At 41.7% G+C, this 41514-nt stretch carries 37 protein-coding genes; 17 read left to right on the forward strand and 20 right to left on the reverse strand.

Annotation, left to right across the window (positions count from 1 at the left end; translation table 11 throughout):
- Positions 1-103: 103 nt before the first annotated feature.
- On the reverse strand, positions 104-2461 hold the full coding sequence (locus tag ACM0OX_RS23520; protein WP_414517399.1) for an AAA family ATPase: 2358 nt from the start codon (positions 2459-2461) through the stop codon (positions 104-106).
- A gap of 369 nt (positions 2462-2830) precedes the next feature.
- Here ACM0OX_RS23520 and ACM0OX_RS23525 point away from each other — a divergent pair, with 369 nt between their 5' ends.
- Positions 2831-3103: a hypothetical protein gene (locus tag ACM0OX_RS23525; protein ID WP_414517400.1), complete on the forward strand. Its 273-nt coding sequence runs from the start codon at positions 2831-2833 to the stop codon at positions 3101-3103.
- Between the two features lie 103 nt (positions 3104-3206).
- Positions 3207-3434, forward strand: coding sequence for a hypothetical protein (locus ACM0OX_RS23530; protein ID WP_322696896.1), 228 nt, complete (start codon positions 3207-3209; stop codon positions 3432-3434).
- 74 nt (positions 3435-3508) lie between these two features.
- On the opposite strand, the gene ACM0OX_RS23535 is transcribed toward ACM0OX_RS23530, so the two are convergent.
- Entirely contained in the window at positions 3509-4444 is a 936-nt protein-coding gene (locus ACM0OX_RS23535; RefSeq protein ID WP_414517427.1) for a putative 2-dehydropantoate 2-reductase, read from the reverse strand.
- Positions 4445-4613: 169 nt separating this feature from the next.
- On the opposite strand from ACM0OX_RS23535, the gene ACM0OX_RS23540 reads away from it, so the two are divergent.
- Complete coding sequence (locus tag ACM0OX_RS23540; protein ID WP_099102772.1) at positions 4614-5015, forward strand: fasciclin domain-containing protein; 402 nt, start codon at positions 4614-4616, stop codon at positions 5013-5015.
- A 205-nt stretch (positions 5016-5220) separates the two neighbouring features.
- Positions 5221-5550 (forward strand): hypothetical protein, encoded by a 330-nt coding sequence (locus ACM0OX_RS23545; protein ID WP_414517401.1) that lies wholly within the window; start codon positions 5221-5223, stop codon positions 5548-5550.
- A 39-nt stretch (positions 5551-5589) separates the two neighbouring features.
- Here the strand turns inward: ACM0OX_RS23545 and ACM0OX_RS23550 are convergent, their stop codons facing one another.
- From ACM0OX_RS23550 to ACM0OX_RS23565, 4 genes are all read right to left on the reverse strand, one after another.
- Positions 5590-6138 (reverse strand): GNAT family N-acetyltransferase, encoded by a 549-nt coding sequence (locus ACM0OX_RS23550; protein ID WP_414517402.1) that lies wholly within the window; start codon positions 6136-6138, stop codon positions 5590-5592.
- Positions 6135-7490, reverse strand: a complete 1356-nt coding sequence (locus ACM0OX_RS23555) for a UDP-N-acetylmuramoyl-tripeptide--D-alanyl-D-alanine ligase (protein WP_414517403.1) — start codon at positions 7488-7490, stop codon at positions 6135-6137. The genes ACM0OX_RS23550 and ACM0OX_RS23555 overlap by 4 nt, the downstream gene beginning before the upstream one ends.
- A gap of 144 nt (positions 7491-7634) precedes the next feature.
- The gene (locus ACM0OX_RS23560) at positions 7635-8081 is read right to left on the reverse strand and encodes a tellurite resistance TerB family protein (RefSeq protein WP_414517404.1); all 447 of its coding nucleotides are present in this window, start codon (positions 8079-8081) and stop codon (positions 7635-7637) included.
- Positions 8082-8258: 177 nt separating this feature from the next.
- A complete protein-coding gene (locus ACM0OX_RS23565) occupies positions 8259-8396 on the reverse strand; it encodes a hypothetical protein (protein WP_180277588.1) in 138 nt (45 codons plus the stop codon).
- A gap of 179 nt (positions 8397-8575) precedes the next feature.
- On the opposite strand from ACM0OX_RS23565, the gene ACM0OX_RS23570 reads away from it, so the two are divergent.
- On the forward strand, positions 8576-8743 hold the full coding sequence (locus ACM0OX_RS23570) for a hypothetical protein (protein ID WP_414517405.1): 168 nt from the start codon (positions 8576-8578) through the stop codon (positions 8741-8743).
- Positions 8744-8865: 122 nt separating this feature from the next.
- Here ACM0OX_RS23570 and ACM0OX_RS23575 read toward each other — a convergent pair whose 3' ends face one another.
- Together ACM0OX_RS23575 and ACM0OX_RS23580 are read right to left on the reverse strand one after the other, a co-directional pair.
- The gene (locus ACM0OX_RS23575) at positions 8866-9786 is read right to left on the reverse strand and encodes a histone deacetylase family protein (RefSeq protein WP_414517406.1); all 921 of its coding nucleotides are present in this window, start codon (positions 9784-9786) and stop codon (positions 8866-8868) included.
- Between the two features lie 73 nt (positions 9787-9859).
- Complete coding sequence (locus ACM0OX_RS23580) at positions 9860-12496, reverse strand: EAL domain-containing protein (protein ID WP_414517407.1); 2637 nt, start codon at positions 12494-12496, stop codon at positions 9860-9862.
- 810 nt (positions 12497-13306) lie between these two features.
- Between ACM0OX_RS23580 and ACM0OX_RS23585 the strand changes: the two genes are divergently transcribed.
- Together ACM0OX_RS23585 and ACM0OX_RS23590 are read left to right on the forward strand one after the other, a co-directional pair.
- The gene (locus ACM0OX_RS23585) at positions 13307-14704 is read left to right on the forward strand and encodes a DUF697 domain-containing protein (RefSeq protein ID WP_414517408.1); all 1398 of its coding nucleotides are present in this window, start codon (positions 13307-13309) and stop codon (positions 14702-14704) included.
- A gap of 199 nt (positions 14705-14903) precedes the next feature.
- The gene (locus tag ACM0OX_RS23590; protein ID WP_414517409.1) at positions 14904-15161 is read left to right on the forward strand and encodes a Calvin cycle protein CP12; all 258 of its coding nucleotides are present in this window, start codon (positions 14904-14906) and stop codon (positions 15159-15161) included.
- Positions 15162-15377: 216 nt separating this feature from the next.
- On the opposite strand, the gene ACM0OX_RS23595 is transcribed toward ACM0OX_RS23590, so the two are convergent.
- The 4 genes from ACM0OX_RS23595 to apcB all read right to left on the reverse strand — a co-directional run bounded on the left by ACM0OX_RS23595 (position 15378) and on the right by apcB (position 17281).
- Complete coding sequence (locus tag ACM0OX_RS23595) at positions 15378-16196, reverse strand: TlyA family RNA methyltransferase (protein WP_414517410.1); 819 nt, start codon at positions 16194-16196, stop codon at positions 15378-15380.
- Positions 16197-16337 carry a hypothetical protein gene (locus tag ACM0OX_RS23600; protein ID WP_414517411.1) on the reverse strand — a complete coding sequence of 47 codons (141 nt, stop codon included), beginning with the start codon at positions 16335-16337 and terminating at the stop codon, positions 16197-16199.
- A 151-nt stretch (positions 16338-16488) separates the two neighbouring features.
- Complete coding sequence (locus ACM0OX_RS23605) at positions 16489-16560, reverse strand: element excision factor XisH family protein (protein ID WP_414517428.1); 72 nt, start codon at positions 16558-16560, stop codon at positions 16489-16491.
- A gap of 211 nt (positions 16561-16771) precedes the next feature.
- Positions 16772-17281 (reverse strand): allophycocyanin subunit beta, encoded by a 510-nt coding sequence (apcB, locus tag ACM0OX_RS23610; RefSeq protein WP_179065502.1) that lies wholly within the window; start codon positions 17279-17281, stop codon positions 16772-16774.
- Positions 17282-17638: 357 nt separating this feature from the next.
- Between apcB and glnA the strand changes: the two genes are divergently transcribed.
- Positions 17639-19060: a type I glutamate--ammonia ligase gene (gene glnA, locus ACM0OX_RS23615; RefSeq protein ID WP_414517412.1), complete on the forward strand. Its 1422-nt coding sequence runs from the start codon at positions 17639-17641 to the stop codon at positions 19058-19060.
- Positions 19061-19183: 123 nt separating this feature from the next.
- On the opposite strand, the gene ACM0OX_RS23620 is transcribed toward glnA, so the two are convergent.
- Positions 19184-19384 (reverse strand): hypothetical protein, encoded by a 201-nt coding sequence (locus tag ACM0OX_RS23620; protein ID WP_012411649.1) that lies wholly within the window; start codon positions 19382-19384, stop codon positions 19184-19186.
- 375 nt (positions 19385-19759) lie between these two features.
- Here ACM0OX_RS23620 and ACM0OX_RS23625 point away from each other — a divergent pair, with 375 nt between their 5' ends.
- Positions 19760-20659, forward strand: a complete 900-nt coding sequence (locus ACM0OX_RS23625) for a ferritin-like domain-containing protein (RefSeq protein ID WP_414517413.1) — start codon at positions 19760-19762, stop codon at positions 20657-20659.
- Positions 20660-21511: 852 nt separating this feature from the next.
- On the opposite strand, the gene patX is transcribed toward ACM0OX_RS23625, so the two are convergent.
- Positions 21512-21739, reverse strand: coding sequence for a heterocyst-inhibiting protein PatX (gene patX / locus ACM0OX_RS23630; protein WP_334817792.1), 228 nt, complete (start codon positions 21737-21739; stop codon positions 21512-21514).
- A 107-nt stretch (positions 21740-21846) separates the two neighbouring features.
- The gene (locus tag ACM0OX_RS23635) at positions 21847-23613 is read right to left on the reverse strand and encodes an FAD-dependent oxidoreductase (protein ID WP_414517414.1); all 1767 of its coding nucleotides are present in this window, start codon (positions 23611-23613) and stop codon (positions 21847-21849) included.
- 425 nt (positions 23614-24038) lie between these two features.
- Between ACM0OX_RS23635 and ACM0OX_RS23640 the strand changes: the two genes are divergently transcribed.
- Positions 24039-25097 carry a zinc-dependent dehydrogenase gene (locus ACM0OX_RS23640; RefSeq protein ID WP_414517415.1) on the forward strand — a complete coding sequence of 353 codons (1059 nt, stop codon included), beginning with the start codon at positions 24039-24041 and terminating at the stop codon, positions 25095-25097.
- 29 nt (positions 25098-25126) lie between these two features.
- Here the strand turns inward: ACM0OX_RS23640 and ACM0OX_RS23645 are convergent, their stop codons facing one another.
- The gene (locus ACM0OX_RS23645) at positions 25127-25471 is read right to left on the reverse strand and encodes a hypothetical protein (RefSeq protein ID WP_414517416.1); all 345 of its coding nucleotides are present in this window, start codon (positions 25469-25471) and stop codon (positions 25127-25129) included.
- Between the two features lie 36 nt (positions 25472-25507).
- Between ACM0OX_RS23645 and ACM0OX_RS23650 the strand changes: the two genes are divergently transcribed.
- From ACM0OX_RS23650 to hetR, 5 genes are all read left to right on the forward strand, one after another.
- Entirely contained in the window at positions 25508-26773 is a 1266-nt protein-coding gene (locus ACM0OX_RS23650; protein WP_414517417.1) for an inorganic phosphate transporter, read from the forward strand.
- A 438-nt stretch (positions 26774-27211) separates the two neighbouring features.
- Positions 27212-27382: a hypothetical protein gene (locus ACM0OX_RS23655; protein ID WP_414517418.1), complete on the forward strand. Its 171-nt coding sequence runs from the start codon at positions 27212-27214 to the stop codon at positions 27380-27382.
- A gap of 229 nt (positions 27383-27611) precedes the next feature.
- Positions 27612-30026 carry an EamA family transporter gene (locus ACM0OX_RS23660; protein ID WP_414517419.1) on the forward strand — a complete coding sequence of 805 codons (2415 nt, stop codon included), beginning with the start codon at positions 27612-27614 and terminating at the stop codon, positions 30024-30026.
- Complete coding sequence (locus tag ACM0OX_RS23665; RefSeq protein WP_414517420.1) at positions 30027-30149, forward strand: hypothetical protein; 123 nt, start codon at positions 30027-30029, stop codon at positions 30147-30149.
- Positions 30150-31933: 1784 nt separating this feature from the next.
- Complete coding sequence (gene hetR / locus ACM0OX_RS23670; protein WP_414517421.1) at positions 31934-32833, forward strand: heterocyst differentiation master regulator HetR; 900 nt, start codon at positions 31934-31936, stop codon at positions 32831-32833.
- A 1076-nt stretch (positions 32834-33909) separates the two neighbouring features.
- Here the strand turns inward: hetR and ACM0OX_RS23675 are convergent.
- The gene (locus ACM0OX_RS23675) at positions 33910-34581 is read right to left on the reverse strand and encodes a hypothetical protein (protein WP_414517422.1); all 672 of its coding nucleotides are present in this window, start codon (positions 34579-34581) and stop codon (positions 33910-33912) included.
- A gap of 462 nt (positions 34582-35043) precedes the next feature.
- Here ACM0OX_RS23675 and rpsD point away from each other — a divergent pair, with 462 nt between their 5' ends.
- Positions 35044-35652 carry a 30S ribosomal protein S4 gene (gene rpsD, locus ACM0OX_RS23680; RefSeq protein ID WP_012408407.1) on the forward strand — a complete coding sequence of 203 codons (609 nt, stop codon included), beginning with the start codon at positions 35044-35046 and terminating at the stop codon, positions 35650-35652.
- 80 nt (positions 35653-35732) lie between these two features.
- On the opposite strand, the gene moaA is transcribed toward rpsD, so the two are convergent.
- Positions 35733-36719, reverse strand: a complete 987-nt coding sequence (gene moaA, locus ACM0OX_RS23685; protein ID WP_414517423.1) for a GTP 3',8-cyclase MoaA — start codon at positions 36717-36719, stop codon at positions 35733-35735.
- Between the two features lie 162 nt (positions 36720-36881).
- Between moaA and ACM0OX_RS23690 the strand changes: the two genes are divergently transcribed.
- Complete coding sequence (locus tag ACM0OX_RS23690) at positions 36882-37913, forward strand: hypothetical protein (RefSeq protein ID WP_414517424.1); 1032 nt, start codon at positions 36882-36884, stop codon at positions 37911-37913.
- 55 nt (positions 37914-37968) lie between these two features.
- Here the strand turns inward: ACM0OX_RS23690 and ACM0OX_RS23695 are convergent, their stop codons facing one another.
- Both ACM0OX_RS23695 and ACM0OX_RS23700 read right to left on the reverse strand, forming a co-directional pair.
- A complete protein-coding gene (locus ACM0OX_RS23695; RefSeq protein ID WP_414517425.1) occupies positions 37969-40404 on the reverse strand; it encodes a filamentous hemagglutinin N-terminal domain-containing protein in 2436 nt (811 codons plus the stop codon).
- Between the two features lie 142 nt (positions 40405-40546).
- The gene (locus ACM0OX_RS23700; protein WP_414517426.1) at positions 40547-40870 is read right to left on the reverse strand and encodes a hypothetical protein; all 324 of its coding nucleotides are present in this window, start codon (positions 40868-40870) and stop codon (positions 40547-40549) included.
- Between the last annotated feature and the right edge of the window lie 644 nt (positions 40871-41514).

A 41514-nucleotide genomic window follows, 5' to 3' on the forward strand; every position in this document is an offset into this window, starting at 1 on the left:
CTAATTCCTTTTGATTTGCGTTCTCTCATATCGCTTTTAGTCTAAACTCCAGTTGGAGAGGCTATTAGCCGGAAAATCGCCAGTTAAAAGCAAATAGTATTGCCTATTGCTCAACATACTTCATTGCTGCTTGTACTTTCTCAACTTGCCGGGGTGCTTGCATTTCGTTAAAGAGGGCGATCGCTTGTACAAAACTTTCCCGACTGTGGTCAATTTCACCCATTTTTTTATGAGTCAATGCCAATTGATAATAAGCTTCAGCTAAGTCTGATTTAGCACCGATTTTATCAAGAATTTCTATTGCTTTTGAATGATGAAAAATTGCTATAGTAAATTCCCTTTGTTCTCGAAAAATTTCCGCCAGACAACTTATAGCTTTAGCTTTAATCTGAGTAAAATTGTTTTCTTCAGCATGAAATATAGCTTGTTGACAGAACTTAAAGGCTTTTTTAAGATTACCTAAATTTTTATAAGTTAAGCAGAGAGTTACTAAACTATGCCCCATTCCCCATAAAGTCACTCTACTTGACAATGACATAGTATAAAAGGCATCTTCAGCAAGGTAAAAGGCATCTTTTCTGCTACCAAAACGTGATTTTATCAAAGCTAAACAACATTGAGCATAAGCCATGTAATCATCAAGATTGCTATTTGCTTCAGCAAGGCTACAAACAGAATTAAAACAATCTTCGGCTGCTTTTATGTCCCATAATTCTAGTTTGCAAAGCCCTGTATTGAACAAAATAGAGATTTTCGTTAGCTTTTCATCTAACTCTTCTAATATTTCTCCTGATTTCTCATAGCATTCTATAGCTTCTCTAACGCAACCGATAATTCGATATGTATACCCAAGGATAATATAAAGTTTAATCAGTCTTTTTTTAGATTTTACATTATCTATTATCCGCTTAATTACAGAGAAATTTTTCTGGAGCAACCCCAACTGGTAAAAGCAAGAACCCAAAGGCAATCCTGTACCCCACTTGTTACCTCGCCCTTGTAAAATTACATCGCTAGCTTGCTCAAAATAATTAATTTCTACATAGTGATAATAAGCTTCTAAAGCTGTTAAAGCATCTGTGATATTTTTGATAGCTGCAACTTGTCGCGTCCAAAATTCCGCCGCTTTTCGGTTTACTAATTCCCATTCTTCACTGACTAATCTTAACCTACTTATTGCTTCATCGCGAATTACCGGATGCAGCCAATATTGTCCTTTTTTCGCTTCTATTAAGGATAAGTCTTGCAGAGCTTTAATTACACCTCTACGTTGTTGTTCTGGTACATCCCAAAGCAAACATAAAACTCCCTCAATAGGTAATGAAGTAATATCTTGATAACGATAGCATCCTAAACGACATAGAAGGTGATAAGCTTTTAAGTCATTTTCTTGAAGACGGGTAAATTGACTGGCGACTAAATCTTTTAACTCTCTTTCTATTAATAAATCTGTACAGTTTTCTTGCCAATAGGCGTGTATGTCACCATAAAAATCTGTCAATATTGCTCCTCGGAGAATTTGCATTGCTTTGGCATTACCTCCGTAAGCTGTACATATTTCATTGAGAATAGTACAATCACAATTGATATGGCAATTGCTGAAAAACTGTCGCCACGCTTCATCATCTAAACCTTCGAGTGGATAGAGATGAACCTCTACACTAGACTCCCGTAAACGCTCACGACTTGTTACTAAAGTAATTGAATGTACATCGGTATCTGCTAATACTCTCAATAGCTCAACATAAGGACGACGATATTCTAGGAACTTGCCATTTTTATCAAGAGCAGTTTCTAAGTTATCAATAAATACCCCAATTTTAAAAGTTTGCTCTCGGAGTTTGCGGCGTAATCGTTCTAAGCTGATACCAAAGTCACATCCTGGTTCTTCGTTAAAGTATCGCCGCAGCCATTCCTCAACTACACTCTCCACTGGAGTCAGGTTTTGGATTTCTGTGGCCATCCACAGTTCGAGTACAAAATTAAACTTTTGAGTTTTAAAATACTTGCGTGCTAAGGTTGTTTTACCAACACCGCCTTCACCCTGGATGAGGATAACTTTTGCTCCCTGACTAACGAGGGTGTGAAGTTCGGCTATTTGGCGATCGCGCCCTACAAAGTTAGAATCTAAATCTTGGGGTCTAGTGCCATTAGTCGCTAAATTGGGAATATGGAGGATTTTTTGCGACTGTTGGCTTGTTCTAAATCCCTGAACTATCCCTTGGAAGGTTGATTTAGACACTTTCACTCCTAGCACTTTTGACAGTAAATGCCAAAGTTCCGCGCCAACTGATTTTAAATGCGCTTCTGTATAACCACGCCTGTTGGCAATATCCTGGTAAGTCCGCTTTTCATCCTCCCACAAATGACGCAAGATAATCCTTTGAGCTTTATCTAAGTGTTCTCCCGTCTTGAGAAAAACCAAGTTATCTACAAACTCTAAGGCTTCTTCTACACCCATTTGCGAACTTGATGTATCATTTGTAATTTATTATAACTATATTTTTACTACTTATTCCTACCTTCCATAGTACAAAATACTTTTTCCTACTCGGTAGGAAACTTACTTTATCCTACTGCAAAGCATTTTCGGTTGTATTACTCTTGTAATTAATACAGGCGAAGTTAAGTTAAGCGCCAAGAAAAGGTGGTTGAGGAGAGATTTAGAGAGCGCTACTACTGCAAGCTTAGTAAATCACAAATGTTATTGTCCCATATTAATTACTCATGAAAGTGGTGTCTACTAAACAGGCGGTGGGTATTAACTAACTAGATTCTGTAGAGCGTATTTACAACTAAGTATGTAAGTCTTTACCCTACAGGAGGTTCAATGATTTTAGATAAAGATTGTCATCATGATTGCAATCAGAATCAGTGCCCTTTTGCCCAAGATACGCATAATCCCAATAGATATGTCTGCCTCAAATGTGGTGTTGAGCGAGAAATAAATCAGTATTCTTCTGGTTTTGGCTCGTTCTTGCTGTTGTTATTGAGCTTGTTTATCGCATTTCAACTGCTAGTTAATTATGAAAAGCAAAACAATGTACAAAGACAACAACAGTCTTTGAATAATTCACTTAACAACGCAATTACCCACTTGTAAAACTAATACTGTTGATTCCCCATAGCCTCATTTTTTAAAAGGTGTGGGGGAATCACAAAGAATATTCACTGCCAAAAATTTAGTTACTTTCGTGAGTAAAATTATGGACACAAATCAGGATACACTTTTATTTCGTTTTGCCTCTAAATCTTTGAAATATTTTCTGCTGGTGCTATTCGGCATTGCGATCGCTTACGTTTTATCAAGTGGTTTGGGTATCTTACAAATCATACCCATACTGCTGTACCTTTTACAACAGTTTTTGCTTCCGCTAGGAATTATCCTGTTGTGTTTAATGACAATAGCAGTCATTTTTGAATCCCTGCGTTAAAAATTGGGGGAGTGGTAAGTTAGGAGTTAAGAATAGAATTGCTTCTCTTGTCTCCTCCATCTCCCTAATCTCTATCACTTTTCCCTGGCATCTAAAAACTTCAACTGGTGGTATAAACAGCTAATCTGCACTAAATCCACACCTACTGATTGGGCTTTCCGTAATGGGTTGCCGAAAATTGCTTCTATCTCCAAGGGACGATGTTCGTCGTAGTCAATTTTCATGCTAGGGCGGTAAGGCGTCATTTTGACAGTATAATCGAGCATTGTTTGAATGAAGCGATCGCTAATAATCCGCCCATAGCTTTTTGCCCCCGCCGCTACTTCATACATCAACTGTTCGACTAACTTGCGGGTGTACTCATAGGCCATTAATTCATCAGTTCTAGCGTTGAGAATCACAGAAAGCCCATTGTATGGGATATTCCACACCAACTTTTTCCAACGTGCTAGTAGTAAATCTTCAGCTAATTCAATTGAGATACTAGCGCTTTCAAAGTCATCAGCAATTTGCTGCATCCTCTCAGTTATCCCACTAGGCTGATAGTTAGGGGTATATTCACTGAAGTTAATTTGCCCATAGTCTAGATGGTGTATATGCCCTGGCCCCACTTTGTTAGAACACAAAAAGCACAATCCACCGATAACAGTTACATTACCAACAATTTCAGCAACTTCCTCTTCTACACCAAGTCCATTCTGTAATACCAACACCACCCCATTATCTTTAACTACTGGTGGCAACATCTTTGGTAGTAAATGGTTTTGCGTCGTCTTCAGTGCCACCACCACAACATCGCATTGTGGCATCTTTTCTACGTCGTTGTAGGCGTGGACTTCAGGAAGGGTAAAGTCACCATCTTTGGACTCTACCACTAAACCATATTTCTTTACCTGTTCGTAATCACTCTTGAGCAAAAAGTGGACATCCAACCCAGCTTTTTGTAATCTTGCACCATAGAATCCACCTAATGCTCCAGTTCCCAGAATGGCATACGTGCGATCGGACATTTCTTTATATAACGGGATTTTCCTAGAAACATCATAAAGCGATGTCTGACGGGAGTAAGCATCTAGGTGTAGTTTATTCAACGCCTGATTTTAAATTTATTTTGTTTAATAAAACTTAAAAGAGGTTTATTATCCTTTAAAATCTTTTGCAGAGATTTAGGTAAGATATATGGCTGATATTGTTGATATTGCAGTTACGTCTGAGTCGTTTAAAACACTGGTGGCGGCTGTACAAGCTGCTGGTTTAGTAGAAACATTAAAAAGTCCTGGCCCTTTCACTGTCTTTGCACCAAATGACGATGCTTTTGCCAAGTTACCAGCGGGAACTATCCAAACTCTGTTACAAAACATTCCCCAGTTGACACGGATTCTAAAGTATCATGTCGTTCCAGGAAAGCTGCTACAGGCTGATTTGGCACAACTCGGTACGGTTAATTCTGTGGAAGGTTCACCCATTAAAATTCATTCTTCTGATGGTTTTGAAGTTAAAAATGCCACAGTCTTAGCAGCAGATATTGAAGCTGATAATGGTGTGGTACACGTTATCGATACGGTAATTTTACCAGGTTAATTCAGCTAGGGTGGGTGCTTTCCACCCTACTTATCCAAAATCTTTAGAATTAACTAACTATTGGTAGTATCAAAAGGCAACTCAATAGTTTAAATTATGTTATATTTGCAATGTGATTACTCACTCATGCCTTAATATATATTTCGTTATTTTAAATACAATAAACTAAATTATTAAAAAGTTAACATCTATCCCAACAAAATTAATGCTCGATTTTAACACCCTAGCTGAGTTCTCTCGTGGCAACTGCATAAGTATTTGTGCATTTCTCGTACCAGCGAACTTACTTGTCACAATTTCAACAATGATTCTAGTAGCGTTGCGTCGCCCATCATATCAAGTGTGGCAATCTGCTGGAATTGCTAGCTTTTTCGCTTCTGTAATGATATTGCACGTATATACTTGGTTCATGATTGGCGTGGTTATGGCTCCTACTTATATCTTGCTGTGCCTAGCAATCACCTGTTTAGTGACTAATTTGGCAGCAATTCTTTTTCAAAGACGCTACAGTAGCAGCCCTAGTCTTTCCAACTGAAATCTATCGGGCATCTACTAGGTGATATTTTCAGAATAATCATCCATAGACGCTTCTCCATTCATGCTCAAGAATGGCATATAACCAAGAGTCTCGCCATTCTCCCTTAATCCAATGGTGTTGTCGCAAATATCCTTCTTGTTGCATTCCAATTTTTTGCATAACTCTTGCTGAGGCAATGTTTTCTGGATGACAAGTTGCAAAGATGCGGTGTAAGTTTAACTCCTGAAAACCAAATGATACAATTGCTTTTACAGCTTCAGTCGCGTATCCTTGACCCCAAAATTGCTTAGTGAAACAGTATCCAATAGAGCCTGTTTTGTTGTCAATATCTTTAACGGATATACGACAGATACCAATTAAGTGCTTTTGGGCTTTCAAAGTCACCGCTAAGGCAAAATGCTGACGGGGTTCTTTACTTTGCAATGAAATCTCTCTTTGCAAAAAGTTTTTGGTATCTTCTTCGGTATTAGGGCCAAAAGTCAAGTAACGCACAACTTCAGCATCAGAAGCGTATTTATGAACCTCTGACCAATCCGATTCTACAAAATCTCGCAGGATGAGACGTTGGGTTTCTAGTGGTATCATTTAGGAAATTCTGCACGTAACTGACTGACTACCCGATCTAGTCCCACAGAATGGGCGGCTTTAAACAATAAACGATCGCCTGTTTGCACAAATGTCTTCAACCTAGCCACTAACTCAGCATGAGTTGCAAAACACTCCGATGGCACACCCTCGGCACTAAGAGCGATCGCTTCGGCATCTTCTCCATCTACCAAAACTAACAAGCCGTCTAAATTCAATTTTCGTACTGTTTCTCCCACTCGCTGGTGCAACTGCTGCGATCGCTCTCCCAATTCTTTCATTGCACCCAATACGGCAATCTTCCGCTTTCCGGGTGTATCTGCCAATAATTGCAATGCTGCAATCATAGCTTCTGGTGCAGCATTATAAGTTTCATCTAAGATTACCACATCGTTGGGTAAGGTAAATCGCTGCGATCGCCCTGTAGGCATATCCACATTCACACCTGATTTGAGGGTTGCCCAATCGATCCCTAAAACCTTTGCCACCGCTAAAGCTGCCAAGAAATTAGTCGCATTATGACGACCAGGTAAAGGTAGAGGTAATTGGATTCCTGCGACTTCCACAGTCTCGTTATCAATTAACTGACCTTGAATATCCCCACCAGAAAAGCCGTAAGTTACAACTTCTCCCTGCCAAAATTTCGCCGCCGTGGCCATTAATAAAGGATTGTCGTGGTTGAGAATTGCCACACTATCAGCAGACATTTCGGCTAACAACTCACATTTTGCCTCAGCGATCGCTTCTTCGGAACCCAGTAACTCAATATGCGCCGTCCCCACATTGGTAATCACTCCAATTGTTGGCCGCGCTATTTGCGTCAGTTCGGCAATTTGTCCTCTACCCCGCATCGCCATTTCAATTACAGCATAGTCATTTTCAGCGCCAAGTTCTAGCAGAGTTTTCGGGACACCGATTTCGTTGTTGTAATTTCCATAAGTTTTGTGAACTCGTCCGTTTGTTCCTAAAACTGCGGCGATCAATTCTTTGGTTGTAGTTTTACCCACCGAACCAGTCACACCAATTACAGGAATATTAAAGCGATCGCGCCACCATCGGCCAATTTGTTGATATGCCTTGAGAGTGTCTTTTACTTGTAGTACAGGGAATCCCGGATTTTCGTATTCAAAATCTACGATTGCAGCTATTGCCCCCTTTGCGATCGCAGTTGGTACAAATTCATGTCCATCAAACTTATCGCCTCGAAAAGCGACAAATACTTCACCTGGTTTCAAGGTACGGCTATCTGTTTGGATTCCGCTAGTGACTTGTGTTAAAGCAGTTTCAGATAAGTTTACAGAATGGGCCAAAATAACTTCAGCCAGTTGGTTTAGGGTGGCAGAACAACGCATAAGCAATTGATTTAAAGTTCAAAATCATAAAAGCAAAAAATAGTGGCAAAGAAGCTTAACTTCCGTGCCACGCTTTATTTATAAGCTACTTATACAGTTTAATCAAGTAAGGACAATGGGCATAACAAGTTATGTTCGATTGCCCTATGCACGATTTTTAATCAAGATTACTTCCACAATTTGTATTGCTATCTCGCTCGAAACCCCTAAAGCTTGATATAAATCATTTAAGAAGTTTTTTTCTTCTTCAGGTATAATACCTTCAGCTAGGACTAAATCGGTGGCTACTGCAAAGGCTGCTTCCCGCAACTCTTGAGATAGAGAATCTTTGGCTGCATTGAACAAAGCATTAAAGTCATCGCCTTGGAGAATGCCCAAAATTTTGTCAAACAGCCTGTTCATCATTTCATTGGGATAACTTTTAAAAAGTTTCATCCGAGACAGCACAGAAATGGTAGAATTTGCTTGCTCAACTGAAAGATAACCGTCTGAAGCAGTCGCCGTCAATATAATGACAGCAAAAGCTTCCGCTGGATTGAGTGCTGCTTGGGTTTGGCTATCTGTACCCAACACAGCGTCGAATAGACCCATTGTAGTAGCTCCTTGGTTAGAGTCCCAATAGCGTTACTTTTACCTGTATGTTTGGTAGATTTACAGGTAAGACTATAACGCTATAAGACTTTCATCTTTTAGTGTTCCCAGGATTTATTCACAGCGAACACTTGTACCCAAAGGTTTTTGGCAGGAACTACATTGCCATCCGTAAACTTAGCGTTCTCCTGTCTTTTCTATTGTCTCAATCACCGCCAAACCTATACCAGAAGCTGCCATTAACAGTACTACTGATATCAAATAGGCGTTGGTCAGCATTTGTAGGGCTTCATCGAAAAAAATATAGGTGGTCATTGCTTCACCTTTTGGAATTTGTGCTGCTTGTGCTTTTTATTTCTCCACACCCCGATAGGTGAATTTCGCTGAGAAACTGCTAGCAATTGCATCTTAACAAAACTTTAGCTCTTTCAGAACCCCGCTGAAAATTTTTCTTTCTGAAGATTCTATGAAGTTGATAAAAAAGGGAATGGAGAATGGGGCCCATACCAGTATCTTTGCCGATGGATTTCGTGGTAAAAAAAGGATTAAAAATGCGCGATCGCACTGTTTCAGGTATCGCACAACGATTGTCGGCGATCGCAACCGCACCAACTACAATCTTTAATAAGGAAACACCAACAAAGCTTGCAACCAGTTTGTGAGAAATTTTCATAACTGTATGTCAGCTATAACCGCGTCAGTATTCAGTGTTCCCAAATCTTTCCAGAGAATTTAGGCTATTTCCTTGGTAATTGCGATCGTCGGTAGATATATTAGGTATTTTTTAAAGTAAACAGCGTTCAATCGTCGCTACAACTGATTGAGAAAGAGTATCAAAGTCGTAACCACCTTCTAAGCCAAACAGAATTTTACGAGTTAGCCCCAAACAATAATCAGTAAATAAAGCGTAGTCTTCTGGTTGCAAATTGATACTTGCCAAAGGATCTTCCGCATTGGCATCGTAACCAGCACTCACAATTAGTAAATCTGGCTGGAAGTTGGCTAAAAACGGTACTACCTGTTTTTCAAATAGTGGCTGATATATTGCAATATCACTACCAGGGGGTACTGGTAAATTTAATACGTTATTGTGAAAACCCCGTTCTGTCGATCTTCCCGTACCGGGATAGCATGGGTACTGATGTAGAGAACAATAGGCAATGCGTGCTTCCGTTTCCACGATCGCCTGAGTACCATTACCATGATGTACATCCCAATCAAGGATGGCGACGCGGTTAATTCCAGGTTGTTCTAAAGCAAATAAAGCAGCGATCGCGGCATTAGAAAATAGGCAAAAGCCCATCCCTGCATCGCTTTCAGCATGATGTCCTGGGGGACGCGCTAGTACAAAAGCAGGATTAGCCGACTCTAAGACAACCTCAACTCCATCCAACCATGCACTGACTGCCAACAATGCCACATCATAACTGCGTGGGGAAACTGGCGTATCTCCATCCAAAGGGCCGCCGCCACTAGAAGCGATTTGCCACAGTTTTTTGATGTAGGCTGGGCTATGTGCTCTAACCAACGAAGACATCAGCGATGGCTGTTCTGATGCTGGTGTAGGCAAGTGCCAGGTGATTTTATCAGCAAATGTAGCTGCTTTTAGGGCATTGGCGATCGCACTTAAACGTTCTGGTTTTTCGGGATGATATTTTCCAGTCTTGTGATCTAAAAATTCGTCGGAATAAATGACTGGTAGCATAGGACGAAAAAGGTCGGCAACAAGACAATGAATTTTATTGTATCCTCACTGGTACAAAGAGTTTTCCCTTGTACTAAATCTTTGGTCGTTTACTTTCAAGGACTTCTGTTGCTTTCTGTTCAGGAAGTGGGCGGTAGAATAAAAAGCCCTGTACCTCCTCGCAGTTGATCGATTTCAAGAATTCCAATTCCTCTTCTTTCTCTACCCCTTCGGCTGTTAACTTTAATCCCAAGCTGTGTCCCAAGGTAACTATGGCCTGGATAATATGAGCTACTTTGGCATCCTGCGTCAAATATTGAATAAAAGATTTATCTATTTTCAGATTGTGGAGTGGCAAAAGCTGTAGGCGCGAGAGCGAGGAATGACCTGTACCAAAGTCATCGATGGAGATGTAAATACCCATCTGCTGTAGCTCCTCTAAGACCTTTCTGGTAAAACCCAAGTCCTCAATCGCTGTGGTTTCCATAATTTCTAATTCTAAAAAGCGTGGCTCCAGGCCCGTTTGTTCTAAAATCTTAGCTATAGTTTCTACCAATTTGGGTTGGCGGAACTGCTTCAGAGAAAGATTAACAGCGATCTTAATCGGTGGCAATCCAGAATCTTGCCATGCTTTATTTTGGCTACAGGCCGTCTGTAGAGTCCATTCGCCGATGGGGACAATTAATCCACTTTCTTCGACCAAGGGAATGAATACACTGGGGGCGACCAATCCCATCTCTGGGTGCTGCCAACGCAACAGAGCCTCCATACTAGTAATTTCTCCTGTGGCAATGTTCACACGAGGCTGATAGTAAAGCTTAAATTCATTGCGCTCTAGGGCATAGCGCAAGCTCTTTTCTAAAGTCAGGAGTTCAGGATTTTTAGCACTCAGAGAAACACTGTAAAATTGGTAGTTATTCCGCCCTTTGTCTTTGGCGTAGTACAAAGCGGCATCTGCGTGCTGGATTAGTGTTTCGGTGTCAGGGCTGTTGCTATCAAGTAAGGCAATACCGAGGCTAGCAGTTACATAAAGTTCATGCTCTTGGAGATGAAAAGCATCCTCTAAGGCTTGTAAAATTCTCTGCGCTACCAAAGTTACCTCTTCAATATCATTGACTCGTGGGAGTAAAATAGTAAATTCATCGCCTCCCCAACGGGCTACAGTGTCTCCACCTCTGAGTGAGTCTTTTAATCTTTGAGAGACGCTTTGTAACAATTGGTCTCCCAGAGTATGCCCCAGAGTATCATTAATGACCTTGAAGCGATCCAAATCGAGGAAGATCACAGCTAAACTTTCGCCATTGCGAGTGGCGTTGGGCAGAGTTTTACTGAGCAGCTCGTTAAATAGTAGACGATTGGGCAACCCTGTCAGCAAGTCATGGAGGGCTTGATAGCGAATCTTTTCTTCTACTTGCTGACGCTGCCGCGCACCAATAATACTGGCGGCCATGGTCAAAAGAGTAGATTCTTCATGCTTTGACCAATGACGCTCAAAGGTGCAGTCTGCCAAGCCAAGATACCCCCAGAAATCATTATCCAAGCGAAGAGGTACCAAGAGAAGGGATTTAATGCCATCTCGAATCAGAAATTCTTGTTCGGCGACAGGAAATTTTTGAGTGATGCCGCTAATTGACTGGCCGCTAGAGAGAACTGTGTACCAACGAGCTAATTCAGGCGCTTGATAAAGCTGATTCTGCCAATGGTGGTGGGTAGATTCAATACAAGATTGTGTCCATTCAAACTTTAGGCTGACTGCCATTTCCTCTGTAACAGGATGGAGATGGTTCTGAAAGAGATAGGCACGATCTGCCTTGGCAGCTTCACCCAGTACAGCTAGAGCTAGATCGATACCAGTTTCGTAATTCATTTCTCCTAGCAAATAATTGGCAGCTTCTGCAACTGCTTGTAGCAAGCGATCGCGCTGGCGCAATTCAGCTGTAGCTTGCTTTTGCTCTGTAATATCTCTAATAATAAAAGTTCTAATTAAATCACTTTCAGGAAGATAGAGTACGGATTGTTCAAAAACTTCTGTGCCTACTTCCACCTCGCGCACAAAAGAATTGTTTTCTAGATTGTTAACTCCAATCAAGAGTCCCGTTAAAATTGGGTGTTCTGTCCCAACTTCCCTAAGATTAGGAAACTTGATAGCTGCGGCTGGATTGAGATAGGTAATTCTTCCCTCGAAATCCATTTCAATAATTGGATTGGGGATGAGTTCAGGAAAGGATGCTAGGCGAGCTAGAGCAGACTCACTAGCTGCTTCAAAACTGGGATCGATGGCTAAGGTTTGAAAAGGATTGGCAGGACTGGCTTGCTCTGATAAAAAACCAGATAAGTCTTCAACATTAAAAGATGCAGAAAATGCTTGTTCGGAAATGTTGGAAATGGCATAATATTTAGCCTGAGCCTTATTACTGCCAAAAGCTATGATATCTCCATGCCTAAGATTATGAGAAAAGCATTTAGTGCCATTCACAAATAAGCCATTAGTACTTCCTTTCCCCTTATAGTTACCATCAATAATTTGGAAGCCGTATTGGTCAGTTTCTGGAACAGTAACTCGCAATAAAATTGCATGTTGCATTGATACTGACCGGGAAGCCAAGACAATAGTGTTTGCAGGATGCCGCCCCAGAGAATAAGTAGTTTCTCGCAGGGGGACAGTTCGCCGCCCTTCTAGGTCTTGGATGACCAACAGATGGCGTATTTTTTCCCGCTCATTTCCTTGCATGGCTGTTCCTCAAATTTCTCATATAATTAATATTTATGTCTTAGTCTGAAAAAGACTGCTCCTATAAATCCAGAATTTCAAGCTGCACTTATGGGAAAACTTGCTCAATCAAAGTTCTCACCATCTGCGTAGGCGAGCATTTACCGCAGGCATAGCAAAATTGGTATGAGGGTGTAGACGAGCCTTTACCTTCATGATTGAACGCACTCAGCACTCTTCTTTTTATAGAATGAGTTGGCTAATTGTTCAATCAGTTTTTGTAGTAGAAATTATAGTTGTTTTCTCTACTCATACATAAGTTATAAACTTTGTTCCTTCGTCTATATCATCTAACCTTGTCTTTCTTAGGATACCCAGATTAACAATTCAAAATTAAAATTTCAAAATTGTACCCTTACAGGGAAGCAAGCTAGGCGTAACGCCATGTTGGGGCAGCCTCTTGTAGAGAAGAGAGTTACATAAGAGGATTTCAAACCAGACTAAAACTGAACAAAGCCGGAGCCAATCCGCCTCCAATCTAAGTGTAGATTTTGGCGTTAGTCTCTCTTTGGAGCTATCCATTAGTTACATCTTTCTTAAGATTTATAAAACACCTAATCTCTGACCTCATAAAGTTAGAGACTTTTTATGTCCTATATCTAGATTATTAGTCCAACAACTTAGGGATATAAGATAGAGAGGTATGTTTAACTTTTCCTTCCCCTGATAATGGGGTTGAAAAAGTAAGCATTAATTAAGCATGGTTAATGAGTACGAATTCATACCTATTATTCACAATCGAATGCTGAAAGTAAGTGTTTTGAGCATTGGATGAGCATTTTAGAGAGAGTGAAGGCTAAAAGTGTTGATATTATGTCGGTTTATCGTAATGTGCAAGAAACTCACTTAAATCGTGCCCGCGCCAGTCTCAGACAAGCGCTTTCTTGGTATGGATATCTTCGCAAGTCAGGACAGCTTTCATCTAACCCAGAATTAGTAGGTTTGATGAAACCAGAATTGGAAGCTTTGAATGCCACACTCAACAAGCTGGATTCAAACGTCATTAGAATTGCCGTCTTTGGTTTGGTGAGTCGGGGAAAGTCAGCAGTTTTAAATGCCTTGTTGGGAGACAAGATTTTGCAAACTGGGCCCCTGAATGGTGTCACCCAATGGCCCCGTTCTGTGCGGTGGCAGCCCAGTGATAAGGTACTAGTAGAGTTAATTGATACCCCTGGATTAGATGAAATTGAGGGTGAGTCACGGGCGGATATGGCACGAGAAGTAGTACATCAGGCGGATTTGATTTTGTTTGTCGTGTCTGGTGATATCACGCGCACTGAATATCAAGCGCTGCTGCAATTAAGGCGATCGCAAAAACCCCTGATTTTAGTGTTTAACAAAATAGACCTTTACCCAGATACAGATCAAGGAGCAATTTACCAAAATTTACAACAACTGGGTGCAGGGCATCCAGAAGCAAAGCCTCTACTACCTGATGAAATTGTCATGGTGGCAGCGGAACCAGCAGCAATGGAAGTGCGGGTTGAATGGCCTGATGGGCGTGTCACTTATGAATGGGAAACACCACCACCGCAAGTAGACGAACTCAAAGAGATAATTCTGAATATTCTGAATCGGGAAGGGCGATCGCTTCTGGCTTTAAATGCACTCATCCAAGCACGGGATGCAGAAGCCGCGATCGCTCAAAAAACTATCGATTTACGCGAAAAGGAAGCCGAAGAAATTATTTGGCAATTTACCAAATACAAAGCCTTAGCAGTCATGCTCAATCCCATCGCCTTTTTAGATATCCTTGGCGGAACTGTTGCTGATTTAGCTTTAATTCGCGCTCTCGCTAGATTGTATGGTTTGCCGATGACTAGCTATGAAGCCGGGAAAATTTTAAAAACGATTTTATTTAGTTCTGGCGGCTTGCTACTTGGAGAATTAGGTAGTAGTTTTCTTTTGGGTTTAAGTAAAAGTACGGCTGCAATAACCAGTGCTGATAATCCCAGTAATATTACTGCTTTTGCTGGCAGTGCGATCGCTCAAGCTGGTATCGCCGGCTATGGTGCGTACTCTGTTGGCAAAGCTGCCCAAGTCTATCTCGAAAAAGGCTGCACTTGGGGACAGTTGGGCGCTAGCAGCGTCATTCAAGAAATTCTCTCTCAAGTTGACCAAAATACAATTCTGTATCGTTTGCGACAAGAGTTAAACATAAAGTATTGAGAATAATTAAAAACAGTTATCTTTTTATTACCGTTTATAAGTGTTTATCAACTTCTATCAAACTCTTCTGACAATTAACTGACATTCTCAATTTGGGATGCAAGATTGAGGGTACAGGTTACAGGGTAAAGGTTGTGAGAAATAAAACTATGCCCTATCCCCTGATATCTATTTGTGTAAATTAAAAGGTGAAAGTATCATGACAACTACCCTAAAATTTGAAACTGCTGGGGCGGCTACTCTAGAAGAAGCCATTACTAATGCAATTACTGAAGCTCGGACAACTTGCGATTTAGATGGCAGTAATTCTGCTGGTTGTGCCGTAGCCTGGGACATTGTAGAAGAATTGCAAGCCGAAAAATCTCACCAACACCAAGCAAAATCCAAGAAAACCTCTTTGGAAAATTACTGCGATCGCCATCCACATTCCGTAGAATGTCTAATTTACGACGTTTAACAACAAAGAATTCAGGAGTCAGGAGTCATACCATTTTGGATTTTAGATTTTAGATTTTGGATTGTGAAACATTCATTGGATAAGTGTTTCAGTTTTCCATCTGTCGCAATCATTTTTCAAATTGGTATCAGAATTCAGTATGAATTGGAGTCCGAGTGCAAATGAATATGTGGGTTTAAGTGCCCCACTAATTGATTCTGAATTCTGCATTCTTCTTTAACTCTTCCGTAAATCAGTTGTTGCTGATTGCGTTATTTGCTTAATTGCCTCTAAATCAAGTGGCGGTGTTTCACTTTCCATTGCCAACCACAACAGATATTCGATATTCCCAGCCGGGCCAACGATCGGCGACCAAGTTAAGCCTTTGTATTTCCATCCTAATTCGTGAGCAGCTTGCAAAACTTGGAAAATGGCATCAGCTTGGTCGTTTGGATCGCGCACAACACCTTTTTTACCTACACGGGATCTGCCGACTTCAAACTGTGGTTTGACTAACAAGACAGCTTCACGATTAGCTTGAGTTAGTTGCCACAAAGCAGGCAGAATCTTAGTTAAAGAAATAAATGATACATCAACCACCGCTAAATCAGGAATCGGGTCATTTTCACCATATAACTCATCCGGTCGTAATTGGCGTAAATTGGTGCGTTCCCGCAAAATTACCCGCGGATCGTTTCGCAACCGCCAGTCAACTTGTCCGTAACCGACATCAATACCGTAAACTTGTTTTGCTCCAGCTTGCAAGAGACAATCAGTAAAACCACCAGTAGAAATCCCACCATCTAAACAAATGCGCTCTGCTACGGGAATGGCAAATACTGACAAAGCTTTGGAGAGTTTTTCACCGCCTCTAGAAACAAAAGGCGATCGCTCTTTAATATTTATTTTCGCTGCAATATCAACTTCAGTACCAGGTTTATCAACTAATTGCTGATTAACAGTAACTTCCCCCGCCTGAATTAGCCGTTGTGCTAAGGCGCGAGAAGAACATAAATTTAATTCTACTAATAGTGTGTCGAGTCGCTGTTTAGCCAATTAACTAGATTCTCCTGGTAAGATTAAAGCCAAAGCACGATTAATATTTCGGCTCATTTCTGTTAATTCTTCAACTATAATCAATGCCCTTTGGACATCGCCCTTAACAAGCAAGTCTTTCAGAGTTAATAATTCTTTCATAATCAGCGCCTCAAACATCGGCAACTTTTATTGTGGCTGATGGCGGTTCTAATTCACAGAAATCTAGCGATCGCTACTTAGTATATTATTCTTTACAAATATACAATATTCAGATAATTAAGATACAGCAAAATCCGTGTATTGCCGTAGTTCAGATTATTGTCCAACCATCTGCAATAAGTGCTTTAATAACTGCGGTATGGTAAATGTCTCTGGCTGGCATTAGTCGAAAGATAGTTCCAAAAACACAGCTTTAATTTAGCAAAGTTATTTGACAGAGGCGCGATGTTACCATCTGGCGGCGAAAACTTAAATAAAGCCCTTTTCAAAGCCTGGTAGGGTTCATAAAAAAGCGATCGCTCTTTTCCCAACAGAGACAAAGTGCGATCGCTATTTAAGTTTATGTCGGGGCAGACACCTTGCCCGCTTAAAATCTAAATATCTATCTCGCTCAACTCGCGTGTGATGTGATCGAATGGTTCATCCACAAAAGCAGTATTAAGCACACCTGCTGCTGCTACTTGTTCCTTAATCAGATCCTTGAGAATTTGGATACCGCGAACTGTAGGGCCAATAGGCACTCCTAGAGAATTGTAAGTTTCCCGCAGCCCTTGCAGCACTCGTTCATCCAATACATTCGTGTTCCCAGCAACCAACGCATAGGTAGCGTAGCGCAAGTAGTAGTCTAAATCCCGCAGACAAGCCGCATAACGACGAGTCGTATAAGAATTTCCACCAGGACGAATCAATTCTGGCAGTTCTTCATATAACTTTAAACCAGCTTGCTTGACAAGTGCAGCCGCATTAGAATTGATTGCCGCCGCTGCTTGTACTCTTGCTGTACCACTATCAAAGTAAGACTTTAGGCTATCGATCGCATTCCGGTCAAAATACCGACCAGCTAAGTCATAATTCTTAATTAAACTTGTTACCGCATCGCGCATTCCTTCTTCTCCCAATCATTGCTATTTATGGTTTGATATTTATTTGGCTGCACTTATGCACCAGTAAATTTTTGTGCTATTAAAAATAGATTCGGCACAAAAACAATCTATCCACTACATAAGGATTTTATGTCAAAGTTGACCCCTATATGATGAACTTTCCAGTTTTGTGCAGATGAACGCTGAAAGGTTAATATAACCTGATAATCCAGATATCTGTAGTACAAGCTACAAAATCCGCTAATGTCTAGTATTTAAGATATTTCTGGTGTGTCACGGCCTGATTGAGATCAGCAGGGTTAGGATGCAATGTAAGATTCTGGTTTACTTTAGGAAATTGGTAGAGAAGGAGTAACAATGACAACACCACAAGAACTCTTGAAGAAAATTCAAGATGAAAAAATTCAGCTCATTGATCTCAAATTCATCGATACAGTAGGGACTTGGCAGCACCTCACACTGTACCAGAACCAAATCGATGAGACTGCATTCACTGATGGCGTGCCTTTTGATGGTTCCAGCATCCGGGGTTGGAAAGCGATCAATGAATCGGACATGACGATGGTACTCGACCCCAACACTGCTTGGATCGACCCATTCATGGAAGTGCCAACACTAAGTATAATTTGTAGTATCAAAGAACCGCGCACGGGCGAATGGTACAATCGTTGCCCACGCGTTATTGCCCAAAAAGCAATAGATTATCTGGTTTCCACTGGTCTTGGTGACACAGCTTTCTTTGGCCCTGAAGCTGAGTTCTTTATCTTTGATAGTGCTAGGTTTGCCCAAACTGCTAACGAAGGTTACTACTTCTTAGACTCCGAAGAAGGTGCTTGGAATTCCGGTAAATTTGAAAAAGGAAAACCCAACTTAGCTTACAAACCACGCTTCAAAGAAGGTTACTTCCCAGTTGCACCGACGGATTCTTTCCAAGATATCCGTACAGAGATGCTATTGACAATGGCAGAATTAGGTGTACCCATTGAAAAGCATCACCACGAAGTTGCTACTGGTGGTCAGTGCGAATTGGGTTTCCGTTTTGGGAAGTTGATCGAAGCGGCTGACTGGTTGATGATTTACAAATATGTCATCAAGAACGTTGCCAAGAAATACGGCAAAACCGTCACCTTCATGCCAAAACCAATTTTTGGCGATAACGGTTCGGGAATGCACTGTCACCAGTCGATTTGGAAAGACGGCCAACCTCTATTTGCAGGTGATAAGTATGCTGGTTTGAGCGATATGGGCTTGTACTACATTGGTGGTCTTCTCAAACACGCACCAGCGCTGTTGGCAATCACCAACCCTAGCACCAACTCATACAAGCGCCTAGTACCTGGTTATGAAGCACCTGTTAACTTGGCTTACTCCCAAGGAAACCGTTCTGCTTCTATCCGTATTCCTCTTTCTGGTACTAACCCCAAAGCTAAACGTTTGGAATTCCGTTGTCCAGATGCTACATCTAATCCCTACTTGGCATTTGCTGCAATGCTCTGTGCTGGTATCGATGGCATCAAGAACAAAATCCATCCTGGTGAACCCTTAGATAAGAATATCTATGAACTCTCTCCAGAGGAGCTTGCAAAGGTTCCTTCAACTCCAGGTTCTTTAGAACTGGCGTTGCAAGCACTGGAAAAAGATCACGCCTTTTTGACAGAATCAGGCGTATTCACGGAAGACTTTATCGAAAATTGGATTGACTACAAGTTAGGTAACGAAGTCAAACAGTTGCAGCTGCGTCCTCATCCCTACGAGTTTTACCTCTACTACGATGCTTAATTAAGAGTCGTATCTAACTAAAAAGTAATAAGTTTTGCCACCCTAAAGTAGAGGGTGGCTTTTTTTTCCAGACTTGTCAGTTGAGACATTCAATCAAAAAATCCAACTTATGACTCCTGAAACTTAGCTCATAGAAGCATGGCTGGGGCCATAAATCATCCGACTGCTAGCATCTACCTTCCCTTGAATTGGGTTCCAGTAGTGAGACACTTCTTCAGGAAGACCAAGTTCTTGTGCCGCACGCATCAGCATTGATTGTTGGCGATTCTTGACTTGTTGATGTTCGCGTACCATTAGTGCACGAGATTTATCTGCGATAGACATAACCATAGTCCTCTCTATTTCGTGAATATATAATTTTCCTTTCCTTACAAGACTAATATAACAAAAATTCTGTAACATAAGCTACTTTTTACAAAAATTTATATTTTCTTTGCCTACAATTTTCCGGCTTTGGGGGAAAATCTCTCCAATCCACTTTTGATAACTAAAATCATCTAGCTTCAGATTGGTCTGACCTTAAAAACACACTTTACCCAAGACAAAACATTTATTCGTTACTTTTATTTACACTTAAGTTCATATCAAGTGATTAATTTTTGTCACTTTTACTCTTTTTTTCGCTAGAGCGGCACAAATACAGCACTCGCAAAAATTAAGTTACTATCAAATAAAGATTTACAAAAATTTACATAACTTATGACAGTTACCTACCCGCGTAAATTTCAGAATGTTTTGAGTGCGAGAGATATATTAAAACGGGTAGTATGCGATCGCGAAATCCATCTGATTACCCTCAACCGCTACCGTTACAGCGAACAACGTAGTTGCAAAGACCTAACTGAGGTAATTGAACAATTGAATGGACAGCCACGGGAACTGGTGCGGGATTTATCTCATCACATCTCAGATGAAGCTCGTCATGCTATGTGGCTAACTGACTTGTTGATTGATTTGGGAAGCTATATAGGAACTCCCCCTGGAACTTCCTATATCGATGAATTTGAACGCCTGCTTGACCATGAACAACAAGATCCAGTCGAAAGCCTTGAAGATTTTGTGATTTCTACCCTTGCCGCAATTAATGCCACAGAAAAGCGGGGTTGTGAGTATTTTTCTGCCCACATTCACGCGCTTAAACAAGCACCTCAGACAGAAGAAAACATCAAGATTCGGGAAACGATTGAAAAAATTCTCCCAGAGGAAGCAGGACACGTCCGGTGGGGTAATCGTTGGCTAGGAGAATTTGCGCGTAAGAGTCCACAACATCAGCAAAAGGTAGAGCAAGCCAAGCGAAAATATACCGCAATTGAACAAGCCGCGTTTGAATCAGGAATGGATATCACCTTGGGGGCAGAACTACGGCGAGTTGCCAACCTGGTGGAAGTAGCAAATACCATGCCCCTTTGGCAACGTCCCCAATACCTGATGGAACGCTTACCCCAGACTTTGCTAGCGCCGGAGTTGCAATTTACTAGGATTCAAGCTGCACAAAAGGCTTGGCAGCGAGATCCACAGACGTTTATCGAGAAGTTTGTGCCAATGTTCCTCAACGGCATCCAGGGAAGAGAAAGTAGCCGCAAGAAAACAACGGTGTAAAAGGGCATTGGGTACAAGAGGCAGAGGTGCGGAGGGACAGAGGAGAAAAACTTACTGAACTTCTCCTCTGCTCCCCACTCTCCACTCCCTTTTCTTTAAGGAAAATTCATCTAAAAAGACCAAATGCAAAACTTTGCATCTGGCCTTGGGTGTAAAATAGTTAAAAAGACTAAGATGATCTGGCAGATCCTTCTTAACACTTATTTTGTTGGGAGCCATCTACGAGGAGAACGAACCAAGGGGCAAAAGTAGGTAAAGAATAGTAGATTTGTTAGCAAGTGTAATAAACCTATACTACTTATGTGAATCCATACGCTAGATAAGCAAGAAATGAAACGAAAGGGATTTTATGCTTTGGCAAAGGACGCTAAACAGATGTCAGAGCGAAGATCGGTTACTTGCTTATATAGATAATCAGCTAGTGAATGTATGAGAAGAAAATCTATTGGGGAATAAAGTGAAGTTGCCTTAAGACTATTTCCTCAACAAGCAAAATGTCTGAATTAGATGTGCTTCAGATTAACTGATAGTCTAAGTAACATCTATTTCTAGAGCCGTTGAGGATTGAGATGCAAAGCTTTCTAGCGAATATGAGCAACAGTTGTAGAGCTTTTGAGGAGTTGGTAATGCTATCGATCAAAGCACTTAATTTGATTGCTTTTTGATCGGCAGGATTGAAACCAACTATTATATATACAAAGTTTTCAGTTGAAATACTAAGCGATCGCTGAAGACTTTCGTGTGTCAACTGTATATATCTCTGCCAGAAAAGCTGTGTAAAAGACGTTAGCACAACATCCTGTTTTCTGGTAATTCTGTTCCTTTGAGGAAAGAGGCATTACACTACAGTAGTTAAACCACAGCATAGATATTTCGGACTTTTTGTGTTACTTCTCTGCGCCCACTACCGCGATGACGTGGCGCATCATCTGAAGCTTGTTCAGATGCCGCCGAGAGCCGCTGTTCCGAAGTAGGCGTGGAAGGCAGCCCTGTTGATAAGTGATTGACCATTGCTTGGCAGTTAAAAGCTAAGGGGCCGAACACCAGACTCGAGACTAAAAGTGAAATGGCAGCACGCATAGCAGATGTCTATTTGGGAACTCTCCACTTCACTGATACTTAGCTTTTTGATTAATATCCGGACAATTCATCAAAAAGTATTCTGTTTTACTGAAAATAAACTCTTCTTATCCTCCGTTTAAATGTTCGACTAATAACCAATTACCAGAGTGATTGTAACGACCCCACAATGTAACTAATTGTTCGTGGGGATAAGCGCGTAATTGCTCGTCAATATGCGATCGCAAAGTCACAAGCTGCCAACTTTGCCCTTGATATGCGGCTGGGGCTGTGACAGTAAATTTATATTCCTGCTGTTCCAAGCGGTAAAAAATCCCTTTGAAACAGTTAGTTTCCTGAATTAACGCTTTGTCAAAAGCAGAGTCAGGGCAATCGCCACTAACTGGATAGGCTTGTGGGTTATCTAAGTAATACAGTTGCCAGTGCCGCCAATCCGAATGATTGGGGGGAAGATTAAAAAAAGGAATAATTAGCGCTTTTGAGCGATTATCTTCTAATAAGGCAGTTTGCAGCGTTCCAATAGGTAAATCCCTCGGTTGGCAGTTTAATTCAACACATATTGCCGCCGCCATCCCTGCTGCTTGACCAATTCCCATAACCACAGGTTGTAATCTGGTAGCGCCATTGGCAATATGGGAGACAGAAATATTCTTTTCACAGACTAAGAAACCATCTATTGTGGCTGGAATTAGACAACTGTAGGGAATTGTAAAGGCAGTCCCCGTCCAACGTCCTCCCCAGCGGATGGATTTAGGTTGCAGTGGGAATTGAACGCCAGGATAATGATGGTCATTGGCGTAGTTACCAACTGCGATTGCATCATTAAATATAGATGCAACTCTACCTTTTGCGATCGGCAAAATATCCTGTTCTCGGACAGTAGTTAGCCCCACCAAGCGGCGGCTTTCCCGGTAATAGGGATGCAGTGCAAAAGCTGTAGAGGTGTGAGGAAATACTTTTTCTGCTAAACCATAGCGACGACCAAGCTGTTTTTGGATGAAATGAGCAAAATTTTGGCTGTGCCAGCGAGATTCTTGGATGAATTCATCTCTGGTTACATCTGACTCTATCAACCGCCCTACCCCTTCGCCGTAGTCATTGCCACAGATTGGCCAATTCATCATAAACAGGCCACCAGGCAAACGTCCATAATTTAAAAATGTCTCTGTTCCATAGCCATCCCAAGCACCTGTAAACTGGGATGGATTATAGTTAGGCGCAGATGAAATCTCTGGTGCGTAGGCGTAGCCCGTCGTAGACATCGCTTCACCAAAGTCCTGCATAATCACTACATAAGTAGGCGCTTGCACAGGATATTTCTGGGTTAAATAGTTAAAAGTCACTGGGGCGCTGGGTTCTCCCCACTCCGATTGCAATTCCCAGCCCCAACGGTAAGGTATGTCAGCTAAAGCTAATAAGTCTCCTAATTCTGTGCCATCGAGAATAATCTTGGCCGTGACAGTAAAATCAGCAAAGCGGACACCAGTAATCAAATCACCTTGTCGAAATACCTCTAAAGGTACTTGTCCATAAATCCAGTGCAAATTGGGCAATTCCTGCACCCAATCTGCAAAAATCTCTGCTCCAATTCGGGGATCGTAACTAAAAAAGCTTACCCAGCTATTATCTAATCCTCCCGGCTGTCGTTGTCGCAATTCCTGCAAAAACGCACCCCATAACCCTGTTTGAAAGGCTTCTAATTCGTTGCCATCGGGTACAGACACTCCAGCCGAAGTTAGCATCCCCCCTAACCAAGGAAATTCACTCACCAAAATCGTTTTGGCTCCCCGTCGCGCCGCTTGGATAGCAGCCGCAGTTCCTCCGCTTCCTCCACCGACAACTAAGACATCAGCTATATATGTTTGATGAACCATAAATAATAATTTACGTATTTTTGGCGAGAATACATAAGAATTTATCCTGTTTTATAAGCATTTTCTTATTGCCTAATATTTGCATTAGCTAATAATTTAAAAATCCTTTTATTCAAAAACAGTTAGTTTTGGCTAGATACACAATTAATAAACCTACTATTACAGATGCCAAGTGTTAAGCCTTTTTACCACTCTCCCATAATTTTTTGTTTGTCAAGGGTCAGTAGTCCATAGTCCACGCCAGTTTGCTCAAGTCGGAAAAACCGCCCACCCAACTGACTCAAAAAACTATAATTTTGACTATTGACGAACTTCAAGCATTTGAATAAAGCTTAAAACAAGCTAAAACACATAAATCTCAAACCTGATAGCATAACGTTGACTGCTAATGTTACATCTAGTATCGTTGAGCGGGAAAAACCAACGTGAAAGCACAGGTATTTAGAGGCGTTAATCAACTTTCTTACGAAGATATCCCAGTTCCAACCGTGGAACCAGATGAAGTGCTGGTACAGGTGCGGGTTGTGGGGTTGTGTCAGTCAGATATAAAAAAAATTCGTTATCCGCTATATGAACCGCCGCGCATTTTTGGACATGAAACTGCCGGCACGATCGCAGCAATAGGCAATGATGTTAAAGGTTGGCAAGTTGGACAACGGGTAGCAGTGATGCACCACATCCCTTGTATGCGTTGCGCCTACTGCCTAAATGATAATTTCTCAATGTGCGATGTTTACAAGAACATCTCCACTACCGCAGGCTTTAACGCCAGTGGTGGCGGTTTTGCCGATTATGTCAAGGTTCCTGGACATATTGTGGAAAATGGCGGGTTGATTCCCATCCCGGATAACATCAGTTTTGAAGAAGCCAGTTTTGTAGAACCAACTAACTGCTGTTTGAAGGCGGTGAGAAAAGCTCAAATTGCTCCAGGACAAACTGTATTAGTTACTGGTGCTGGGCCGATTGGGTTAATGTTTATCATGTTGGTGAAGTATTTCGGAGCAAAAGCGATCGCTACTGATTTACTACCCTCTAGAATTGATAAAGCCTTGAGTGTCGGTGCAGAAGCGGCTTTTGATGCTCGCGATCCTGATTTAGTCGCCAAAATCTCTGCCCTAACTGGTGGACTAGGTGTTGATGTTACTTTGCTGGCTGTACCCAGTGATAAAGCCTTTTTTCAAGCACTTGATAGTACCCGCAAGGGCGGTAAAATTTTATTTTTCGCCGAATTTCCTGATGAGTTGGAAATTCCCATTAACCCGAATATCCTCTACCGTCGAGAAATTGACTTGATAGGCAGTTATAGCTCATCTTATCGGCTTCAGAGTTTATCAGCCGATATTGTGTTTAATCAGCGAATTGATGTAAAAGCGTTGATTAGCGATCGCTATCCATTAAAAGATTTATCAGCAGCTGTGGAGCAAGCGATCGCACCCACACCGGATACTTATAAAATCTTAATTTATCCGCAAAAGGAAGATTAGGGAGATAGGAGAGTGTTAAAACTAGAAGTTTAAAGTTCTGTCTGAGATTCAGCTACGAAGTTAAAAGCTTCAACGACGAAGCTCAAAGGTTCAACGATGGAGCTAAAAGGTTCAACGGTGAAGCTCAGAGGTTCAACGACGAAGCTCAAAGGTTCAACGATGAAGCTCAAAGGTTCAATGATGGAGCTAAAAGGTTCAACGGTGAAGCTCAAAGGTTCAACGACGAAGCTCAAAGGTTCAACGATGAAGCTCAAAGGTTCAACGATGAAGCTAAAAGGTTCGACGATGAAGCTCAAAGGTTCAACGATGAAGCTAAAAGGTTTGACGATGAAGCTAAAAGGTTCAAAGTTAAACCTTAAAAACTCAAGTTTCATCCTCATCTCTCTCACTTTCCCTTTGTCCGCAACAAAATGCTTATTACCCTACTTTTCGTCGCTCTACTAGCTTTCTACGTCGCCTGGAATCTCGGAGCAAACGATGTCGCTAACGCGATGGGAACCTCCGTAGGTTCCAAAGCTGTCACCCTCAAACAAGCACTAATCATTGCTGGGGTATTAGAGTTTACGGGTGCTGTGTTGTTTGGACATGAGGTAACGGAAACTCTTGCAACGAAAATTGCTAATCCCGCCTTATTCGCAGCTACACCCCAAATATTAGTTACTGGGATGGTAACGGTACTAATATCGTGTGGTGTGTGGTTGCAAATTGCCACATCACGCGGTTTACCAGTCTCATCTTCTCATGCGGTTGTTGGTGCGATCGCTGGATTTAGTTGGGTAGCTTTAGGAGTAGGTGCAATTGATTGGGCATCAATTGGCTTAATTAGCATTGGCTGGGTTTTGACGCCATTAATTAGTGGTGCGATCGCTGCTTTATTTTATAGTCAAATCAAGCACTGGATTTTGGATCAACCCAATCAAGTAGTCCAGTTACAAGAGTGGATTCCCTGGTTGAGTACTGCGCTGCTAGGTGTATTCGGCGTGATTGTCTTACCATCGCTCACAGAACCGCTAACCAATTTTGTAATTGAGCAAGTTGGTTTTACAATCCCTTCTCATGACATCCCCCTATTAACAGGTGCAATCGCAGCCGTTGGACTCACAATCATGAGTTGGCGACAATTGGGAGATAAGGGAGACAAGGGAGACAAGGGAGAAATATTCCCCAATGCCGTGGAAAGATTATTCGCCCGATTTCAACTACTAAGTGCTTGCTTTGTCGCCTTTGCTCACGGTTCCAATGATGTGGGAAATGCGATCGCTCCTTTAGCTGCGATCGTTTACATCAATCGCACAGGTAGCGTACCTACTGATGGTATAACCCCGCTTTGGATTTTAATTCTTGGTGGTGCTGGTATTGTTGGTGGTTTAGCTGTCTGGGGAAAAAAAGTCATTGCTACCATTGGCGAAAACATCATTGCCTTGCAACCCAGTAGTGGATTTTGTGCCGAACTGGCAACTGCTACCACCATCCTCATCGCTTCCCGGCTAGGTTTACCAGTCTCTACCTCCCACGCTCTCGTCGGCGGTGTAGTTGGTATTGGACTAGTGCAAAATCTTAAGTCGATTAAGTTTCAAACACTAAAAGGTATTGCTGCTGCATGGCTAATTACAATCCCTGTGAGTGCTGCCCTTAGCGCTGCCATTTTCAGCATCGCCCAGATTTTATTCTTCTAAGAATTATTAATATTTTCCAAACTTTTCCTCTATTGGAATTTACTCAAAGCAAAACCCAGACTGCAACAACGCCAAAAAAAGCGTGCTTTTGCAGAATTGCTGCTCATTCATTAGAATGTTGTGCAGGGGATAGCGTAACTTAGAATTTCCATAGAAGGATACTTTAATCTCCATTTAGAGATATAAACTGTCACACCAGTTACATTCCACACAAATTTACAGCTAGTTTCGCAAGTCAGACAATTTGGTGGGGATATCTAGCGACGAGTCGCCTACGCACACACATCTGTGAATCTTTGACAATTATTATTGGCAGCAAAACAATAAATATTTATTTGGAGTGAAATTTCTTTAAAAGTAAAAATTTCATTGACAAATAATTTATGAAAATTAAACTGACCAAAAATAAAAAAGTCTCTATTTAAGGGACTTTCAGGCGTGGCGATAAATCTAAAATCCCTTCGGTTGGGCAATCCCTCAGACGCTCTGGCGTCGCTAACTATGGGAACCGCCCTTCGGGTTCGCCACTTTGCCGTCTTGGCGCTTTGCGTCAAGACGGCAAGTGGACTCACCAAGATGGGTGCTACCTCACCAAAATTCCAAATCTAATGGTTAAATACTTATCAATGCTGAAGAGAACACGGTGTAGTAAGCTGTGTGGCAAACTTAGATGCTTTGCTAACTTGTGTCTAGTATGACAGAATTACGTTGAAATGCGGAAGTGCTGTTAAAATTTTTAATTTATCTGATATCTGACAAAATACAGGAAATTAGGATGACCGCCAATCAAGTGTACGGGAAGCAGCTTTATCGTCAAAGTGTTAGAGGTTAGAAGCTAATGGGGCGATTCGAGAAGCAACCAGAAAACCCAAGAGTCAGAGGGGAGCTATCTAGAGCAGCAGAAAATGCTCTTTGGGCTGTAGTTGAAGACTTAGAAAATCTTCAGCAGAATGTCCTCAGAGCCTTGCAAGAAGACGTAAAGCGGCTTCAGTCAGAAAAAAATCGGTTATCTGATGAGATTCAAAGCTTGGTAGAGGAAAAAGAGCATTTACAACAAGTGCGCCAAATCACCGAGCAGCAAGTGTTAATTCGGCAACTGGCAGAAGTTCTGGCAAAGCATATATCTTCACAACTGCAATCCTCTCTGACAACTTTAGCTAATCAAAGTATGGAGGGCAAATCTTACGAACAAGCTGCGCTGAAATCTGCCGAAGTTAGCAGCAATGTAGTCGGTGAAATTAATGAAAAAGTCGAACACATGTTTGACAGTCTGGATGACACCGTTACTGTTACCTTTAATTCCTTACAACAGGAGCTGAAGAACTATCAAAGTAATCTTTCCCAACAGCTGTCACGGATGTATAGCCAGCAGCAGCAAGGGGAAACGATTTTGGCGGAGTTTGTTAACCGCCTGCATGGAGAACTAGAAAAAACTATAGAAGAAACTTCACGCAAATCAGCAACAGCAGGTATACCTACTGTTTTGCAGTTTACGGAGCCACAAAAAAACAGTTCTGTTGATACATCCCTGCCAGAGTTTGAGGAAGTAGTAAGAAATTCCCTTGAGCCAATTTCCCCGATATCCAATAAATTTTCACCAAGGGAAACGACATCAGAGCCGCCGATTGTTAAAGAAAACACCGCTAATCCGATTTCTTCTCCCAGCAAGGATTTGTCGGTAAGGGAAACAACATCAGAGCCGCCGATTGTTCGAGAAAATATCGCCAATCCAATTTCTTCTCCCATCACAGATTTATCGCCAAGGGAAACAACATTACAGCCGCCGATTGTTAAAGAAAATTCCGCGAATCCAATTTCTTCTCCCAGCACAGATTTGTCGCCAAGAGAAACAACATTACAGCCGCCTATTGTCAAAGAAAATACCGCAAATCCGATTTCTTCTCCCAGCAAGGATTTGTCGGTAAGGGAAATGCCATCAGAACCTACTGCGGCTGTAGTTCCCCCACCAAAGGACAATACCACCGAACCAATTTCTGTCCTCAATCAGGAATCGCCGGAAAACGAAACGAAATCAGAGCCTGCGATCGCATCTGTACTACAGCCGAGAATAATCCGACCTTCTCTAAAGATTCCGACTGAACCACTTTCTGTCCGCCGTAAGAACGTATCGCAAAGCAAAGCTGAATCCTCATCGAATACTGTGCCAGAACCGCAGGCGGAAGCAAACCCCCCCCAATCGCGATCGCCTAATTCCTCTGGCTTATCGACACTCAGAATCGGTTTGTTTTTGATCGTCTTATCGGCAGTGGTATCATCACTTTACAATGTAGCCATCAAGGTGATTTTCCACGAAGGTTCCCAGATTTTTGGAGTATTAGAGGTAGAGCAATTGCTACCGCCGACTTTGGGCAATACTCTGTTAATTTTGACGCTACGGTTTATGGTAGTCGTACCGCTAATGGTACTTTTGTCTCCGATATTGCATCCAAGACTATGGCAAGACTTGGAAACCTTGTCTGCTTCAGTCCGAGGAAATTCCACGCCTGCTAATGCAGCTACCAAGCAGATTTTGGTGTTGTCAATTGTGAGTGGATGCTTTTTGTTTTTATCTCAGGTACTAATTTACATTGCGATCGCTCAAGTCCCAACCGGAATGGCGATCGCACTGTTCTTTATCTATCCAATGGTTAGCGGTCTATTTTCGTGGTTTCTGTTTCGCGATCGCCCCACTCTATTCCGCATCGCGGCGATCGCCGCGATTTGCTGCGGTGAATTGTTGGTTTTAGGGGGTTCTCCCAGTATCGGTATCGGTAATACTTCAATGGGAAGCAGCACCGCCATTCTTTCGGGTGTGGCTTTTGCTGCCTATATAATTCTGACGCGAGTCTGTGCTAGCAAACTGCATCCCGTGACTTTTACTTTGATTAACTTCACTACCATGCTGTTGTTGAGCTTTATCTGTTTGATGCTACCTTTGCCAAGTAGCTGGAACTTGGTAGTAGTTGACCCTTCTAAAATGCTGGAATTGGTTTTAAGCGCATTTATTTTGGGTGTGCTGACCCTTGCAGGTTATTTGCTCAATAATGTTGGTATTAGTAAACTAGGTGCTTCGCGATCGGCGCTCATCGGTGGTAGCATCCCAGTTTTAACCGTGATTTTCGCTGGGTTAATCATTCAAGAAAATTTGGATATTGTACAAATTCTGGGAGTGTTATTTGTAACCTTTGGCGCGGCTGCTTTCAGCTTTGAAACAATGCGAAATCAGGTTAAATCCTCTAGTCCCACGAATTAAATGGCGAGTTCAATCAGCTTAAGGGTGATGGAAACTACTTTACCTTTCATCACTCTCAGCATCAATCCTGATGCTAATGTGACAAATAAGATCCCCGACTTCTTTGAGAAGTCGGGGATTTAAATTTTGACGAATGGTTTCAGAATGCTGTATAGGTGCAGATGACACTTAATAGATCGGCAAGCAGTATCCAAAATAAATCGACTTGTAATATATTTTTAGGAATTTAGCCTGATACAGGTAGGGAAAACACGTATATGTAAGCAAGATGAGTAGTACTGACTCCAGCAATTGAGCACTAGTACTTGCTCAGAGACAAGATTCGCAAGGAGTTAAGACCATTGCAGCACATTTTGGAACGAAGAGATGGAGAAGTCGCAGAAATGTTTAGAGTACCCCGTTTTTTCAAGCCAAACACACTTTGTAGATATTAGGCGGTCGGCCACCTGTTTTTCAGCGTGGGAGGCAAAGTAAGTGGGCAAGAATAGACAAGCTTATGTTAAGCAACGTGAAGTCAATCAAATTGCCTTGTAGTCAGGGCTAAAGTCCTTATATTTCGGTTTTATTTGTCTCTAATGGGGAAGTCTCCCAGACCGCCCTAAGTCACTATAAATCTTTAATTATTCACACCCACTTACTAATTGTGTTTCGTAAGATGGTATCTTTATTTCTGTCGTTTTATACTAGTCAACTTAATCTGCGTAGGCGTAGCCCATCGTAGGTATCGCTCAGACACCTAGAAAAATAAGCTTATATCGTAGCTTGCTGCGAATTATCACCCTTTTTTAGCAACAAACTATCTACGTAATTTCAGTCCCTCAAATATATAAAATAGCGAGGTAAAAACATACTTGAAAGTAGCCAATAAATTAGTTAAATCATAAAAATTTAAAATTATTTCATGAAAGAAATATAAATTTATGCCAAAAAAATCTCTAAATAATTATCAGATTTAACCCAATATGTTTTATTATATATATGGCTATTAACTAGTCTTTCGGTTATTAGCATAAGCGACAAAGCCTTATAGATACGCGATTTAGTCGGAAGCAATCGCGGGTTTTTGTGTCTAACAATCAATACAAAAGAATAAATAAAACTTGGATTTAAAAGTAGATATAGAAATATCATCAAACCTTGATTTAAGTAAAATATAAAATATTTAAATAGCCATCATTGATAAACTTTAAAATGCACAATTTTATTTCAAAACCAAAAAATAGTGATATGATTAGGAACAATATTTGAAAAACAACAGGTATTTTGAAATTGGAATTATTTGCTCTACTTGATGTCTATTATTTTCCCTCAATGCCAAGACATCACCGGAGGTTGTGAACGAGATGAGAGTTCACAACGAGCTGTATAGCTCAACCTCTAAATGTGGCTACACCTGGTAAGCGATTTGTTTTGAGACTATTCCCAATTATTTATAGTCACTTGTGTACTACAAATAATTCGCCAAAGCTGCAAAAAAGCATCTTTTTCTAGTAACAAATATCCCAGATTAACCGCGCAAACTAGTTTTTACTCTGAGTCGGCATAGTGCCATAATTAGGTGTAAGCAGCTTGACGTTGTTGCTCTTGAAAGATAAAAAAACCAGAAACCTGAAAGGCTTTGGAGATTAATTGCAGCATATTTGACTGTTGGGAGGTAAACCGCCGTTAAGCTAGATTTGGTGGCGTCTCTAATTTCTAGGTTAGATGCAGAGACAGTTATAGTTACAAACTATCGACTCTGCTCTTGTACCAGGGAATATGCGAAAACGGTAGTTTGTGCTACCACCGATATCATCGTTATCGCATACTAATATAGTTTGAAGTAAAGACAGCCTTCAGCCAGGTGTATACTACCTATTTTCATTCGATTAAAAATTGTGTAAACGTGCTATTCAATTGTCTGTAATATGAGTAACGACATAGATCTGATCAAACGTCTTGACCCCAGTGCGATGGATCAGATCATGCTTTATCTGGCTTTTAGTGCCATGCGGACGAGTGGGCACAGGCATGGGGCATTTTTAGACGCAGCCGCAACAGCAGCAAAGTGTGCAATTTATATGACCTATCTAGAGCAGGGACAAAACCTGCGAATGACAGGGCATTTGCATCACTTGGAGCCGAAACGAGTAAAAATTATTGTAGAAGAAGTCAGACAGGCACTAACAGAAGGCAAACTGTTAAAAATGCTGGGTTCTCAGGAACCTCGCTATTTAATTCAATTGCCTTATGTCTGGCTAGAAAAATATCCTTGGCAACCGGGGCGATCGCGCGTTCCTGGTACTAATCTGACAAGTGAAGAAAAAAGACAAATTGAGCAGAAACTACCTAGTAATTTACCTGATGCTCAGTTAGTTAGCTCCTTTGAGTTTCTGGATTTGATCGAGTTTTTACACAAGCGATCGCAAGAAGACTTACCAGCCGAACACCAAATGCCTTTGAGTGAAGCTTTGGGTGAACATATCAAGCGCCGTCTGCTTTACTCAGGAACGGTAACACGGATTGATTCTCCTTGGGGAATGCCCTTCTACGCGCTTACCCGTCTTTCTTATACCCCAACAGACGATGAAGAACGTACACACATCACGGTGGAAGATACCGCTCGGTATTTCCGCATGATGAAAAATTGGGCAGAACGACGACGAAACGCCATGCGCTTGCTGGAAGAACTTGATATCCTCCCAGAAAAAATGGATCAGGCTATGGAAGAATTAGATGAAGTTATCCGTGCCTGGGCAGACAAATATCACCAAGATGGTGGTATTGCAGTGGTTTTACAGACGGCTTTTGGTGAAAGAGAAGACTAGTACAACTAACTGTGCAAACTGTGCAAACTGTGCAAAATTCTAAATTCCCAAAGCTGCAAAACTGACGTGAGTTCAACTAACCTCTCTCCAACTCCTCTTTGCGTTGGAGAGGAGAATTATAATGTTTTTTATTTATTTGAATGAAATGCTTAACTGGTTAGTGGACACTTTGGCAACAGTGCTAGGTATCGGAATGCCCATAAGTGGCAGAAGTGCTACCGAAGTTTGTCCTACCTAATACAACGTTTGACAAAAGTTGCATTAGTGTACAATCCGCCTGAAAGTTCGCGTGATGTCTTTGTAGTCTGGATAAGATCAAGTGTTGGCATCATCAAGAAGGGCAAAAGGACGGCTTTTTTGGGCGAAGTGCTGAAACTTCTTCAACCTTTCGATGATGATATAGATACCAAAGTAAGAAATATAGTAACTATTATTTATTGCTTCAATTGCAGCTTGTTGCGACTTGGGACTAGTGCGACAAAGCGATCGCTTTCTCTACGATCGAACTACCGATAATCCAATACGCTTGGGTTAGCGCCAAAAACCTTAAGTTGTGTAGGTTGGGGAGCCACTGCGCCTTTGCGGTTTCCCGACTTGTTCGCGTAGCGCGTCTCCCCTTGCAATACGCTTGAGTTAAGGCTAAAACTCTTTATAAAAGTCAAATTTTTTAACGTAGACGCGGAGCGGCTTGCCGCAGGCTACCGCAGAGGCGCAGAGGAAACAGAGAGAAGAAAAAAATGCTTAACCCAAGCGAAGCGTATTGACTGATAATCTTTTCTTTGACGCAGATGAGATTGGTAAAGCTGCACAAGTTAAAATCGCCCAGTTCTCGAATCAGGCAATAGTAACTAATGTAAATATTACTGTCATTGCCTAACGAAAGCTATATAGTCAGCAAAGGTAAATTATCCAGTCAGGTTGAAGCATTGTAAATAATATAAGGCTGGGTTTCGCTGTTGCTCAACCCAACCTACAAATTAAAATCGGATGATTTATTTTTTGGTAGTTCCTGAATCAGGTTGGCAAATAGCCACTCTAAATTCAACCTGTATATCAATTACACAAAGCACTGTAATCTAATTAGTGCCCGGTTGAGTTGGAATAACTGGTTGAGTTGGAACAACTGGTTGGGTTGGAACAACCGGTTGGTTTGGAAATGGGGTAGTTTCTAAACTTGGACTTGAACCCGCAGGAATTATCGTTGGCGGTGTAGACGAAGATGAAGCACCGATAACACTATCATCAGCACTTATACAAGTATCTAGCGCTTGAGTAGCGGGAAAGTCGATTTGGCTACGCAAGCCAACCACACACTGGCCAAAGCGCACGGGTAACAAACTGCGTCCACAATAATCTAAAACTGTTGGATTAGCTTCTTCTTTAGTACTTAAGCTGACACCAACTACACAGGTTGCTAACTCTTCAGGACGACGGGCGTTCCCACAAGAAGAAAGCGCATCTGTCGCAGCAATTTGGGTTTCCTTATCAATTTTCACCACGCAAGCAGCCAAATCTCTTGGACGCAATGCTGCTGCACAACCTTCTGATGCCGCTTCTGCTTTTACACCCACACTCAGGAGGCGACCCGCACAGACACTATAATCATTCCTGTAGGAGGCAGCAACAGCCACATTAGGCAAGATTGTTAAACATCCAGCTATAGCCAAAGCTGGTAATGTTAAAATCCTGGAGGTGGAACTGCCTTGTTTGTTCTTACCTTTGCTAACCACTTTTTTGCTCATTGACATTGCCAGTTCTCCAAACACCCAAAGTTATGCTAACTCAAATATCTTAAAAATCCTCTGTAATCTAAGAATTTCAGAGGTAGTAAAGTATAGACATAATTAATTATGTCGAAAATTGTGTTAATATAGCTGTTTGAAAGATAAGTAGGCAACGTAAAAAGTATTTCAGAGTAAGAATACTGCGTAAACCAATCTGATGATTGAGTAGCCTACGAAACTAAATAAACACAAAAAACTTATTGGCAGTAGTACGGCGGGGCACGTCGGAATTCAGGCTTGGAAGCTAGTGTGTCGGCTCAACCGACTTAAAGCAACTGGCGTAAAGGAGATGCCTCTACATTGGTAGGATACGTCATACCAAGGCAAGCACCTTCAAAAAACCAAGAATCCGCTGATTTATGATCGGTGGAATGTCAAAATGGAATGTTTGGGTAAAGTTTAAACAGGATTAGATTAAGGAAACTCATGTCCCGATATAGAGGGCCCCGCCTCAGAATTGTCCGCCGCTTGGGCGACTTACCAGGATTAACTCGTAAAAGTGCTAGACGCGCTTACCCACCTGGGCAGCACGGCCAGAATCGCAAGAAGCGCTCTGAATATGCTATCCGTCTAGAGGAAAAGCAAAAGCTCCGCTTCAACTACGGTTTGACTGAAAAGCAATTGCTCCGTTATGTGCGGAAAGCCAGACGTGTTACTGGTTCTACCGGACAAGTGCTGCTGCAATTGCTAGAAATGCGCTTGGATAATACCGTTTTCCGCTTGGGTATAGCTCCGACTATCCCAGCCGCTCGTCAATTGGTAAATCACGGTCACGTAACTGTTAACGGTCGTGTAGTGAATATTGCCAGCTATCAATGCCGTCCTGGCGAAGTAATTGCAGTCAGAGATCGGGCACAATCCCGGAAGTTGGTGGAAGCTAACTTGCAATATCCCGGTTTGGCCAACCTGCCCAGTCATTTGGAATTTGACAAAAATAAGTTGGTTGGTAAAGTCAACAGTGTTATTGAGCGCGAATGGGTGGCACTACAAGTTAATGAACTACTTGTGGTGGAATACTACTCACGACAAGCTTAAACAGTTGGGAGTTAGGAGTTATGAGTTAGGAGTTGCAAGACAATAATTCCTAACTCCTCACTTTTAACTCCTAACTTTTTTCATCCGCCAATTTGTGACATGGTGCGGGTATATGCACCTGAAATGCCAGAATCGCGCCCTTTAAAGTTAATTTCTGGTTTTATTCCGAGTAAATGTTTTACCTGCTCTTGTAATTGAGCGGTGCTGACACCAGAACGCAGGGCAGTTTTTAAATCTATTTGACCAGTTTCATTCAATAAACAGGGACGCAGCCAGCCATCAGCACTCAGGCGCATCCGATTACAACGATCGCAAAAACATTCCGACATTTGACTAATAAATCCTAGTGTCCCCTTCGCACCAGGAATTTGAAAGACATCAGCAGGCCCAGCACCACGAACTTGTGATTCTGTCAAGCCCCAGCGATCGCGAATACGTTCTCGTAAATCGGCTGAAGATACCCAACCGCGATCGCCAAACAAATGCACATTACCAATGGGCATAAATTCAATAAATCGAACGTGCCACTGTTTATCAATTGTCAAGGCGGCTAAATCGAGAACTTCGTGGTCATTAACCCCAGGAATCACCACCACATTCAGCTTCAGAGGGTCGAATCCAACTTGATGGGCAGCTTGAATACCCTGCCAAACTTGTTGCCAACGAGAACGCCCCTGATTACCAATAATTTGGTCAAAAATATCGGGATCGAGAGAGTCAAGACTAATATTAATTCTTCGCAGACCAGCGTTGTAGAGGTTTTGTGCCATCGGAGCCAGCAAAAAACCGTTAGTGGTCATTGAGAGGTCTTGAGTTTGGGGTAAATTTGCGATCGCACCGACCAAATCCACCACACGCGGACGCAACAAGGGTTCACCCCCAGTCAAACGAAATCGGGTAAAGCCTACTGGAATAAATACTTCTTGAATTAAGGTGAGTAGTTCTTCATCAGTCAATAACTGTTGCTTGAGAATATAATCCAGTTCTACTCCCTCTGGCATACAGTACTGACAACGAAAATTGCAGCGATCGATTAAGCTAATGCGGAGGTAGTCTACCTGGTTCATCGTTTTATTTTTATTGTCTCTGATTAATTAAAGACTTTACAAAAGTGGCTTACCCCTTCCTACTATCTTTGTTGTAACTCAAAATACCGTACTCCCCCTTAAGTGAGAGTCCACAGATTGTGGCATAATAAGCCGATCGCATCCACTAGTTAGTCATCAATCGTGCAAGATACCGACTCCATCAACGACCTTGCTGCTGCTTTACTACAGCCAGCCGATATCAGCTTTAAACTGCCCGATCCAGAAGATGAACAGATTCTAGAGTCAGATTTTCAACAGCAGCTAGAAATAGCTTGGCAGGTATGCGATCGCTTTGATTTGCAAACTGAAATCTGGCGGGGGCGAATTTTACGCGCTATCCGCGACAGAGAAAAAGTGGGTGGTGACGGACGCGGTACTGGCTTTCTCCGATGGCTAAAAGAGCGAGAAATCAGTAAAAGTCAAGCATACTCTTGGATTCAACTGGCGAATAGTGCCGATACTCTGATTGAAGACGGTAAACTTGACCCCGGATCTGTGAACAACTTCAGTAAACGGGCATTTGTCGAAACCTCCAAAGCAGTTCCAGAAGTGCAACAGATGGTGAGCGAAGCTGCCCAAAAAGGCGATCGCATCACTAGGCGAGAAGTGCGTCAACTCAGCGATGAATGGACAGCCATGTCCTCAGATTTATTACCCGAATCAGTCAAAGAAAAAGCCGCAGATAACACCCTTCCCCCCCGCTACATTGCCCCACTGGTGAAGGAAATGGAAAAACTGCCAGAATCCCATCAAAAGTTTATCCAAAAGGAAATAGCTGCCAATCCTGATGTGGATACCCTGAAACAGGTAACTACTGAAGCGCGTAACTTGGCGAAATATCTCAAAGGGGCGGCTCAAGTTCAGGCGCTGACACAGGAGAATATTGACATTGAAACAGCCTTAGAAGAAGCGCAAAGAGTCGGCTGTTTGAGCATTGCTGCTGATTTGGTAAATCAAGCATCGCAAATTGAACAAACGATCGCTAAATTGTACATGACTTGGAAACGGATCGGTAATTTAGCAGATCGATTATATGTAGATACTGGTGCAAGTACACCCAACTTGCGATCGCTCCTCACCTGCTTGGAACCTCTGGGTGGTGAAATCATGGAATTGCAACTTAGTGGTGCGACTGAACACACTGTTCGTTTGCAAATTCAAGAGACGAGTTAAGAAATAGGCATTGCGCTTAACTGCAAAGTTACGAAATATCGCCATATCTCAAATTTTAATGAGCAGCGCAAGATGTAGCGGTGAGCGAGGAGTTATGGGGCGATTGAGTGGGTACTTGAGCAACCAGAACTACGTTTCCATTGGCATCTATAATCCAGCCTTGGGCTTCTACAATTTGAGTAGGTTCATTGACAGAATTTACTTTCTGTGATTTTTCTTCTGTGTTTCCGTGCGCCTGAGCAACGGCTCTTTTCTGAATACCGCTAGCACGATTCTGATTCTCTGGAGGAAGCGCTATCCAATCTGCCAGCACAGCATCATCAGCTATCAATGGCTCCGTGGGATCGGCTACTAGTCCTCCACGTCCAGTGGTAATAAATGAATTTCTTGCTATTTTTCCACCAGAACTACAACTAGCAGCGATTTGCTGAGAAGCATCAACCAGATTTACAGGTAATTCCACTAATCCTTTACTGGGGTCAGCATCTGGTGAATTGATTTGTACAGTGCCATCTAATGAAGGGTTTTGCTGAGAAAACGCCGTGATATCACTTGTTTCCAGGTTATTCGGGTTTGTTTCGCCTGTTGGATCGAGCCTCTCTACGTCTGCACCCGTGCGAGGCACAAAACCAAAGAGGTTCTTAGCGGTGATGGTGATTTTCCCACCAGGACCAGAGAAGCCGTTGGCGGTGATATCATTGTTTCCGAAGGGAGTGGCGACGAGGAAGCCATTGGGTGCTTTGATAGTGATATTACCGCCAGTTTTATCACCCCCTCCATTAGTGGATATTTGACTATTGCGGCGCATCAGTACCAAGTCTCCCACCTGTAACCCAATATCACCACCCCGATTTGACTCACTATTAGATGTAAGTGTTCCTTTTTCGAGGAGGATAGAGCGAGCAGTTATATTTAGATTTCCGGCTGCTCCTAATTGATAGGTTGGATCATTTTGAAATTCACTGTTTACAGTTACTACGGCCCCGTCCCGAGCAATCAATTGCCCTGTAGTCAGCGTTATGTCTCCAGCAGATCCAAAACCTCGTGTAGAAGCAAACAAGCCGCTGACTCTAGAAGTATTTTCTGGGATTCCAATTAATTCTATAGACTCCGATGCATTTACAGTCAAACGTCCTCCTTGTCCTTTAGCTGGTATAAATTCGCCATAAGGTGACATAGAACCAGCAGATTCTGTTAGTATCCTTGCTCCATCTTGGATACGCAATCTTCTAGTAGTGATAGTTATGTCGCCAGCATTTCCGTCTCCTGAAGTTGCAGTAAACAATCCGCTTGCCAAAAAATTATTACTATTTGGTAAATAGGATTGGGATGCACCGCCAATCAGTTCTACGGAATCTGAGGCATTTACGGTCAATAGTCCAGGAGAACCAGAACTAATACGATTACTATTAAGTACTACTTGTGCGCCATCCCGAACAACTAACTTCCTAGTAGTGATTGTTAAATCTCCAGCATTTCCGATGCCGAGATTCCTGGTTCTCAAAGAGGTGCCAGAACCAATCAATTCTACTGAATCTGAGGTAGTTACCGTTAAATTTGCTCTTGGTTCCAAGCTAAGAGTATTAGCCAAAATAATAGAACCTCCATCAAGTACTAAGCGCTTACCTTGTACCTGGATATTGCCGCCACCCTCGCCACTGACATCTACATAAGATGGAGTATTAGTTCGTTGAATTAGTTGAATGTTTTGAAAATTCTGAACTCCTTCATATCCCAAACTCCAAGCTTGGTTTGTTGGGTTCAGACTGACTCTAACCAGACTATTGGCAGCAACACTCCCTAGTTCAATTCGTCCCGACTTTGCCGTTAAATTCCCCCCCTCCAACGTTATGTCACCACCCACAAGTGCCAAGGTTTTGCCTGTTTGCACTTGTAGACCAACAGGGGAACTCAAACTATTAGTTGCACCATCAAGACTAGGTGCTTGGGATTTATTATATATGGGAGCTGCACTTGACCCAAATTGTAAGCCAAAAGGAACGCTGACTGTGAGCAGAGGTATAGTTTGGATATCTATGGCACTAAACGTTGTACCATCAGCAAAGTTCAGACTATTCGCCGTGCTTGCAATAAATGAACCGCCGATTTGTAAAGACGCATTGGGCCCAAAAATAATCCCATTAGGATTAATCAGAAACAGATTAGCTTTGTATTTAGTGTTAATGATGCCTTCAATATTAGAAACAGACTTCCCCGTTACTCTGCTAATAATATTCTGAACACCCTCAGTATTTCTAAACTCAGCAGTAGTTCCATCTTTGACAGAAAACTCTTTAAAACTGTGGAACAAGTTGTTTCCTACTGAGGTACCACCTTCAATAATTCTGATATTGTTACTTTCTGTAACTTGAGAATTAGTAGGTAGAGTATCATCTCCAGCAATTTGAGCTATAGCAGAGTTTGCATAGAAAGTTATTGCACTACTTACTATAACTCCTAGCCATCGATACCATCTCACAAAATTACTCATACTGAAATATTACAACCCACTAGTTAACAATTCATAATTCAAAATTAAAGACATTTCAGACGGGGATTTAAACCCCGACTGAAATGGGTGCTACATATAGATGTAGGGGTCTTAAACCCTTGAATTTACGATAAAAGTTTATTTAGGGACATATCCACCCACCATCTGGACAGCAGGGTAATTTGTCATACCATACACATCCCATTAGTTTCATTTTCTGGTCTGGAATTGCTGACAATAATTCATTAACTTTTTGTTCGCCAACAGCATCACTCAATTTAATCTGAGTTAAGTCGAGAATGCACTGAACCTTGAGAATTTCTTGTCCTGATATGCCATATTTTTTCACTATCTTGCTAAAATTAGAGTTATTCAGTATGTTATTCAATTCGTTTTTAATCTCGTCTTCTAATTCCTGTAATTTTTGAGGATCAATGACTGTTTGCTGTGAAGTTTGAGATTGCATGAATTTTGCTCTCCTTGTAGACTGGTAAATGTGTAAAATTATTTTGCGGTGTACTAAATTAACGCGTATTTGATTAGTACAGTTTGGTAACGAAGGAATTGAGAATACAGAATCTAGAGTGGCATGAAAGCATTAAGTTTCTAAAGCTCTTGTGAACTCCGATAATTATGACTTCAGCTTGACTAGTTATAATTACGCACTGTGTAACAAAACTTCATATATTTCTGCTGGATTCTTTAAAGGATTGACGAATCTGGCTACTGAGCGTTTATCATTCAAGAGAATTGAGTAATTAATACCTCCTTAAGTCTCACACTCTGCTTACCGTTTGGATAAGCTTACAGGCTTTATATAAAGCGATCGCTTGTATAAAGGTCATTGCAAAAAAGCAATATCTACGATGGTCTACGCCAATGCACTGATTTAGTGGAAAGGGCGATCGCTTGTGTGAAGGTCATAGTGAAGAAGCGATGTCTACGACGGGCTACGCCAACGCATCCACAGCTTAATATAAAGTTGATTGCAAAGAAGCGATGTCTACGATGGGCTACGCCAACGCACTAAAAAAAATTATGAGAATCTCAATTTTTAATTAGGGGTTGCTGAAAAATAAAGAAAAGGTGACAGTATCTAAATTATTAGAC

Origin of the sequence: Nostoc sp. PCC 9305, assembly GCF_963920915.1 — a bacterium.
GTDB lineage: Bacteria > Cyanobacteriota > Cyanobacteriia > Cyanobacteriales > Nostocaceae > Nostoc.

Excerpts from the sequence above, each read along its gene's own strand:
- ACM0OX_RS23520 (WP_414517399.1), bottom strand. The coding sequence starts at position 2,461 with ATGGGTGTAGAAGAAGCCTTAGAGTTTGTAGATAACTTGGTTTTTCTC.
- ACM0OX_RS23525 (WP_414517400.1), top strand. The coding sequence starts at position 2,831 with ATGATTTTAGATAAAGATTGTCATCATGATTGCAATCAGAATCAGTGC.
- ACM0OX_RS23530 (WP_322696896.1), top strand. The coding sequence starts at position 3,207 with ATGGACACAAATCAGGATACACTTTTATTTCGTTTTGCCTCTAAATCT.
- ACM0OX_RS23535 (WP_414517427.1), bottom strand. The coding sequence starts at position 4,444 with ATGTCCGATCGCACGTATGCCATTCTGGGAACTGGAGCATTAGGTGGA.
- ACM0OX_RS23540 (WP_099102772.1), top strand. The coding sequence starts at position 4,614 with ATGGCTGATATTGTTGATATTGCAGTTACGTCTGAGTCGTTTAAAACA.
- ACM0OX_RS23545 (WP_414517401.1), top strand. The coding sequence starts at position 5,221 with ATGCTCGATTTTAACACCCTAGCTGAGTTCTCTCGTGGCAACTGCATA.
- ACM0OX_RS23550 (WP_414517402.1), bottom strand. The coding sequence starts at position 6,138 with ATGATACCACTAGAAACCCAACGTCTCATCCTGCGAGATTTTGTAGAA.
- ACM0OX_RS23555 (WP_414517403.1), bottom strand. The coding sequence starts at position 7,490 with ATGCGTTGTTCTGCCACCCTAAACCAACTGGCTGAAGTTATTTTGGCC.
- ACM0OX_RS23560 (WP_414517404.1), bottom strand. The coding sequence starts at position 8,081 with ATGGGTCTATTCGACGCTGTGTTGGGTACAGATAGCCAAACCCAAGCA.
- ACM0OX_RS23565 (WP_180277588.1), bottom strand. The coding sequence starts at position 8,396 with ATGACCACCTATATTTTTTTCGATGAAGCCCTACAAATGCTGACCAAC.
- ACM0OX_RS23570 (WP_414517405.1), top strand. The coding sequence starts at position 8,576 with ATGGGGCCCATACCAGTATCTTTGCCGATGGATTTCGTGGTAAAAAAA.
- ACM0OX_RS23575 (WP_414517406.1), bottom strand. The coding sequence starts at position 9,786 with ATGCTACCAGTCATTTATTCCGACGAATTTTTAGATCACAAGACTGGA.
- ACM0OX_RS23580 (WP_414517407.1), bottom strand. The coding sequence starts at position 12,496 with ATGCAAGGAAATGAGCGGGAAAAAATACGCCATCTGTTGGTCATCCAA.
- ACM0OX_RS23585 (WP_414517408.1), top strand. The coding sequence starts at position 13,307 with ATGAGCATTTTAGAGAGAGTGAAGGCTAAAAGTGTTGATATTATGTCG.
- ACM0OX_RS23590 (WP_414517409.1), top strand. The coding sequence starts at position 14,904 with ATGACAACTACCCTAAAATTTGAAACTGCTGGGGCGGCTACTCTAGAA.
- ACM0OX_RS23600 (WP_414517411.1), bottom strand. The coding sequence starts at position 16,337 with ATGAAAGAATTATTAACTCTGAAAGACTTGCTTGTTAAGGGCGATGTC.
- apcB (WP_179065502.1), bottom strand. The coding sequence starts at position 17,281 with ATGCGCGATGCGGTAACAAGTTTAATTAAGAATTATGACTTAGCTGGT.
- glnA (WP_414517412.1), top strand. The coding sequence starts at position 17,639 with ATGACAACACCACAAGAACTCTTGAAGAAAATTCAAGATGAAAAAATT.
- ACM0OX_RS23620 (WP_012411649.1), bottom strand. The coding sequence starts at position 19,384 with ATGTCTATCGCAGATAAATCTCGTGCACTAATGGTACGCGAACATCAA.
- ACM0OX_RS23625 (WP_414517413.1), top strand. The coding sequence starts at position 19,760 with ATGACAGTTACCTACCCGCGTAAATTTCAGAATGTTTTGAGTGCGAGA.
- patX (WP_334817792.1), bottom strand. The coding sequence starts at position 21,739 with ATGCGTGCTGCCATTTCACTTTTAGTCTCGAGTCTGGTGTTCGGCCCC.
- ACM0OX_RS23635 (WP_414517414.1), bottom strand. The coding sequence starts at position 23,613 with ATGGTTCATCAAACATATATAGCTGATGTCTTAGTTGTCGGTGGAGGA.
- ACM0OX_RS23645 (WP_414517416.1), bottom strand. The coding sequence starts at position 25,471 with ATGAAACTTGAGTTTTTAAGGTTTAACTTTGAACCTTTTAGCTTCATC.
- ACM0OX_RS23650 (WP_414517417.1), top strand. The coding sequence starts at position 25,508 with ATGCTTATTACCCTACTTTTCGTCGCTCTACTAGCTTTCTACGTCGCC.
- ACM0OX_RS23660 (WP_414517419.1), top strand. The coding sequence starts at position 27,612 with ATGGGGCGATTCGAGAAGCAACCAGAAAACCCAAGAGTCAGAGGGGAG.
- ACM0OX_RS23665 (WP_414517420.1), top strand. The coding sequence starts at position 30,027 with ATGGCGAGTTCAATCAGCTTAAGGGTGATGGAAACTACTTTACCTTTC.
- hetR (WP_414517421.1), top strand. The coding sequence starts at position 31,934 with ATGAGTAACGACATAGATCTGATCAAACGTCTTGACCCCAGTGCGATG.
- ACM0OX_RS23675 (WP_414517422.1), bottom strand. The coding sequence starts at position 34,581 with ATGTCAATGAGCAAAAAAGTGGTTAGCAAAGGTAAGAACAAACAAGGC.
- rpsD (WP_012408407.1), top strand. The coding sequence starts at position 35,044 with ATGTCCCGATATAGAGGGCCCCGCCTCAGAATTGTCCGCCGCTTGGGC.
- moaA (WP_414517423.1), bottom strand. The coding sequence starts at position 36,719 with ATGAACCAGGTAGACTACCTCCGCATTAGCTTAATCGATCGCTGCAAT.
- ACM0OX_RS23695 (WP_414517425.1), bottom strand. The coding sequence starts at position 40,404 with ATGAGTAATTTTGTGAGATGGTATCGATGGCTAGGAGTTATAGTAAGT.
- ACM0OX_RS23700 (WP_414517426.1), bottom strand. The coding sequence starts at position 40,870 with ATGCAATCTCAAACTTCACAGCAAACAGTCATTGATCCTCAAAAATTA.